Annotated in this window: 53 protein-coding genes and 1 riboswitch (2 of these 54 cut by a window edge); of the genes, 27 read left to right on the forward strand and 26 right to left on the reverse strand. The window is 70.2% G+C overall.

The window, feature by feature from the left end:
- Window positions 1–201: the 5' end (the start) of a type I methionyl aminopeptidase gene (gene map / locus ACT3T5_RS03560; RefSeq protein ID WP_444593636.1), read on the reverse strand. 567 nt of this gene lie to the left of the window's left edge; the window shows 201 of its 768 coding nt (coding positions 1–201); its start codon is at window positions 199–201; the stop codon falls past the left edge of the window.
- Between the two features lie 66 nt (window positions 202–267).
- Between map and ACT3T5_RS03565 the strand changes: the two genes are divergently transcribed.
- Entirely contained in the window at window positions 268–531 is a 264-nt protein-coding gene (locus tag ACT3T5_RS03565; RefSeq protein ID WP_444577610.1) for a helix-turn-helix domain-containing protein, read from the forward strand.
- Here ACT3T5_RS03565 and ACT3T5_RS03570 read toward each other — a convergent pair.
- Genes ACT3T5_RS03570 through ACT3T5_RS03600 form a run of 7 tightly spaced genes read right to left on the reverse strand, consistent with a single transcriptional unit; the run spans window position 500 to window position 6,329 of the window.
- The gene (locus ACT3T5_RS03570; protein WP_444577608.1) at window positions 500–1,129 is read right to left on the reverse strand and encodes an endonuclease III domain-containing protein; all 630 of its coding nucleotides are present in this window, start codon (window positions 1,127–1,129) and stop codon (window positions 500–502) included. The genes ACT3T5_RS03565 and ACT3T5_RS03570 overlap by 32 nt on opposite strands.
- Window positions 1,126–2,097 (reverse strand): cation diffusion facilitator family transporter, encoded by a 972-nt coding sequence (locus tag ACT3T5_RS03575; protein ID WP_444577607.1) that lies wholly within the window; start codon window positions 2,095–2,097, stop codon window positions 1,126–1,128. The genes ACT3T5_RS03570 and ACT3T5_RS03575 overlap by 4 nt, the downstream gene beginning before the upstream one ends.
- A 22-nt stretch (window positions 2,098–2,119) precedes the next feature.
- Window positions 2,120–3,151: a sulfate/molybdate ABC transporter ATP-binding protein gene (locus tag ACT3T5_RS03580; RefSeq protein ID WP_444577605.1), complete on the reverse strand. Its 1,032-nt coding sequence runs from the start codon at window positions 3,149–3,151 to the stop codon at window positions 2,120–2,122.
- Window positions 3,148–3,918, reverse strand: coding sequence for an ABC transporter permease (locus ACT3T5_RS03585; protein WP_444593637.1), 771 nt, complete (start codon window positions 3,916–3,918; stop codon window positions 3,148–3,150). Before ACT3T5_RS03585 ends, ACT3T5_RS03580 begins: the two co-directional genes overlap by 4 nt.
- A 1-nt stretch (window position 3,919) precedes the next feature.
- Window positions 3,920–4,777 carry a molybdate ABC transporter substrate-binding protein gene (modA, locus tag ACT3T5_RS03590; protein WP_444593638.1) on the reverse strand — a complete coding sequence of 286 codons (858 nt, stop codon included), beginning with the start codon at window positions 4,775–4,777 and terminating at the stop codon, window positions 3,920–3,922.
- A complete protein-coding gene (locus ACT3T5_RS03595; RefSeq protein ID WP_444577599.1) occupies window positions 4,774–5,196 on the reverse strand; it encodes a TOBE domain-containing protein in 423 nt (140 codons plus the stop codon). Before ACT3T5_RS03595 ends, modA begins: the two co-directional genes overlap by 4 nt.
- A 41-nt stretch (window positions 5,197–5,237) precedes the next feature.
- Window positions 5,238–6,329, reverse strand: coding sequence for a YeiH family protein (locus ACT3T5_RS03600; protein ID WP_444593639.1), 1,092 nt, complete (start codon window positions 6,327–6,329; stop codon window positions 5,238–5,240).
- A gap of 71 nt (window positions 6,330–6,400) precedes the next feature.
- On the opposite strand from ACT3T5_RS03600, the gene ACT3T5_RS03605 reads away from it, so the two are divergent.
- Window positions 6,401–7,357 (forward strand): LysR family transcriptional regulator, encoded by a 957-nt coding sequence (locus ACT3T5_RS03605; RefSeq protein WP_444577595.1) that lies wholly within the window; start codon window positions 6,401–6,403, stop codon window positions 7,355–7,357.
- Between the two features lie 48 nt (window positions 7,358–7,405).
- The gene (locus ACT3T5_RS03610; RefSeq protein ID WP_444577593.1) at window positions 7,406–7,762 is read left to right on the forward strand and encodes a cupin domain-containing protein; all 357 of its coding nucleotides are present in this window, start codon (window positions 7,406–7,408) and stop codon (window positions 7,760–7,762) included.
- A 12-nt stretch (window positions 7,763–7,774) separates the two neighbouring features.
- On the opposite strand, the gene ACT3T5_RS03615 is transcribed toward ACT3T5_RS03610, so the two are convergent.
- The gene (locus ACT3T5_RS03615) at window positions 7,775–9,400 is read right to left on the reverse strand and encodes an HNH endonuclease signature motif containing protein (protein ID WP_444577591.1); all 1,626 of its coding nucleotides are present in this window, start codon (window positions 9,398–9,400) and stop codon (window positions 7,775–7,777) included.
- Window positions 9,401–10,176: 776 nt separating this feature from the next.
- On the opposite strand from ACT3T5_RS03615, the gene ACT3T5_RS03620 reads away from it, so the two are divergent.
- The 4 genes from ACT3T5_RS03620 (at window position 10,177) to ACT3T5_RS03635 (ending at window position 13,638) form a co-directional block, all read left to right on the forward strand.
- Window positions 10,177–11,187: an NYN domain-containing protein gene (locus ACT3T5_RS03620; protein WP_444593640.1), complete on the forward strand. Its 1,011-nt coding sequence runs from the start codon at window positions 10,177–10,179 to the stop codon at window positions 11,185–11,187.
- A gap of 189 nt (window positions 11,188–11,376) precedes the next feature.
- Window positions 11,377–11,751, forward strand: coding sequence for a DoxX family protein (locus tag ACT3T5_RS03625; protein ID WP_444593641.1), 375 nt, complete (start codon window positions 11,377–11,379; stop codon window positions 11,749–11,751).
- Window positions 11,752–11,829: 78 nt separating this feature from the next.
- A complete protein-coding gene (locus tag ACT3T5_RS03630; RefSeq protein ID WP_444577587.1) occupies window positions 11,830–12,789 on the forward strand; it encodes a squalene cyclase in 960 nt (319 codons plus the stop codon).
- Window positions 12,790–12,873: 84 nt separating this feature from the next.
- A complete protein-coding gene (locus tag ACT3T5_RS03635; protein ID WP_444593642.1) occupies window positions 12,874–13,638 on the forward strand; it encodes a hypothetical protein in 765 nt (254 codons plus the stop codon).
- Between the two features lie 79 nt (window positions 13,639–13,717).
- On the opposite strand, the gene ACT3T5_RS03640 is transcribed toward ACT3T5_RS03635, so the two are convergent.
- Window positions 13,718–14,536: a hypothetical protein gene (locus ACT3T5_RS03640; RefSeq protein ID WP_444577584.1), complete on the reverse strand. Its 819-nt coding sequence runs from the start codon at window positions 14,534–14,536 to the stop codon at window positions 13,718–13,720.
- A gap of 28 nt (window positions 14,537–14,564) precedes the next feature.
- The gene (locus ACT3T5_RS03645) at window positions 14,565–15,530 is read right to left on the reverse strand and encodes an SMP-30/gluconolactonase/LRE family protein (protein ID WP_444593643.1); all 966 of its coding nucleotides are present in this window, start codon (window positions 15,528–15,530) and stop codon (window positions 14,565–14,567) included.
- 275 nt (window positions 15,531–15,805) lie between these two features.
- Between ACT3T5_RS03645 and ACT3T5_RS03650 the strand changes: the two genes are divergently transcribed.
- From ACT3T5_RS03650 to ACT3T5_RS03690, 9 genes are all read left to right on the forward strand, one after another.
- Window positions 15,806–17,449: an ABC transporter substrate-binding protein gene (locus ACT3T5_RS03650; protein WP_444577581.1), complete on the forward strand. Its 1,644-nt coding sequence runs from the start codon at window positions 15,806–15,808 to the stop codon at window positions 17,447–17,449.
- The gene (locus ACT3T5_RS03655) at window positions 17,446–18,540 is read left to right on the forward strand and encodes an ABC transporter permease (protein ID WP_444577580.1); all 1,095 of its coding nucleotides are present in this window, start codon (window positions 17,446–17,448) and stop codon (window positions 18,538–18,540) included. The genes ACT3T5_RS03650 and ACT3T5_RS03655 overlap by 4 nt, the downstream gene beginning before the upstream one ends.
- A 1-nt stretch (window position 18,541) precedes the next feature.
- Window positions 18,542–19,576, forward strand: a complete 1,035-nt coding sequence (locus ACT3T5_RS03660; RefSeq protein ID WP_444577579.1) for an ABC transporter permease — start codon at window positions 18,542–18,544, stop codon at window positions 19,574–19,576.
- Complete coding sequence (locus ACT3T5_RS03665) at window positions 19,573–21,276, forward strand: ABC transporter ATP-binding protein (protein ID WP_444577577.1); 1,704 nt, start codon at window positions 19,573–19,575, stop codon at window positions 21,274–21,276. Before ACT3T5_RS03660 ends, ACT3T5_RS03665 begins: the two co-directional genes overlap by 4 nt.
- A gap of 86 nt (window positions 21,277–21,362) precedes the next feature.
- On the forward strand, window positions 21,363–21,752 hold the full coding sequence (locus ACT3T5_RS03670) for a hypothetical protein (RefSeq protein ID WP_444577575.1): 390 nt from the start codon (window positions 21,363–21,365) through the stop codon (window positions 21,750–21,752).
- A gap of 132 nt (window positions 21,753–21,884) precedes the next feature.
- Window positions 21,885–23,138, forward strand: a complete 1,254-nt coding sequence (locus ACT3T5_RS03675) for a heparan-alpha-glucosaminide N-acetyltransferase domain-containing protein (RefSeq protein WP_444577574.1) — start codon at window positions 21,885–21,887, stop codon at window positions 23,136–23,138.
- A 99-nt stretch (window positions 23,139–23,237) separates the two neighbouring features.
- A complete protein-coding gene (locus ACT3T5_RS03680; RefSeq protein WP_444577572.1) occupies window positions 23,238–24,332 on the forward strand; it encodes a metallophosphoesterase family protein in 1,095 nt (364 codons plus the stop codon).
- A gap of 144 nt (window positions 24,333–24,476) precedes the next feature.
- Window positions 24,477–24,848 carry a YciI family protein gene (locus tag ACT3T5_RS03685; protein ID WP_444577571.1) on the forward strand — a complete coding sequence of 124 codons (372 nt, stop codon included), beginning with the start codon at window positions 24,477–24,479 and terminating at the stop codon, window positions 24,846–24,848.
- Window positions 24,845–26,152, forward strand: coding sequence for an RNA polymerase sigma factor (locus ACT3T5_RS03690; protein ID WP_444577569.1), 1,308 nt, complete (start codon window positions 24,845–24,847; stop codon window positions 26,150–26,152). The genes ACT3T5_RS03685 and ACT3T5_RS03690 overlap by 4 nt, the downstream gene beginning before the upstream one ends.
- Window positions 26,153–26,170: 18 nt before the next feature.
- On the opposite strand, the gene ACT3T5_RS03695 is transcribed toward ACT3T5_RS03690, so the two are convergent.
- From ACT3T5_RS03695 to ACT3T5_RS03715, 5 genes are all read right to left on the reverse strand, one after another.
- The gene (locus tag ACT3T5_RS03695) at window positions 26,171–26,851 is read right to left on the reverse strand and encodes an NUDIX domain-containing protein (RefSeq protein WP_444593644.1); all 681 of its coding nucleotides are present in this window, start codon (window positions 26,849–26,851) and stop codon (window positions 26,171–26,173) included.
- A gap of 103 nt (window positions 26,852–26,954) precedes the next feature.
- Entirely contained in the window at window positions 26,955–28,088 is a 1,134-nt protein-coding gene (locus ACT3T5_RS03700) for a hypothetical protein (protein WP_444577566.1), read from the reverse strand.
- A 103-nt stretch (window positions 28,089–28,191) separates the two neighbouring features.
- Window positions 28,192–30,075 (reverse strand): DNA helicase RecQ, encoded by a 1,884-nt coding sequence (gene recQ, locus ACT3T5_RS03705; RefSeq protein WP_444577564.1) that lies wholly within the window; start codon window positions 30,073–30,075, stop codon window positions 28,192–28,194.
- Window positions 30,076–30,171: 96 nt separating this feature from the next.
- Window positions 30,172–31,899: an MDR family MFS transporter gene (locus ACT3T5_RS03710; protein WP_444593645.1), complete on the reverse strand. Its 1,728-nt coding sequence runs from the start codon at window positions 31,897–31,899 to the stop codon at window positions 30,172–30,174.
- On the reverse strand, window positions 31,899–32,513 hold the full coding sequence (locus ACT3T5_RS03715) for a TetR/AcrR family transcriptional regulator (protein ID WP_444577561.1): 615 nt from the start codon (window positions 32,511–32,513) through the stop codon (window positions 31,899–31,901). The genes ACT3T5_RS03710 and ACT3T5_RS03715 overlap by 1 nt, the downstream gene beginning before the upstream one ends.
- Window positions 32,514–32,726: 213 nt before the next feature.
- On the opposite strand from ACT3T5_RS03715, the gene ACT3T5_RS03720 reads away from it, so the two are divergent.
- Entirely contained in the window at window positions 32,727–34,256 is a 1,530-nt protein-coding gene (locus ACT3T5_RS03720; protein WP_444593646.1) for a polysaccharide pyruvyl transferase family protein, read from the forward strand.
- A gap of 33 nt (window positions 34,257–34,289) precedes the next feature.
- Here ACT3T5_RS03720 and ACT3T5_RS03725 read toward each other — a convergent pair whose 3' ends face one another.
- The 3 genes from ACT3T5_RS03725 to ACT3T5_RS03735 all read right to left on the reverse strand — a co-directional run bounded on the left by ACT3T5_RS03725 (window position 34,290) and on the right by ACT3T5_RS03735 (window position 38,749).
- A complete protein-coding gene (locus ACT3T5_RS03725; protein ID WP_444593647.1) occupies window positions 34,290–35,864 on the reverse strand; it encodes a DHA2 family efflux MFS transporter permease subunit in 1,575 nt (524 codons plus the stop codon).
- A 163-nt stretch (window positions 35,865–36,027) separates the two neighbouring features.
- Entirely contained in the window at window positions 36,028–38,010 is a 1,983-nt protein-coding gene (locus ACT3T5_RS03730; RefSeq protein ID WP_444593648.1) for a GMC oxidoreductase, read from the reverse strand.
- A gap of 88 nt (window positions 38,011–38,098) precedes the next feature.
- Window positions 38,099–38,749: a response regulator gene (locus ACT3T5_RS03735; RefSeq protein WP_444593649.1), complete on the reverse strand. Its 651-nt coding sequence runs from the start codon at window positions 38,747–38,749 to the stop codon at window positions 38,099–38,101.
- A gap of 130 nt (window positions 38,750–38,879) precedes the next feature.
- Between ACT3T5_RS03735 and ACT3T5_RS03740 the strand changes: the two genes are divergently transcribed.
- The 4 genes from ACT3T5_RS03740 to ACT3T5_RS03755 all read left to right on the forward strand — a co-directional run bounded on the left by ACT3T5_RS03740 (window position 38,880) and on the right by ACT3T5_RS03755 (window position 42,857).
- Entirely contained in the window at window positions 38,880–40,094 is a 1,215-nt protein-coding gene (locus tag ACT3T5_RS03740; protein ID WP_444593650.1) for a sensor histidine kinase, read from the forward strand.
- 105 nt (window positions 40,095–40,199) lie between these two features.
- The gene (locus tag ACT3T5_RS03745) at window positions 40,200–40,475 is read left to right on the forward strand and encodes an SHOCT domain-containing protein (RefSeq protein WP_444593651.1); all 276 of its coding nucleotides are present in this window, start codon (window positions 40,200–40,202) and stop codon (window positions 40,473–40,475) included.
- Window positions 40,476–40,833: 358 nt separating this feature from the next.
- Window positions 40,834–41,991, forward strand: a complete 1,158-nt coding sequence (locus ACT3T5_RS03750) for a hypothetical protein (protein ID WP_444593652.1) — start codon at window positions 40,834–40,836, stop codon at window positions 41,989–41,991.
- 44 nt (window positions 41,992–42,035) lie between these two features.
- Window positions 42,036–42,857, forward strand: a complete 822-nt coding sequence (locus tag ACT3T5_RS03755; RefSeq protein WP_444593653.1) for an endo alpha-1,4 polygalactosaminidase — start codon at window positions 42,036–42,038, stop codon at window positions 42,855–42,857.
- Here the strand turns inward: ACT3T5_RS03755 and ACT3T5_RS03760 are convergent.
- On the reverse strand, window positions 42,842–44,215 hold the full coding sequence (locus ACT3T5_RS03760; RefSeq protein ID WP_444593654.1) for an MFS transporter: 1,374 nt from the start codon (window positions 44,213–44,215) through the stop codon (window positions 42,842–42,844). The genes ACT3T5_RS03755 and ACT3T5_RS03760 overlap by 16 nt on opposite strands.
- 509 nt (window positions 44,216–44,724) lie before the next feature.
- On the opposite strand from ACT3T5_RS03760, the gene ACT3T5_RS03765 reads away from it, so the two are divergent.
- The gene (locus ACT3T5_RS03765) at window positions 44,725–46,023 is read left to right on the forward strand and encodes an MFS transporter (RefSeq protein WP_444577545.1); all 1,299 of its coding nucleotides are present in this window, start codon (window positions 44,725–44,727) and stop codon (window positions 46,021–46,023) included.
- 117 nt (window positions 46,024–46,140) lie between these two features.
- Entirely contained in the window at window positions 46,141–47,454 is a 1,314-nt protein-coding gene (locus ACT3T5_RS03770; RefSeq protein ID WP_444593655.1) for a hypothetical protein, read from the forward strand.
- Window positions 47,455–47,610: 156 nt separating this feature from the next.
- On the opposite strand, the gene ACT3T5_RS03775 is transcribed toward ACT3T5_RS03770, so the two are convergent.
- The 3 genes from ACT3T5_RS03775 to ACT3T5_RS03785 all read right to left on the reverse strand — a co-directional run bounded on the left by ACT3T5_RS03775 (window position 47,611) and on the right by ACT3T5_RS03785 (window position 49,678).
- Window positions 47,611–47,997, reverse strand: a complete 387-nt coding sequence (locus ACT3T5_RS03775) for a hypothetical protein (protein WP_444577541.1) — start codon at window positions 47,995–47,997, stop codon at window positions 47,611–47,613.
- Window positions 47,998–48,093: 96 nt separating this feature from the next.
- Window positions 48,094–48,789 (reverse strand): lysostaphin resistance A-like protein, encoded by a 696-nt coding sequence (locus ACT3T5_RS03780; RefSeq protein WP_444593656.1) that lies wholly within the window; start codon window positions 48,787–48,789, stop codon window positions 48,094–48,096.
- Between the two features lie 79 nt (window positions 48,790–48,868).
- On the reverse strand, window positions 48,869–49,678 hold the full coding sequence (locus ACT3T5_RS03785; protein ID WP_444577537.1) for an ADP-ribosylglycohydrolase family protein: 810 nt from the start codon (window positions 49,676–49,678) through the stop codon (window positions 48,869–48,871).
- A 394-nt stretch (window positions 49,679–50,072) separates the two neighbouring features.
- On the opposite strand from ACT3T5_RS03785, the gene ACT3T5_RS03790 reads away from it, so the two are divergent.
- A complete protein-coding gene (locus ACT3T5_RS03790) occupies window positions 50,073–51,008 on the forward strand; it encodes an Ltp family lipoprotein (protein ID WP_444593657.1) in 936 nt (311 codons plus the stop codon).
- A 71-nt stretch (window positions 51,009–51,079) separates the two neighbouring features.
- Here the strand turns inward: ACT3T5_RS03790 and ACT3T5_RS03795 are convergent, their stop codons facing one another.
- The 3 genes from ACT3T5_RS03795 to thiC all read right to left on the reverse strand — a co-directional run bounded on the left by ACT3T5_RS03795 (window position 51,080) and on the right by thiC (window position 53,616).
- Window positions 51,080–51,526 (reverse strand): alpha/beta hydrolase, encoded by a 447-nt coding sequence (locus ACT3T5_RS03795; protein WP_444593658.1) that lies wholly within the window; start codon window positions 51,524–51,526, stop codon window positions 51,080–51,082.
- On the reverse strand, window positions 51,523–51,759 hold the full coding sequence (locus tag ACT3T5_RS03800) for a hypothetical protein (RefSeq protein WP_444578986.1): 237 nt from the start codon (window positions 51,757–51,759) through the stop codon (window positions 51,523–51,525). Before ACT3T5_RS03800 ends, ACT3T5_RS03795 begins: the two co-directional genes overlap by 4 nt.
- Before the next feature lie 75 nt (window positions 51,760–51,834).
- Window positions 51,835–53,616 (reverse strand): phosphomethylpyrimidine synthase ThiC, encoded by a 1,782-nt coding sequence (thiC, locus tag ACT3T5_RS03805; RefSeq protein ID WP_444578985.1) that lies wholly within the window; start codon window positions 53,614–53,616, stop codon window positions 51,835–51,837.
- Between the two features lies 1 nt (window position 53,617).
- Window positions 53,618–53,728: riboswitch (TPP riboswitch) on the reverse strand.
- A gap of 284 nt (window positions 53,729–54,012) precedes the next feature.
- On the opposite strand from thiC, the gene ACT3T5_RS03810 reads away from it, so the two are divergent.
- The 3 genes from ACT3T5_RS03810 to ACT3T5_RS03820 form a co-directional block, all read left to right on the forward strand.
- On the forward strand, window positions 54,013–54,582 hold the full coding sequence (locus ACT3T5_RS03810; protein WP_193115906.1) for a sugar O-acetyltransferase: 570 nt from the start codon (window positions 54,013–54,015) through the stop codon (window positions 54,580–54,582).
- Between the two features lie 81 nt (window positions 54,583–54,663).
- On the forward strand, window positions 54,664–55,278 hold the full coding sequence (locus tag ACT3T5_RS03815; RefSeq protein WP_444578983.1) for a hypothetical protein: 615 nt from the start codon (window positions 54,664–54,666) through the stop codon (window positions 55,276–55,278).
- Between the two features lie 88 nt (window positions 55,279–55,366).
- Window positions 55,367–55,774, forward strand: the 5' portion of a protein-coding gene (locus ACT3T5_RS03820; RefSeq protein ID WP_444593659.1) for a hypothetical protein. 681 nt of this gene lie beyond the right edge of the window; only the first 408 of its 1,089 coding nucleotides appear in the window; the start codon lies at window positions 55,367–55,369; its stop codon lies off the right edge, out of view.

Here is a 55,774-nt window from a genome sequence, read left to right on the forward strand (position 1 = left end):
GCCGCGGCCGAAGGACGGCTCGTAGTCGACGTAGCAGGACTGCGCGCCGGCGTCGAGGATCAGCTCGCGGGCCCAGGAGTCGATCTCCAGCAGGGAGGTGCCGACGGTGCTGCGGCTCGCGAGCTCCTGGAGGATCTCGGCGACGAGTCGTCCGGTGTTCCGGGCCCGGGTCAGCTCGGTGGGGGGGAGGATCTCGATCATGCGGTGCCTTCCAGGCTGCTGGGATAACTATCCCGGTAATCCTATACCGGTATTAGTATGGGTCGCATGGTCCGACTACCTCTCACGCCCCACGAGATCGCCCGCGGTGAGCGGCTCGGCGCTCTGCTGCGCCGAGCCCGCGGAGACCGTTCGATGCTCGAGATCGCCCTCACCGCCGGAGTCTCGCCGGAGACGCTCCGCAAGATCGAATCCGGCCGGGTCGCGACCCCCGCCTTTCCGACGATCGCGGCGATCGCCGGCGTGCTGGGTCTGTCGCTGGACGAGATCTGGGCCGCGATCAGCGAGTCCGCGAGCGAACTCGCCTCGTAGAGGCTCGTTTCTTCGAGTCCAGCTTCCCCTCCTCGACGAGGAGGCCGTGCAGCTCCGCGAGCTCGGCGACGGTGAAGTCGGCGCGCTCCAGGGTCGGGGCGATCTCCCGTCGGAACGCGGGGTAGGAGCCCGGCACCTCGGCTCCTCGCCCTCGCAGCACCCGTCGGGCGTACTCGTCGCAGACGAAAGCCGGGCGCCCGAAGCAGTACAGGCCGATCACGTCGGCCGTCTCCTCACCGATCCCCTCGACCTCCAGCAGCTCCGCGCGCAGAGCGGCATCCTCGAGTGACCGCGCGGCCTCGCCGCGATCCTCGACCCACCGGGCCAGCGCCTGCAACCGGCGGGGCTTCGAGGTCGGGAACCCGGATCCGCGCACGAGCTCGCGCACGATCTCCTCATCGGCGTCGGCCAGGGCGCCCGGGTCCAGCAGTCCGGCCGCCCGGAGCGCGATGATCGACAGATCGGCCTGCTCCCAGCGGCTGCGCTGGACGAGCACCGCGCCGACGGCGATCTCGAAGGGCTCCTCGCCGGGCCACCACCAGCCCTGCGGCCCGTGCTCCACGAGCAGCTCGCCCTGCAGGGCGCGCAGATCGATCACGCGACGTCCAGGGGCGTGCTGTCGGGATGGCTGAGGGTGAGCAGCGCGCGTCGCACGTGCGGGTTCTCCTCCAGCTGGTCCTCGATGGCCTGGACGGTGTCCTGCAGCGCCGATTCCGCGGAGTCCCCGGCGAGGTCCACCGACGCGATCACGAGGAGCTGATCCGCGCCGACCCACTCGGTGTGCAGGAAGCTGACGCTGTCCACGTCGGGGTGCTCCTGCAGGGTGCGCAGCAGCGCGGCGCTGGCCTGGGGGGAGGCGCCCTCGCCGGTGAGGAATGCCGTGTTGCGGGCGATGAGGAGGATCGCCACCACCCCGAGCAGCAGACCCACCAGGATCGAGCCGATCGCATCCCACACGGGCTGCCCGGTGAGCTGGTGCAGGCCCATGCCGAGCGCTGCGAGCACCAGGCCGATCAGCGCGCAGGCGTCCTCGGCGAACACCGCCCGCAGCATCGGATCCGAGGTGGTGCTCACGTGGCGCAGCGGGCTGACCCGGCGGGAGCGGGCCCCGCGGCGGGCCTGGCGCAGGGCCTGCAGGAAGGAGAAGCCCTCCAGGACGAAGGCGATCCCGAGCACCAGGTAGGCCCAGCCGTACTCGACGCCCTCCGTCTCGGGCGCGCTCAGGGACTGGATCCCGTGCCAGACGGAGACCCCGGCCCCCACGGCGAACAGGCCGATCGCGGCGAACATCGCCCACACGTAGCTGTCGCGGCCGTACCCCATCGGGTGGGAGCGGTCGGGTTCTCGGTGGCCCCGGCGCTCGCCGACGAGCAGGAACACCTGGTTGCCGGTGTCGGCCCAGGAGTGCACGGCCTCGGCGAGCATCGATGCGGATCCGGTCAGCAGCGCGACGACCGTCTTCGCGATCGCGACCAGCAGGTTCGCGCAGAACGCGATGATCACTGTCAGTCCGCTGCCAGAGCTCTCCTGGGAATCGCGGTCGTCCTGGGCTGAGGTGTCGTCCATGTGCCCATTGTGCGCCTCCCGATCAGCGCACCGGGTAGATGCTGACATCCTGCGCGTGGATGCCCAGGCGCACCTCGTCCCCGGGTCGCAGACGCTGCTGCGCCACGAGCTGCGGGGTGAGATCCGCCGCGATCTCCCCGGCGCGCACTCGCACCAGGTCCCCACGAGGCTCCAGATCCGTCAGCCGACGGGTCAGCACCGTCGTTCCCGGCGGCGGGAGGGCGTCGTCCTCGAGCAGATCCACGTGCGTCGGGCGGACGGCGGCGCGGACCCGCGACCCCGTCGCCACCGGCTCGTGCGTCACCCCGGCGAGGGCGCCGTCGACGGTGCGGCCGTCCCAGGTCCCGGTCAGCAGGTTCACCCCGGCCAGGCGCGCCGTGAACTGCTGCTGCGGGCGGGCGAGCACGTCCGCCGTCGGTCCGCTCTCGATCAGCCGCCCGCCCTCGAGCACGGCGACGCGATCGGCGAGGGTGACGACGTCGAGCACGTCATGGGTGACGAGGATCGTGGTGCGCTCGCCGAGGACGCGCCGCAGCAGCTCGCGCAGCGCCGGGGCCACGTCGATGTCCAGGGCGGCCATCGGCTCGTCCAGCAGCAGCAGACGCGGCGACGCCGCCAGGGCGCGAGCGATCGCCACCCGCTGCGCCTGTCCGCCCGAGAGCTGGGAGGGGCGCCGGTCCGCGAGCTCGCCCAGCCCGATCTCCGTGAGCCACCGGGACGCCTCCTCCCGGGCCCGGCGTCGGGGCGTGCCCTGGGCCCGCAGCCCGAAGGCGATGTTCCGGGAGGCGCTGAGATGGGGGAACAGGACCGGATCCTGCGCGAGCGTGGCGACGGCGCGATCGTGCGGGGGCACCAGCAGGCCGCTCGCGCTCAGGAGCCTGCCCTCGAGCGTGATCCGTCCGGTGGTCGGACGCAGGGTGCCGGCGATCAGGGAGAGGACGCTCGACTTCCCGGCGCCGTTGGGGCCGACGAGCGCGAGCGTCTCGCCGTCGGCGACGTCGAGGGCGAGGTCGAGCCCGCGCTCGCGGACGGTCGCCTCCAGGGTGAGGGTCATGTGCTCACCCGCCGCCGGACGAACGCGATGATGAGCACAGCGACGATCATGAGCACGAAGGACAGGGCGACCGCTGCCTGAGGGTCGCTCTCGCGCTGCAGGTAGATCTCCAGGGGCAGCGTGCGGGTGGTGCCCTGGAGGCTGCCGGCGAAGGTGATCGTCGCGCCGAACTCGCCCAGCGCCCGTGCGAAGGAGAGCACCGTGCCCGAGAGCAGGGCGGGTAGCACCAGGGGGAGGGTGATGGTCGCCAGCACCCGGGAGGGCCGCGCGCCGAGCGAGGCCGCGGCCACCTCGTAGCGGGTCCCTGCGGTGCGCAGCGCCCCCTCGAGGCTGATCACGAGGAAGGGCAGCGCCACGAAGGTCTGGGCGATCACCACTGCCGTGGTGGAGAACGCGATCTGGATCCCGAGGACCTCGAGCTGCCGACCGAGCAGGCCCTGCCGCCCGAAGGTGTAGAGCAGCGCGATGCCTCCCACCACCGGGGGCAGCACCAGGGGGATGAGCACGAGGGAGCGCAGCAGCGACAGGCCCGGGAAGCTCGTGCGGGCCAGGAGCAGCGCCATCGGCACGCCGAGGATCACGCAGACCAGGGCGCTCGTGGCCGACGTCTGCAGGCTGAGCCGCAATGCCTGCAGAGAGGACTCGCTCGTGATCAGCTCGAGGAAGCTGCCCCACTGGACGCGGGCTGCCATGGCTACCAGCGGCAGGAGCACGAACAGGGCACCGAGCAGCGCCGGGAGCAGCACCCAGCGGGGCAGCGATCTCATCTCAGTCCCTGCCCGTGTCGGTGCCGGTGCCGGTGCCGGAGTCGGCCCCGGGCTCGCCGAAGCCGTGCTCGCCGAGCACCTGCTGACCGGTCTCCCCGGTGACGAGGTCCACGAACTCCTGGCCGAGCTCGGGCTGCGCGGAGTCCTCCACCGTGGTGATCGGATAGGTGTTCACGGCGCTGTCCGACTCGGGGAAGGCGATGCCCTCGACCTCGTCCCCGGCCTTCGCCACGTCGGTGAAGTAGACCAGCCCGGCATCGGCCTCGCCGCTGGAGACCTTGTTCAGCACGTCGGTGACGGACTGCTCCTCGCTGACGGGGGAGAGGTCCACACCGGCGGCCCTCTCGACGGTCTCGGCGGCCGCGCCGCACGGCACCGCGGGTGCGCAGACGACCAGGTCGATCCCGTTCTCCGTGAGCGAGGCGAGGTCGGTGACCCCGGCCGGGTTGCCCGCCGGCACCGCGATCATCAGCGTGTTGCTGGTGAAGGCGACCGGATCGGCGGCCTCGAGCCCCGCGTCGACGAGCTCGTCCATGGTCGAGGTGTCGGCCGAGGCGAAGACGTCGGCCGGAGCGCCCTGCTGGATCTGTTCGACCAGGGTGGAGGAACCGGCGAAGCTGAACTCCACGTCCACGCCCTCGTGATCTGCCTCGAACTGCTCGCCGAGCTCTTCGAAGGGCTCCTGGAGCGACGCCGCGGCATAGACCGTGAGGGTGGTGGTGGTCCGCCCGCCGCCGGCGCCGCCGACGGCGCTGCAGCCCGTGGCGCCGAGCGCCAGGGCCAGTGCCGCGATGGCGGCGAGGCCCGAGACGGCGGCGCGGGGTCGGTCGGCGGTGCGGGGTCGGTCGGCGGCGCTCATGGAGCGCTGTCCGGGGAGGGCGCGGGCGTCTCCGCCTCGATGACGACGTGGGTGGCCTTGATGACCGCGCTCGCGACCGAGCCCGGCTCGAGGCCGAGGTCCCGTACAGCTTCGCTGCTCATCAGGGAGACCACGCGGAAGGGCCCGCACTGCATCTCTACCTGAGCCATCACGGTGTCCATGACGACCTTCGTCACGAGTCCCACGAAGCGGTTGCGGGCCGACGTGCGGGTGGCGCCGGCGAGCTCCGGAGTCACGGCGAGCTCGCGGGCCATGCGCGCCACCTCGACCCCGTCCAGGACGGTCCGCCCGCTGGCGTCGGCCGCGGCCTCCAGAGACCCCTTCTCGATCCAGCGCCGGACGGTGTCATCACTGACACCGAGGAAGGTGGCGGCCTCACGGACTCGTATCTGCGACATGTTCGCCATGATACGTCCGCATATGCGGATGGGTGCTGGGGTCAGCTGACAAGCAGGACGCCGCCCAGAGCGATCGCGGCGACGAGCAACGTGGCCAGTGCCGCGAGCACGAAGGGGCGGGCGCCGACGTGGATCAGCTTGCGCACCTTCACGCCGGTGCCGAGGGCGAACATCGCGGCGGCGAGCAGGGTGGTCTGCAGCAGTCCGCCGATGGTCAGCACGACCTCGGGCAGGGGGACGACGGAGCGCAGCAGCACCATCGCGAGGAATCCGAGCACGAACAGCGGCACCAGGGGCGGGCGCTTCCCGTCGGCCGTCCCGTGGGAGCGTTCCCGGGCGCCGAGCACGGCCATGACGGGAGCGAGCATGAGGATGCGAGCGAGCTTCACGATCACGGCGACAGTGAGGGCGCCGCCCCCGAGCACGCCGCCGGCCGCGACCACCTGGGCGATCTCGTGGATCGACGCCCCGGCCCACAGGCCCGAGGAGCGCGCCGACAGGCCCATGAGCGTGGCCGCCGCCGGCAGCAGGGCGATCATCAGGGTGCCGAAGATGACCACGAGCGCCACTGCGGTGACCGTCTTCTCCTCGTGCTCGTCCTCGGGGTCGGTGACGCCGGCCGCGGCGGCGACCGCCGCGGCGCCGCAGATCGAGAACCCGCAGCCGATGAGCAGCGTCAGGCGCGGGTCGACCTTCAGCAGCCTGCCCAGTGCGATCGTCCCGAAGATCCCGCCGACGACGACGCAGACCACGACGAGGAGCATCGGGACGCCGAGGGCGAGGATGTCGCCGAGCACCAGTTGGAGGCCCAGCAGCACGATGCCCGCACGGAGCAGCTTCTTCGCGGAGAAGTCCGTGCCGGGCACCACGGGCGCCGGCAGGCCCGCGGTGTTCGCGAGGGTGATGCCCACGATGATCGCGATGATCAGGGCGCTCACCCCGGGGACGAAGGGCGCCACGAGCTGTGCGAGCACAGCCACGCCGAGGCTCAGCGCGAGCCCCGGGAGGAGCGAGGGGCGGCGGGACGGGGGAGCGGTGTCAGTGCGGGCAGCAACGGAGCCGGCGGTGTTGGTGCGGGCGGTCTCGGAACGGGCGGTGTCGGCGCCTGTGGGGGTGGCGGCAGTTTCGGGCATGGGAAGAACCCTGTCACCGCTGGTCCGTGGCCGGTAGACGGCAATAGTCGATCAGGGCATATCCTTCTGATATGCCCGATGCTCTCCCGAACCTGCAGGCCCTCTCGCTCTTCGTCGCCGTCGTCGACGAAGGCGGTCTCGGCGCGGGGGCACGTCGCCTCGGCATGTACCAGCCCAATGCGAGCCGCATGATCGGTCAGCTCGAGGCGCAGGCCGGGATGCCGCTGCTGGAACGGGACCCGCGCGGCTCACGGCCCACGTCGGCCGGGCTGCTCTATGCCGCCCATGCCCGCGAGCTGCTCGAAGCGGCCGACGACTTCGCCGCCTGGCTGCGGCACAGCCGGGATGGCGACACCCTGGACCTGCAGGTCGGCGCCTCGATGACCATCGCCGAGCACCTCATGCCGGCGTGGCTCACCGACCTGCGCCGCACCAGCTCCCGCGTGCGGGTGGATCTGCGGGTGCTGAACTCCACCCAGGTGCTGGAGCAGATACGCGGCGGGCAGCTGCAGCTCGGCTTCATCGAGACCCCGCACGTGCCGCGCTGGGTCCACGCCCGCACCTTGCGCGAGGACGAGCTGGTGCTGGTCGTCTCCCCGGATCACCCCTGGGCGGGACGTGGGGCGCGCAGCGCGAGCTCAGAGCCGGGGTCGGAGCCGGGGCCGGTGCAGGGGCCGGTGCCGCTCGAGGAACTCGCGGCGACTCCACTCGTGGTCCGTGAGGGGGGATCCGGGACCCGCGATGCGTTCGAGGAGCTGGTCCCCGCGGCGGCGAGCACTCCGCCGGTGCAGGAGCTCAGCAGCAATGCCGCTGTGCGGGTCGCCGTGGCCTCCGGCGCCGGGCCCGCGGTGCTGAGCATGCTGGCTGTGCGGGCACAGCTCGAGACCGGTCAGCTGCGCCGGGTTCCCGTCGTCGGGGCGAGGCTCCGCCGTCCGTTGACCGCTGTCTGGAAGGGGCCGCGCACCCTCACCGGACCGGCGGCTGATCTCGTCGCCGTCGCGACAGGAGCCAGGCGGCCGATCCCCTGAGCGCACGTGTACGTTCGAGAGGGACACCGACCTCTTGGAGCTGAGCACATGCCGATCCTGACCAATACCGACGAGCTACCCGACCAGCCGCACCGCGGCGCCGTATGGTCCATCGCCGAACCGGATCGTGAGCTCGACTCGAACCTGATCCGGCTGCCCGCAGGGGATCAGATCGAGACGCATGTGGGCGCAGAGGTCGACACCCTCATCCATGTCGTGCGTGGTGACGGCACTCTCGTCACGGAGGGCGGCGAGGAGCCGCTGCGCAGCGGCGACATCGCGCTCCTGCCACGGCGCACCGTGCGGGGTTTCCGTGCCGGTGAACACGGTCTGGAGTATCTGACCGTGCACCGCAAGCGCCAGTCGTTGCAGATCGGGACACGGCGCGCGGCGACGGCCGAGTGACCTGACCGGATCTCAGAGGGGCGGAGGGCGAGTCCGAGACTCCGGCCATCGGCTCCACGGTGGCTCCGATGGTGGTTCCGCCGGTGGCATCGGCAGGGTCTTCTTCTCGGCCGATTTCTTCCCCGACTTCTCGGCAGTCTTCTCGGCGGTCTTCTCGGCCGAACTTCGCTTGAGCCTCGAGAGGTGCGTTCGCCAGGCATTCTCGAGCTCCTCGACCGCGATCCGCGTGGCGAGGTCGACGTCGTCGGCGACGAGGGCATGGTCGCCGCTGCGGCCGATGCGCCAGCTGGTCCGACCGGGTTCGCGGGCGACGGTGGGGATCCGGGTGGGGTCGAGCAGTCCTGCGGTCTTGTCCTGATGGTGCTGCCAGCACAGCAGGTGGAGATTCTCCAGCTCGGTGCGGCCACCGTCCACGGGCCGTTCGTGATCGAACTCCTCGAGGTGATCGCACTCGGAGGCCCAGGAGACCGGACGGGTGCAGCCGGGCACGGCGCACGTCGCGTTGCGCAGCCGCAGATGTTCGCGCATCGCCTGGGTGGGCTGGTATCGCTCCGCCGGGAGCGGGAGGAATGCGCCGGAGCACGGATCGGTCAGCACCCGGAACCAGGTCTCCTGCCCGCCGGCCAGCAGGCGAGCCATCTCGGGAGGGATCGGCGTGGTGCCGTCCACCATGCCCGGGGCATCCGAGACGCCGAGCAGGGTCAGAGCAGGCACCGTGACGTTGAGCCGGAAGCGAGGGCCGGGGATCTGGACGTCCCCGGTGTCGAAGGTGGCGTTCAGTTGGAGCTCGTAGCGCAGGCGTGACAGCGGGAGCGGACGGCCCGTCGTGGTGACCAGGTCATCCACGTCGTACGGGATCTCCGTGTCGTCCCGAAGTGCCTTCCGTTGTGCCGCCTGGATCGCGCGGGCCGATTCATCCAACCGCTTCCAGTACTCCAGGATCTCCGGGATGGGGCCGCGCGCGCTGACGGAGCCGACCCCGCGGGGGGAATCCGGGGCGATGGTGACCTCTCGTGGGGGCGGGGGTGCCGTCTCGGGCTCCTCCTCCCGGCGGGCGAGCAGGCCCACCAGCGCGCCGAGCAGTGTGACGAAGCGGTCGACCGGGATGTCCGGGGACCAGGTGGCGACGGCGATGTCGAGCTGGCGCCGAGATTCCTCGCCGAGATCCTCCGATTCGCGCACCATGCGCTGGAACCACCAGGAGGGGAAGGCTCCGCCCTCGAGCAGGGTGAACGTGCGGGGCAGGTGATGGGCCGCGCGATGCGCCGAGCGCAGCTCCCACCGGGCTACCCCGTGGGTGACGCGCAGCGCGATCGCGGCGCGGGCCGTCGTGACGTCGTCCTCGTCCTCGTCGTCCTCCCTCTCGTGGTCGAAGAGCTCCGCGAGCGCGCGATACCGGCCGGCGAGAGCGCGGGCGCTGGCCTTCTCGGCATCCCAGACCTGCTGCGCGGCTGCGCCGAGTTCCGGGTCCTTTCCGCAGTCCGTGCGGTCAGGAAGGCCGTCACGGGTCAGAGGAGAGCGAGCGTCGACGATCTGCAAGCGGCGTGGGAGCGACTCGAGGAACGCCCGGTCGGCCGCCTGGCGGTCTTCGTCGTCCGACTCCCCGCCCACGGGTGGGCTGTGCCTCTGTGTGCTCATGCTCTCCACCCCCTTGTCGCGCTCCGCCGACCAGCCGCGTTCCAGTCCTGTGCCGCGTCCTGTGGCGAGTTCTGTGCTCTGATCCCGAGTACCTTGAGCCTAGTCGTCAGAATGCCGCAGAAGAAGGGGTGTGGATAACTTCGACATTGTTTCTCAGCGGTATCCACAAAATGGTGACGCTGCTTTGTGGATAAAGTGCCTCTGGGGAGGAAGGGTCGCCTCGGGGCCTTCGCGAAGCCACCGCGAAGCCTCCGCGAAGCCTCCGCGGATCGACCTGACATCTCCTGCGGACCGGACTCCGGGGCGGCGCCAGAAGAGGCAGTCGCCGCCTCGTAGCCCACGACGAGCTGCAGTTCACTCCCGCACGGCGACGACTCCCGGAGTCGACGACACGGTGTGCAGGGGGCGGCGCCCTCGTGAACCTCGACATGCTGTCGCGTCGCCTCGGGTGCGGGGCGGCAGGCGGTTTCGACCGAATTCTCGTGACGTGCACGAAGAATGTCTGTGTGGTGCTGTATGGCGTGTCGTCGAAGTGATAACGCAGAACGGAGGAAGGGTTGGGACGAAAGGGTGGAATGGAGGGGATGGGAATGGTGTGCAGGGTGGGGCGTCGGGCAGGCATCAGGGCGCTCAGGAGCTCAGGAGTGGGATCCCACTGTTCGACTCCCGCCCGTCGGCCGCCTCCGCCCCCACGACGTGCGCCAGCCCTCACTGCGCGCACCGATCTCCACGGCGAGTCGGTATCGACCCGTCCTCACACCGGGCAGACTGGACCCATGGCCGAACTCTCTGATCCCCGCGTCGCCGTCTACCTGGACTTCGACAACATCGTGATGTCCTGGTACGACCGGGTGCACGGACGAAATGCCTATGGCCGCGACCGTCAGCGCATCGCCGAGGACCCCACGGAGCCCGAGATCGCCGAGCGGCTCGCGAAGGCGACGGTCGATGTGGGCGCGATCATCGACTACGCCGCCTCCTTCGGCTCCCTCATGCTCACCCGCGCCTATGCCGACTGGTCCTCGCCGGTCAACGCCGAGTACCGCTCGCAGCTGGTCGCCCGCGCCGTGGATCTCGTGCAGCTGTTCCCCGCCGCCGCCTACGCGAAGAACGGGGCCGACATCCGGCTCGCCGTGGATGCCGTCGAAGACATGTTCCGCATCCCCGACCTCACCCACGTGGTGATCGTCGCCGGCGATTCGGACTTCGTCCCGCTCGCACAGCGCTGCCGCCGCCTCGGCCGCTACGTCATCGCGATGGGAGTGGCAGGCTCCACCGCGAAGTCCCTCGCCGCGGCGTGCGACGAGTTCGAGGCCTACGACAACCTCCCGGGCGTCGAGCGTCCCGAGGCGCCCACGAGGACGCGCACCCGCCGCGGCCAGGGGAACGGGAACGGTCGAGGCCGGGGAAGCAGTGACACCGGCGGCTCCGCTGGGTCCGCCGGATCCGACGCAACGGCACAGGCCGCCCAGGACGCTGCTGATGCCGCGGCGGAGGCGGCCGACGCCGCAGCCGATGCCGCGGCCGATGACGACGACATCGAGAGCTCCGAGGACCCGCGCGAGGCGGCGACACGACTGCTCCAGCGCGCCCTGCAGCTGGGCGGGCGCGGCGACAGCGAGTGGTTGCACAGCTCGGCGGTGAAGTCGCACATGCGCCGCATGGACCCGTCCTTCAGCGAGAAGACCCTCGGGTTCCGTTCCTTCTCGGACTTCCTCAAGGCGAACTCCGACATCGCCGTGCTCGAGGAGACAGGGCACGAGCGTCTGGTGCGCGCCTCGTACTGATCGCGCCTCGAACTGAGCGCACTTCGTACTGACCGCAGCACCTCCTGAATCGGCACCGCACCCCGCCGGCTGCCGTCCCGCTGCGACCTCGGTGACCGCTGCACGCGATCGGGAGGCAGCACCGGTAATCGCAGGACAGGACCGTCGGTGCGGGAGGATACTGGAGACCCCGACGAAGGAGACGACGTCATGCACCTGGTCCTGTGGATCCTCGCCTTCCTGCTCGCTGCCGTGTTCATCGGGTCGGGACTTGCGAAGCTGCTGACCCCGCGCGCTCAACAGATCGAACGCACCCCCTATGCCGAGGACTTCCCGCACAGCGTGATCGTCGGCATCGGCGTGCTCGAGGTCCTGGGAGCCGTCGGACTGATCCTGCCCGCGCTCACCGGGGTCGCCACGATCCTGGTGGCCTTCGCGGCGGCCGGCCTGGCGATCACGATGGTCTTCGCGGCGCTCGTGCACATCCGCCGCGGTGACGGCTTCGTGGCGGCGCTGCCCTCGATCGTGCTCGCGATCCTCTCCGTGTTCGTCGCCTGGTCTCGGTTCGGCCCCTACCAGCTCTGACCGGCGACTACCAGCTCTGACTACGCCTGGCGGTGGTGCATCCTGGTCAGAGCCGCTGCGGTGAGGCAGGATCAAGGCATGTCACCCACCGATGTGATCGCTTGGCTCCTCGATTCCGACCCCGCGCTGCGCTGGCAGGTCGAACGCGACCTGCTCGATGCGCCGACGGACCAGTGGGAGGCGACCCGGGCACGGATCCCGCACGAGGGCTTCGGGGCCGCTCTGCTCGCGAAACAGGATCCGGACGGCCAATGGGCCGGTGGCGCCTTCTTCCCGAAGGGATTCTTCGAGGACCACGAGAACCAGCTCCTGCCCGGTCAGCCGTGGACGGCGACCACCTGGAGCCTGACCACTCTGCGCGAATGGGGCATGGATCCGGCCCCGCTCATCGAGCGGAACACGGCGCAGCTGCTGGCGGAGAACTCGCATTGGGAGTACGACGACTCGCTGCCCTACTGGGGCGGTGAGGTGGACTGCTGCATCAACGCGATGACGCTCGCGAACGGACTGTGGTTGGGGGCGGACGTCGAGTCCCTGCCGCGCTGGTTCCTCGAGCACCAGATGGAGGACCGGGGCTGGAACTGCGAGTGGGAGAGCGGCTCCGAACGCTCCAGCTTCCACTCCACCCTCAACGTGCTGCGCGCCCTGCTGATCCATGAGCAGGCCACCGGAGGCAGCAGAGCCACGCGAGCCGCGCGCGACGCCGGTGAGGAGTACCTCCTGGAGCGTCACCTCGCCTGGACCCTCCGCACCCGGGAGATGCCCGGGCCCTGGGTGGATCACTTCCTCTACCCGCCGCGCCACATCTACTCGGTGCTGCGCGCTCTCGAGCACTTCCGGCTCGCCGGCCGGAAGGAGTCGCGGATGGAGGAGGCCGTGGCGATGGTGCGCGAGGCGCAGCAGGCCGACGGGACCTGGCTCCAGCAGAAGGTCTTGCCCGGTGAGGTGTGGTTCGAGGTCGACGTCCCCGAGGGGGAGCCCTCGAAGTGGATCACGCTGGAGGCACTGCGGGTGCTGCGCTGGTGGAACGAGGGGTGACGTGAGTCAGCCTCGGCAAGCACCCCAGGGGGAACCGCGAGAGCGGCTGGGGAGACGACAGAGGCACGGTCGAGGGGGAGCTCCATGGGGGAGAAGATGTCGCGGGGCACACGCCGGGCACTGATCGTCGCGGCGGCGGCCGCACTGGTGGCCGTGCTGGTGATCGCCGGCGCGGTGACGGTCTTCGTGCGCGGAGGGATCGCGCATCCGGCGGACCGTGCCCGCACCGAGGCGGAGCAGGGGTACGAGGAATGGGCCGGACCGTTCGGCGAGGAGGCCGCTGCGCGGCAGGCCGCCCTGGAACCGGTGCTCGGGGAGCCGATCGAGGAGACCTGGTACATCGTCTGCTCGGGCATCGCGCCGGGCGGTCCGGTGCCGAATGCCCAGTACTGCGATCTCTCGGTGGCGACCACCTATGCGGTCGACTGGGCCGACCCCCAGCCCGAGGTGGACGAGATCATCACGACCCTCGAGAGCACCGAGGCCACCACGGGCGATGAGGTCACCGCCGGGGAGGGCGGGCCATGGACCGCGCTCCCGACGGACCCCGGTGAGGAGCCGGGAGGGAAGGTCGCCGAGGCCGGCCACAACGGGACGGTCTACGTCCACGGCCCGGGATCGGAGACGCTCGAGACGGGCGAGATCCTGGAGTTCGATCTCTTCCCCGACGAAGTGATCACGCAGGAGACGGTCCCCGCCTCCGAACCGCCGACGGGCCACGGCCAGGTGGAGATCCGTCGGCAGATCGGGCTCTCCCGCACCGACATCGGCTGCCGGCCGAGTCCGAGCCGAGGCTGCGACACCCTCCTGGACGAGGCGTCCATGCCGCATATCGACGGGTTCAGCTGATCACTGTCAGCTGACGGGCGACGGGCGACGGGCGACGGGAGAGGGGCGACGTGCGGCGTGCGCGAGAGGACGCAGCGCGTCAGCGCTCCACGAGCCATTTGATGAGGAAGGCGAGAGGTACCAGCGGGATCGCGGAGAGTCCGAGGATCCCGAGCACCAGCGCCCCCTTGGACTCGGCGTCCAGGGTCTGCTTCCAGCCGGCCATCGTCAGCGCATGGTCCAGCGGCACGTTCACGTCACGGGTGGAGAAGCGGTAGTCGACGACCTTGTGGAAGCCATGCCGGTTCAGGGCCCATTCCTGTCGTCGGGAGAAGTGCCAGCTGCGGCCCGAGGAGAGCGCGGCGACCGCACCGAGCCCGGCCGGTCCCGCGGACGCGTCGACCTCGTAGAGCACGTCCAGGCGGCGGGCGGTCCCCGGCTTCGTGCGGACGAGCGTGCTGGCGAACGTCGTCGACAGGCTCCGCTCGGTGAGCAGGTGCCGCCACCGGGCGTCGGCCAGGTTCGCCGAGATGCGGATCTGGTCCTGATCGGCCATCACCAGGTACGGAGTGTCGTCGAACGCCATGGCGACGGCACGCACCACGTCCTCCCACGCCCACGGGTCGCGCCGGGTGGTCGGCGCCGGCAGGGGCCGGCCCACCGGCACCATCTGGAGGGGCCGACGGGAGGAGGCCCCGGCGGTGCGCCGCTCGCGGATCATCCCGAGAGCGCCGCTGAGGCAGATCAGACCGCCCAGGGCGAAGACTCCGCCGGTGAGGAGGAGGCCCCAGGACCATCCGTCGCGTGCTGCGAGGACGGCGAGCAGGACCCCGAGGCCGAGGAAGATGAGCGTCAGGGCGCTCAGTCCGATGAGCTTCTGGGTGAAGAGACTGCTCGGGCTCGCGCCGACGGCGATCATCGGGGCTCTCCTCCGGTTCGCGCCGCGATCATGCGGCGGAGCGGACGGGAGCCGTGGCGCTGGCGTCCCGGGCGGTGGTGCGGATCCGGTACAGGCTCGACGACGCGGCGATGTAGAGCGTGCTCCCGTCCTCCCCGCCGAAGCACAGGTTCGCGGTCTTCTCCGGGACGGGGAGGTCCAGCAGGCGCTCGCCGTCGGGGGAGAACACCTGTACCCCGGACAGGCTCGAGCTCCAGATCCTGCCCTCGACGTCCACCCGGATCCCGTCGGGCAGGCCGGGGGAGACCTCGACCAGGCTCCGACCGTTCTTCGCATGGCGTCCCTCGATCACGTCGTACACGTGGATCGCGTGACCGCGCGGGCGGTCCGTGCCGGTCGCGTCGGGGTCCGCCGGGGACAGCGAGGAGTCCGCGACGTAGAGCAGCGTCTCGTCGGGGGAGAAGGCGAGCCCGTTGGGTGCCTCGACGTCGATCACCACGGGAGTGAGGGCGCCGGTGGACTCGTCGAAGCGGAACACATAGCGATCCCCGTACTCCTCCTCGCCGGCGTGCCCCTCGACGGGCCGCTTGATGCCGTAGGCCGGGTCGGTGAACCAGATCGCCCCGTCGGAGGCGACGACCACATCGTTCGGAGAGTTCAGGCGGACGGCGCCGAACCGGTCGACGAGCGTGGTCGGAGAATGTTCATCACCGGGGCCGACGGCAGCATCGCGCTGCACGGCGCGGCGCCCGTGGGAGCACTCCACGACCCGGCCGCGCAGATCCAGGGTGCGGCCGTTGGTGTGCTCCGCGGCATCGCTGAACACGGTCAGCTCACCGGTCTCCTCCGAGTACTCCAGGATCCGGTTCGTGTGGATGTCGCTGAAGCGCACGGCCCGGCGCTGGGGCAGCCAGACCGGGCCCTCGGCCCAGGTGGCGCCGGTGGCGACCTTCTCGAGCGTCGCCCCGGGGGTGAGGAGGGCGGACGAGGGCTGAACCGGTGCGGGGGTCATCATGGTCGGATCGTAGGCCAGCAGGTCGTGTGCCGTCAGCCCCGTGCCGTCAGTCCGGTGCTGTCGGTCCCGCGCCGCGAGGCACAGGATCGCGGCGCGGGGTGCCCGGCTCCGTCACGATTGCGCAACAGGCCCCCGGAAACCGTCCAGGAATGCGGGGTGGGCGCGAGACGCTGTTAGCTTGCAGGCCACACCATGCGTGTGCTCCGCCACATGGAGCCGCGTCGATCCGTCACAGTGCCGTGACCCGTGCACCGGCCTGCCCTCTGGAGGAACCCATGTTCGATGCCGCTCTCACCCCCAAGCGACGCACAGTGCTGCTGTCCCTGGCGGGGATCCCCGTGCTGCTGTCGGCCTGCGCCAAGACCACGGACGACGGCGGCGGGAGCGGCGGCGGTGGTGACGCCGAGGGCGCCCTGACCGTCGGCACCACCGACAAGGTCACCGCGCTCGACCCGGCCGCTGCCTATGACAACGGTTCCTCGACCGTGTGGACGCAGGTCTACGGCTACCTCATGAACACGAAGATCGGCTCCGAGGACGGCAAGCCCGAGCCCGACCTCGCCGAGTCCGCCGAGTTCACGAGCGACAACATCTACACCGTGACCCTGCAGGAGGGTCTCACCTTCGCCAACGGCAACGAACTCACCAGCGAGGACGTCAAGCACACCTTCGACCGTCAGCTCAAGATCGCCGACCCCAACGGCCCGTCGAGCCTGCTGGGGAACCTCGAGAAGGTCGAGGCGGTCGACGACCTGACCGTCGAGTTCCACCTCAAGGAGCCGGGCGACCAGACGTTCCCGTACGTGCTGTGCAGCCCGGCCGGCCCGATCGTCGACGCCGACGTGTTCCCGGCCGACGCGGTGCTGCCCGACGACGAGATCGTCTCCGGCAAGGCCTTCTGCGGGCCGTACCAGATCGCCACCTGGAAGCTCAACGAGCTGGTCTCCTTCGAGGCTTTCGAGGGGTACAAGGGGCTGTTCGGCGCTCCCGCCACGGCGAAGGTGTCGATGTCGTACTACGCCGATCAGAACAACATGAAGCTCGACATCCAGCAGGGCAACATCGACTGCGTGTGGCGCTCGCTCTCCGCCACCGACATCGAGGACCTCTCGACGGACGACGCCGTCGCCGTGCACGACGGCCCCGGCGGCGAGATCCGCTACATCGTGTTCAACTTCGACACCATGCCCTACGGCGCGAAGACCGAGGACGCCGACCCGAAGAAGTCGCAGGCCGTACGCCAGGCCGCCGCGGACCTCATCGACCGCCAGGCCATCGCGACCTCCGTCTACAAGGACACCTACACCCCGCTGTACTCGTACATCCCCGAGGGTCTGCCCGGCAACGGGACCCAGTTCCAGGACCTCTACGGCGACGGCAAGGGCGGCCCCGACGCCGCCAAGGCCAAGCAGCGCCTCGAGGATGCGGGCGTCGAGATCCCGGTCAAGCTCAGCCTGCAGTACAACCCCGACCACTACGGAAACTCCTCGGGCGACGAGTACGCCGCGATCAAGTCGCAGCTGGAGGAGGGCGAGCTGTTCGTCGTGGACCTGCAGTCCACCGAGTGGGTGCAGTACTCCACCGACCGCACCACCGACGTCTACCCGGCGTACCAGCTGGGCTGGTTCCCCGACTACTCGGACGCAGACAACTACCTCACGCCGTTCTTCCTCACCGACAACTTCCTGGTGAACCACTACAGCAACGACGAGGTCAACGAGCTGATCGCCCAGCAGCGCGGCACCGCAGACCCCGCCGAGCGCGAGGCCCTGTTCGTGAAGATCCAGGACATCGTCGCCGACGAGATCTCCACCCTGCCACTCCTGCAGGGCGCGCAGATCGCCGTGTCGACGTCCGAGGTCCAGGGCGTCACCCTGGACTCCTCGTTCAAGTTCCGCCTCGCCCCGCTCAGCAAGTGACCACGGGCCTCGACACCGAGGTCGAGAACACCCCCGCCAGCACGCCTGCGCCTCGGCGCAAGCGGTCCGGCGGGGGTCTCGGCCGCTACATCCTGGTCCGCTTCCTCCTCATCATCCCGACCGTGTTCATCCTGATGACGGTCGTGTTCTTCCTGATGAGGATCACCGGCGACCCGATCACGGCGGCCCTCGGCGGCCGCCTCACCCCTGACCAGCTCGCGCAGCGGCGGGCCGAGGCAGGGTACGACCGGCCCCTGATCGTGCAGTACTTCGATTACCTCGGCGGCGTGCTGCAGGGCGACTTCGGCATGTCCTACACGGATCGCACCCCGGTCACCGAGATCCTCACGACCTATGGCGGCGCCACCTTCGAGCTGGTCGTCTACGCCGTGGTCGTGGCGCTCGTCGCCGGCGTGCCGCTGGGCATGATCGCGGCGCGCACCCGCGATCGCTGGCCCGATGCCGTGCTGCGGGTCGTCGCGATCCTCGGCTACGCCACGCCCGTGTTCTTCGTGGGCCTGCTGCTGAAGCTCGTGTTCTCCGTGGGCCTGGGATGGCTGCCGGTGGCCGGGCGGATCTCGACCCGCGGCGAGCTGACCATGGGCTCGATCCTGAACCCGAGCCCGTTCTACCTGCTCGACGCGCTCCGGCTGGGCCGGGTGGACGCGCTGATCGATGTGGCGTCACATGCGGTGCTGCCGGCGATCGCGCTCGGCGTGCTCACCGGCGGGATCTTCCTGCGCCTGGTGCGCACGAACATGATCGGAACCCTGGAGATGCAGTACATCGACTCCGCCCGCTCCCGCGGGGTCTCCGAGTCCCGGCTCACCACGCGCCACGCCCTGCGTCCCGCTCTGATCCCGATCGTCACCGTGATGGGCATGCAGATCGCGATGATGCTGGGCGGCGCGGTGCTCACCGAGACCACCTTCGAGTGGAACGGACTGGGCTACATGCTCGCCGAGTACATGAAGGCCCGCGACTACGTGGCGGTGCAGGGCATCGTCATGATGCTCGCGGTCATCGTCGCGCTGTCCAACTTCGTGGTCGACGTGGTCGCCGCCCTCATCGACCCCCGAGTGAGGTACTGACATGACGCTCTCGAACCCTGTTCCGCCCGGAGAGGGCGGCGGCACCGACGCGGACCTCGCGGTGGAATCGGCGACCGTCGCGGCCACGGCCCGCTCGCCCTGGTACCTCCGACTTCCCGTGGTCAGCCATCTGCGTCGCAGCGTCGGCCTCCAGCGGGGAATGCTCATCACCGGTATCGTGCTCGTCGTCGGCCTGCTGCTGACGGCCCTGTTCGCCCCGTTGCTCGCCCCCTACGGCTTCGCCGCCACCGGGGCCGACGGTGTGAAGTTCGGCGGTCAGCAGCCCCCGTCGGCCCAGCACCTGCTGGGCACCACGGTGACCGGCTTCGACGTGCTCTCCCGCGTGATCTGGGGGACCCGCACCGCGGTCGCCGTGATGGTGTGCGCCGTCATCGCGTCCCTGTTCCTGGGGGTCGCGCTGGGGCTGCTGTCCGGCTACGTGGGCGGCTGGCTGGATCGTGTGCTGGTGATGCTGGCCGACGCGATCTACGCCTTCCCCTCGCTGCTGCTCGCGATCGTCATGTCGATCGTGATCTCCGGCGGCCAGTCCGGCGCCTGGGGCGGCATCATGGCCGCGGCGATCTCCATCACCGTCGTGTTCGTGCCGCAGTACTTCCGGGTGATCCGTGCGGAGGTGGTACGGCTGAAGGCCGAACCGTTCGTCGAGGCCGCCAAGGTCATCGGCACCGGGCACCGCCGCATCATGGGCACCCACCTGCTGCGCAACTCCACCCGCACCCTGCCGCTGATCTTCACCCTCAACTCCTCCGAGGCGATCCTCACCCTGGCCGCCCTCGGCTTCCTGGGCTTCGGCATCGAGCCGACCAGCGCCTCCGAATGGGGCTACGACCTCAACCGGGCCATGAGCGATGCGACCAGCGGGATCTGGTGGACCGGCCTCTTCCCGGGCCTCGCGATCGTGGCCGCCGTGCTCGGCGTGACCCTGGTGGGCGAATCCATCAACGATCTCAACGACCCGCGACTGCGCACCCGCAGGAAGCGCTCGCGCGCGCAGCGGAAGAAGGTGACGGCATGACCGGCATGAACGGCACGCAGAGCACTCCCCGGCTCGAGATCACCGACCTCGACATCCATTTCGCGACCGACGGCGGCGACGTCCACGCGGTCGACGGCGTGAGCGTGAGCGTCGCGCCGGGGGAGATCCTCGCGATCGTCGGCGAGTCAGGCTCCGGCAAGTCCGTGACCGCCCGTTCCATCCTCGGGCTGCTGCCCGAGACCGCGGAGGACTCCGGGGCGATCCTCGTCTCCGGGACCGACGTGGTGGGGCTGAGCGGGAAGCGCCTGCGGGCGCTGCGGGGCGAGGACGTCTCGATGATCTTCCAGGAGCCCTCGAGCGCCATGAACCCGGTGTTCCCCATCTGGTGGCAGCTCGGGGAGGGCCTGAAGGCGCACCGGCCGAAGATCACCCGCAAGGAGATCCGCGCCGAGGCGATCGCGGCGCTCGAGTCGGTGGGGATCCCCGATCCGGCCGAGCGCATCGACCGTTACCCGCACGAGTTCTCCGGCGGCCAGAAGCAGCGCATCATGATCGCCATGGCGCTCGCGCTCGGCGCCGAGCTGATCGTCGCCGACGAGCCCACCACCGCGCTCGACGTGACCGTGCAGGCGGAGATCCTGGAGCTCCTGCGCGATGTGCGCGACCGCTTCGGCACCTCGGTCATCATCATCACGCACAACATGGGCGTGGTCGCCGACCTCGCCGATTCCGTGGCGGTCATGTATCGCGGCTCCATCATCGAACGGGCCGGGGTGAAGGAGCTGTTCGCCAGCCCGCGCGAGGAGTACACCCGCAAGCTGCTGGCCGCGGTCCCGCACCTGGGACGGAACTCCGCCTGGACGGCGCTGAGCCGCGAGCAGCAGCAGGTGATCGAGGACGCCGCCCCCGTGGTGGTCGCGAAGGACCTCGTCATCGAATACCCCGGCAGGCTGGGCCGGGCCCCGTTCCGCGCCGTCAAGGGCGTGGACTTCCAGATCCGCGCCGGTGAGGTGTACGGGCTGGTGGGGGAGTCGGGCTCCGGCAAGACCACCATCGGCCGCACCATCGCGGGTCTCGAACGCGCCACCGGAGGCAGCCTCCAGGTGCTCGGGCACGAGATGAACGGGGTGCGGGAGAAGGACTTCAAGCCCGTGCGCCGGCGCATCGGCTTCGTGTTCCAGGATCCGGCGACCTCGTTCAACCCGCACCTGACGATCGAGGAATGCATCGCCGAGCCGCTGATCGTCCACGAGCCCCGGCAGTCCGCGGAGGACCGTTCCCGGCAGGTGCGGACCCTGCTGGAATCCGTCGAGCTGCCGGCGGCGTACGCGACCCGGTACCCGCACGAGCTCTCCGGAGGCCAGCGCCAGCGCATCTCCCTGGCCCGAGCGCTCGTGCTCGAGCCGGAGCTGCTGATCGCCGACGAGCCGACCAGCGCCCTGGACGTCTCCGTGCAGGCCACCGTGCTCGAGCTGTTCCGGGAGCTGCAGGCCCGCCTGGGCTTCGCAGCGCTGTTCATCAGCCACGACCTGGCTGTGGTCGATTCCCTCGCCCATCGGATCGGCGTGCTTCTGCGCGGCGAGCTGGTCGAGGACGGCCACGGGCCCGATGTGCTGCAGCGCCCGCAGCACGAGTACACCCGCAAACTGATCGCCTCGCTCCCGGTGCCCGACCCCGTGGAGCAGGCGACACGACGCGAGGCGTTCCAGCGCGAGTGGGGCGCCGGCGCGACGGGCTGAGCGTCGCAGCGCGCCGATTCCCGCTACGGTGTCTGGACACATGGCCGGTCACCACACAGGACGCGCAGGAGAGAGCAGGAGAGAGCATGAGCACCGGACCCCGAACCAGTCGTCGTCGCAGGCCCAGGCACGTGCTGCTCGGCCTCGCCATCGTCGGGCTGACCATCCCGCTCGCGGCCTGTGACAGCTGGAGCTCGACCTGCGAGACGGACTCGAGCTGCCATATCGAGATCTCCGGTACGAAGTTCTACGAGCTGCCGCGCCCGCTGGACGCCGGCGAGGGGACCGAGAACAACGGGACGACGGAACGGATACGGCTGGTCGAGGCCACGGAGGGTGGCACGGCGACCCTCCAGGTGGGCGGTGAGGAACCTGTCTGCGCCGCCGGAGAGAGCTTCACGGTCGTAGACACCACCTTCACCTGCACCGAGGTCGGTGACGAGTCGATCGTGCTGGACACGGTGCGGACCGGCTGAGCCGGTCGGGACGGCGGGGACGGTGGGTCCGACGGAGGGACTACGTCCTCCCCCTGCACTCCTCCCCGAGGAGGATCCGGGGTCGACCCGTGCTCCGACGTGCTCGGTGGCCGTGCACGGAAACCTGGAGGCATGACATCGACCTCCTGCCTCCCGGAACCGGACCCCGTCGCCGGGGACCGAACGACGACGGTGCTCGGGACCGTGCCCGCGACCACAGCCGACCCCTCGTTCGGAGCCAGCCCTGACTCGACGCACGAGCCCGGCCCCGCGTCGGATCGGATCGAGGCGCTCGACCTGGTGCGTCTGCTCGCGATCATCGGGATGATGACCGCTCACCTGCTGGCGCCGCTGGCGCTGATGCCCGATGTCGGAGGGATCCAGGGGCCGCTCGCCCGGGTTGCCCACGTGCTCACCGAAGGACCGTCCTCGACGCTCTTCGCCGTGATCGGCGGCTGCAGCCTCGTGCTCGCCACGCGACGCCGGCTGGAGCGCGGTGATCGCCGCGGCGCCGTCGCCTCCGTCATGGTGCGCGGCGCCTGCGTGACCCTGATCGGTCTGCTGCTGGAGCTGCTGCCCTCCTCGGTGATGGTGGTGCTGGTGCCGTTCGGCCTGGCGATGATGATCACGGCGCCCCTGCTGCTGGTGCCCACCCGTCTCCTCGTGCCGCTCATCGCGGTGCTCGCGGTGGGCGGGCGCCCCCTCGCCCAGAGCGTCCCGGGCCCCGTCGAGTTCGGGACCGTGACCCTGCTCAGCCTCGGGGAACCGCTGACGGTGCTGCGTGGGATCGCGCTCACCGGCCAGTACCCGCTGATCACCTGGGTGCCGTACCTGCTGCTCGGGGTGGTGCTCATGCGGTGCCTGCTGCGTGCCCGGCAGAGCGGGCGGGCCCGGCGAGCCGCCGTCCTCGCCGCCGCGAGCGGCGCCGTCGCCGCCGTGATCGGGTACGTCCTGCCGGTGGTGGCAGGTCCTCTCGGCGCCGCGACCCCGGGTGCCTGGTACCAGGCCGCGCCCCACACCGGCACGCTGGGCGACATGCTCGCCACGGGCGGGGTCGCGGTGGTGCTGATCGCCGTCGCGATCGGACTGCTCCCACCGGGTCGGCATCTTGTGGGCCGGCCCGCCCGGATCCTGCGCAGCGCCGGAGCGGCCCCGCTGACGCTGTACGTGATCCACGTGGCGCTCACCAGCGTCGCGCTCATCACCGCGGTGCTGGTGTCGAGCGGGGATCTGACCTCGATGCCCTGGTACGTCGCCGGGCTCGGGATCCTCACGGTGCATCTCGCGCTCGCCGTCGGGCTCGGTGCGGTGCTCGCCGCGCGGGGCGCGCGCGGACCGCTCGAGGCGCTGCTGGCCCGCATCGGCCGACGCCTCGTGCGCTCCTGAGCGAAGTGCGCGACAGGGCTCGTCGCAGCAGGCATGATGGGTTCCGCCTCTGCAGCGCCCACGAAGGGCGCGCACGTCAGGAACCCGAAGGAGGGGATCGTGCGCGGAGACCTGAGCTTCCGCGACGACGGCACGTTCACCGTCGTCCAGTTCAACGACACCCAGGACGGCCACCGCACCGACGTGCGCACGATCGCCCTGCAGGAGGCCGTGCTCGATGACGTGACGCCGGACTTCGTGGTCATCAACGGCGACGTCATCGACGGCTCACCCACCACCGAGCTCGAGGCGAAGCAGGCGATCAACAACGTCGTGCGGCCGATGGAGGACCGCGGCATCGCGTGGGCGATCACCTTCGGCAACCACGACGAGGACTCCACGGCGACGACCGGCCTGGACGAGCAGGGCTACCTGGACTTCGTCGCGCAGTACCCCCACAACGTGAACACCCCCGGCGCGAAGGGGATCACCGGCAGCGGGAACCAGGTGCTCACCGTCGGCTCCTCGAGGGGCAGAGGGCAGGGAGGCAAGGACAAGGCCACAGGGAAGGGCCGCTCCGATGCCTTCGCCCTGTGGCTCCTGGACTCCGGCCGCTATGCGCCCGAGAAGATCGCCGGCCAGGACTTCGAGGGCTACCCGGACTGGGACTGGCTGCGCCCCGACCAGATCCAGTGGTATCTGCGGACCTCGGAGGAGCTCGAGCGGAAGAACTCCGCCGTGGTCCCCGGTCTGGTGTTCCAGCACATCGCCCTGTGGGAGCACCGCTTCATGTGGTTCGCGAGCGTCGACTCGCGCACCGAGGCGGATCACGCCCGCGCCGTGGCGAAGCACTCCCTCGAGGGGGAGCGGAACGAGGACGAGTGCCCCGGCCCGTTCAACTCCGGCATGTTCGCCGCGATGCAGCAGCGCGGCGACGTGAAGGGCCTGTTCGTGGGCCACGACCACATCAACACCTATGTCGGGAACTACTACGGGATCCAGCTCGGCTACGGTCCCGGCACGGGGTTCGGCGCCTACGGCGCGGGTGGAGCCGAGAACCATCGCGTGCGCGGAGCCCGCGTGTTCCATCTCGACGAGAGTGCCGAGGAGGTCTACGCCGGGACCGAGCTGCGCTTCGCCGCGGACTACGGCATCGACCTCGACGCGGCGGCGCAGCCCGGCGAGCCGGCCGAGTTCCCCGATGGGGTGCGCTGAGCCGGCGCCCGGGGCGCAGCCGATGTCGCAGGACTGTCGATGTCTCAGCACTATCGAATCTGCAGCACTGTCGATTCTGCCGATCCCGTTCGACAACAGGGTGAGGACGGCGAGAGACGCCGCCTCGCAAGGAGGATGATCCTGATGGCCCGTTACACCGTGTTCCTGTACCACCCCACCGATCAGGCCACGACCGATCCCGAGGTGCTGGCCTCGCAGATGGCCGAGCACGACGCGCACGGCAAGGAGCTGGTGGACGAGGGCGTGATGATCTTCGGCAGCCCGCTCGAGGACCACGACGCGACCACCTCGATCCGTGCCGACAGCCTCGTGGACGGCCCGTTCGTGGAGGTCAACGAGGTGATCGTCGGCTTCTACGTGATCGAGGTGCCCGATCTGGACGCCGCGATCGCGGTGGCACGGCGCAATCCGATCATCCATCAGGGAGGCGGGGTCGAGGTGCGCCCCATGAGCGCCGAGGAGCAGCCCGGCGTGCACGGGAGCATCCCCGCGTGACGGACCCCGGGGCCGCAGCGGCGGCCGTCGCCACGGCGCACCGTGCCCACTGGAGCACGGTGCTCGCGGCGACGGTCGCGCTGACCCGCGATCTCGACCTCGCCGAGGACAGCGTGCAGGAGGCCTATGCGCAGGCGCTCGAGACCTGGGAGCGCAGCGGTGTCTTCGAGAACCCAGCAGGCTGGCTGACCACAGCGGCCCGTCGTCGTGCGCTCGACGTGATGCGGCGCGCGCAGACCCTGCAGCGCAAGCTGCCCCTGCTGGTGTGGGACGGTGCCGGCGACGGAGTTGAGGACGAGGACGAGGACGGGGACGAGGACGAGCACCCGGGCCACCGACGGATCGAGGACGAGTCCGTTCCCGTCGTGCTCGACGAACGGCTGCGGCTGATCTTCCTCGCCGCCCACCCCGCGCTGGCCCCCACCTCGCGGATCGCCCTGACCCTGCGCCTCGTGGGTGGGCTCAGCACCGAGCAGATCGCCGCCGCGTTCCTCGTGCAGACCTCGACGATGGCGGCCCGGCTGACCCGGGCGAAGAAGCGCATCCGCCTCAGTCGCATCCCGTGCCGCGTGCCGCCCGCCGAGGAGCTCGACTCCCGGCTGGTCGACGTGCTGGACGTGCTCTCGGTGCTGCTGGCCACGGGAGCCGGCTCGGGCGGAGCGGCCCCGGGCCCGGCCCCGGAGGGCTCCGGGTCGCGGGCCGCTGTGCTCGACACCGTGGTGCACACGCTCGAGGTGCTGGTGGACCTGCTGCCGGGACGCACGGAACCGCGCGGCCTGCTCGCCCAGGCCCTGCTGCTGCGGGCACGCGCCTCCACCCGCACCGGCGCACGCGGCCGTCCGATCGCCCTGGCGGAGCAGGATCGTGCGCAGTGGGATCGCGAGCTGATCGATCGTGCGGACCGTCTCGTGGTCGGCGCGCTCGCCCAGGGCGGGCGCGGCCCCTATCTGCTCCAGGGTGCGATCGCGGCGTGCGTCGCCGTGCCCGAGCGGCACGAGGACATCGACTGGCGCGAGGTGGTCGAGCTCTACGACGCCCTGCTGGTCCACTGGCCCACAGCGATCGTGCAGCTCGCGCGGGTGGTCGCGATCTCGGAGGCCGACGGTGCGGCCGCGGCCCTCGCAGACCTCGAGCCGCTCGCGGAGGAGCTCGATGCGCACCGTCCGTTCCATGTCATCCGCGGTGAGCTGCTCAGCCGCCTGGGCGAGCACGACAGGGCCGTCCCGGCCTTCCGCGCGGCGCTGGAGCGCCCGGGCGGCGAGGGGGAGTCGGACCTGCTGCGCGAGCTGCTCCGGACGAGCTGAGCAGGAGCGGCCTCACGGTCAGCGGCGATCGAACCGCGGCTCGGCACCCTCGAGGATCCGGGCGACGACGGGGACATCGGCGTCGGCCCAGTCCCTGGTCGCCAGCTGATCACGGGTGACCCACTCGAGCCGATCGTGGTCGGTGCTGGCGAGCGGGCCGTCGTGGTCCAGGCGGGTCCAATAGCAGTCGAGATGGAGGTCGCGGTCACCGGCGTCGGCCTCCCCGCGGCCGAGCAGCCATCCCACCGTGACCTCGACGCCGAGCTCTTCGCGGAGCTCGCGGATCAGGGCCTGCTGCGGGGACTCGCCCGGTTCGATCTTGCCGCCGGGGAACTCCCAGCGACCGCCGGCGCTCTTCCCGGGGCGGCGCCGGGCGGCGAGGAACCGGTCGTCGCGCACGATCACCGCGCCGACCACCCGCAGGGGTGCCGGGTCCTCGGGCTCCTCCTCGTCGTCGGCGAAGCCCACGTCGTGAGCCCACCAGGAGTGCCCGCAGCCACCGCACTCACGATCCGGGCCGAGGCCCGTGCAGCCCGCCCAGACCACCCAGGACGGGGACGACTCCATGGCCCCGGGCACGGGCATGCCGATGACGCGGTGGAGCACCTGGCCGCCGCCGCAGCGTGGGCAGGTGCCGCGCTGCCAGCGATGCTCGCGGAATTCCGCGGGAACGGCGTCGTCGGAGGGTTCGAGGGTCATGCGCTCAGTGTGCCGCAGGGGTACGACGGACGGAGCGGGGAACAGCGGAGCGGACCAGCACGAGGTGCTGGTCCGCTCCGAGGTCGTTCCGTCCCGCTCCGGATCAGCTCCAGGTGACGGGATGCTCGGGATCTGCCATGTCCACGGAGGGGGTGCCGAGACCGCCGCCCATCCACATCTCGCAGGTGCCCTTCTTGCCGTCCTTCTCGCAGTCCATCGTCGTGTCGATGCTGCCGATGTACTCGCCCTCGACGAAGGTGGGTTCGTCGTAGCTGGGCGTCGCCGTCATCTTGTCGATGGTGCGCTGGCTGTCCTCGGGGAGGGACCGCTTCACCGTGCCGTCGGTGAGCGTGTAGCCGTCATCGGTCGTGGCCGGCAGCTCGCCGATGCCGCAGCCGGCCTTCAGGGTGTCCTGCGCGATGCAGGCATCGACCGACTTCTGCACCGCGGCGCGGAAGGTGGCCAGGCCGTCGTCGGTCAGCGTCGCCTCGGGCCACTCGACGTCGGTGTCGTAGTCGGTGTACACCATCGGATCCGTGACCGAGGGGGCGAAGCCCTCCACCCCGAAGGCGATCTCATAGGACCCCGGCAGCATCGCGAGGCTGACATCCGTGGGCAGCTCCTCGCCGTTGATCGTGGCACCGAGCCCGGCCAGGGAATCCGGTGTGTAGGTGGACCACATGGGGGAATCCAGCTCGAAGACCTCGTCGGAGTCGTAGTCGCTCACGGTGAAGTCGTAGGTGGTCGCCTCGCCGCCCACCGTGAACGACACCGGCACGGTGCCGTCGATGCCCTCGGGCTCCATCGCGGGGGCCTCCACGACGACGTCGGCGATCGGTGCGGCCGCGAGTGCCGCGTCATAGGCCGCCGCGGGCAGCACCTCGTCGCTCCCGCTCGGATCGGCCGCGAGCTCGAAAGCTGCGGCGGAGTCCCCGGCGACCAGGGCATCCATGTAGTCGGTGACCAGGGTCGTGGCCTGTTCCTCCGGCGTCGCGGCCTTGTCCCCGCCGCCGCCGCCCGTGGTGTCGCCGCCGCCACCGTTGCGCACGGCGAAGAAGATGATCAGGGCGATCACCACGATCACCGCGACGATCAGGAAGAGCGCGCCCGCGATGATGCCGATGATCAGGCCGGTGCGCTTCTTCTTCGGCGGCGGAGGGGGCGGCATCGGGGACGACGGCGGGGTGGACATCGGGCCGCCGTACTGGGGCATGGGGGAGGCGGGGGGCTGGGACACGGGGGAGCTCCTGGAACTTCGCTGACGGAAGTGCTCAGGATATCCGCATCGGGTTCTGGTACCGGTAACGATGCCGGATCGAGACCGCCGTGTGTCGGACGATCTACACGCCGAGGGCCTCCAGCACGGCATCGCCGTACTCCGCGAGCTTCTTCGCCCCCACCCCGCTGATGCCGGCGAGGGCACCGGTCGACTCCGGCCGGGACTGGACGATCGCGACCAGCGTGGCATCGGAGAACACCATGTACGGAGGGATCTGCTTCTCCTTCGCCACCGAGGTGCGCCAGGTGCGCAGGGCCTCGAAGCGCTCGCGCTCGGCGATCTCCAGCCCCTCGGCGGCGCGGGATCCGCCCCCGCCACCGCTGCGCGACGATCGCGAGCGCGTGGCCTTCGCCGGGCTGCGGTCCACGGCGAGCTCGACGGTGACCTCGCTGCGCAGCACCGGACCGGCATGGGACCCGGGGACGAGCACTCCGTAGTCGCCCTCGGCATCGACGATGCCGCGTGCCATCAGCTGACGCATCACCGAGCGCCATTCCTTCTCGCTCAGCTCCGCCCCGATGCCCCAGACGCTCAGCTCCTCGTGCCGGGACTGGCGGGAACGGTCGTTCTCCCGCCCCAGCAGCACCTCGATGATCTGACCGGAACCGAACTTCTGGCCGCGTTCGCGATCCAGCCGGATCAGGGCCGAGAGCAGCTTCTGCGCGGGCACGGTCGCGTCCCAGGTCTGCGGCGGGCTCAGGCAGATGTCGCAGTTGCCGCACGCCTCGGAGTCCTGCCCGAAGTAGCGCAGCAGCTGCACGCGCCGGCAGGAGACCGTCTCGCACAGGGCGAGCATCGCGTCCAGATGCGATCGGGCGTTGCGCTTGAAGGTCTCGTCGCCCTCGCCGGAGTCGATGAACTTGCGCTGGCTGACCATGTCCCCCAGGCCGTAGGCCATCCACGCGGTGGATGGCTGACCGTCGCGCCCCGCACGGCCGGTCTCCTGGTAGTAGCCCTCGATCGACTTGGGCAGGTCCAGGTGCGCCACGAAGCGCACATCGGGCTTGTCGATGCCCATGCCGAAGGCGATGGTCGCCACGATGATCAGGCCCTCGGCGCGCAGGAACCGCTCCTGGTGGTCCTGGCGCACACGGGCGTCGAGCCCCGCGTGGTACGGGAGGGCCGGGATCCCGCGCTCGGAGAGCCAGGCCGCCGTCGTCTCGACGCTCTTGCGCGAGAGGCAGTACACGATGCCGGACTCGCCCTCGTGCTCCGCGGTGATCAGCTTCAGCAGCTGCTCGCGCGGGGAGGCCTTGGGCTCGATCCGGTACTGGATGTTGGGGCGGTCGAAGCTGGAGACGAAGTGCTTCGCGTCCTCCATCCGCAGACGCTCGGTGAGCTCACGGTGGGTGGCCTCGGTGGCGGTCGCGGTCAGCGCGATCCGCGGGACGCCCGGGAAGGCGTCGGCCAGCACCGACAGCCCCATGTAGTCGGGGCGGAAGTCGTGGCCCCACTGGGAGACGCAGTGCGCCTCGTCGATCGCGACGAGGGAGAGCCGGGCTCGCTGCAGCAGGTCGATGGTGCGCGGGAGTACAAGACGCTCCGGCGCCATGTAGAGCAGATCGAGCTCGCCGGCCAGCAGCTGCTGCTCGACGGCCTGGGCCTCGTGCCGCTCGAGCGTGGAGTTGAGGTAGGCCGCACGAATTCCGACGGCCTCGAGCGCGGCGACCTGATCGGACATGAGCGCGATCAGCGGGGAGACGACCACGCCCGTGCCGCTGCGCAGCAGCGCGGGGATCTGATAGCACAGCGACTTGCCGCCGCCGGTGGGCATCAGCACCACGGCGTCCCCGCCGCCGGCGACCTGCTCGATGATCTCGGCCTGCTCGCCGCGGAACGAGTCGTACCCGAAGACGGTCGAGAGGACCTGGAGTGCGGCATCCGTCTGCTCGGCATCGCCCTCGCGGAGGGCGGAGATCGGGTCGGCGGTGCGCGGAGAATCCATGGTGGCCACTGTATTCGTCGGCAGGGACGGGTGGGGACCGGGCGGGATCGGTGTGGACGGCGGGCGTGTGAGCGGCCGGCGGCCGGCGACCGGTGGTCAGCTGTCGGAGGACACCGGGACCCGGTCGCCGGAGACGTTCCCGGTCTCGTGCTCGTCGTCCCCGTGCGGGTGCTCGGCATCTTCGACGGTGGCTTCGGTGAGCGCCGAGGCCGCGATGGCGGCCCCGTCGCCGGTGCCCACCACCGAGGACTCGTCCACGGAGCGGTCGATGCTGGTCGACAGGGCCTTCTCCCTCACGAACAGCATGACCACGACGACAGCCAGGGCGACCGGGATCAGCCACTGCACGATCGGCAGCAGCGCCTCGTTGTACGAGGTGATGATCGGGATGCGGAACGCATCGGGCATATCGGCGACGGCGGACGGGGTCAGCCCGTTCACGTCGAGCGCCCCGCCGGGGGCACCGGACGGCTGGTCGACCGCGGAGAGGTTCTCGGTGAGCAGGGTCGCCAGGCGGGAGGCGAACACCGCGCCCACGATCGCCGAGCCGATCGTGGCGCCGACCTGCTTGAAGTAGTTGAAGGAGGCGGTGGCGGTGCCGAGGATCCGCACCGGGAACGCATCCTGCACGATCAGCATCAGGATCTGCTGGCCGAGCCCCAGGCCGATGCCGAAGATGCCGATGTACGTGCACATCACGACATTGCTGGTCTCGAGGGTCATGGTGGAGATCAGATAGAGCGCGACGGCCATGATCGCCGAGCCGATGAGGGGGAAGATCTTGTAGCGGCCGGTGCGGGTGACCAGCTGGCCGGAGACGATCGACGAGATCAGCAGGCCGCCCATCATCGGGATCATGAGCAGGCCCGCCACGGTGGCGTCCACCCCGGCGACCATCTGGATGTAGGTGGGCATGTAGCTGAGCACACCGAACATCGCGACGCCGGTGAGCAGGCCCGCCAGGGTGGCTAGCACGAAGCTGCGGTTCTTGAAGAGGTCCAGCGGGATGACGGGCTGCGAGGCCGTGGCCTCGACCCGGACGAAGAGGGTTCCGAGCACGAGTGCGGCGGCGAGGAGCCCGATGATCTGCGGGGAGAGCCACGCGTACTGGCTTCCGCCCCAGGTGCACACGAGCACGACGGCGACGGTCGCGGCGGCGATGAGCATCATGCCGAGGTAGTCGATCTTCGGTCGCTGAGTACGGATCGGCGCGGGCAGGTGCAGGAACAGGACGATCGCGACGATCGCGAGCACGCCGAGGGGGAGGTTCAGCCAGAACGCCCAGCGCCAGCCCGGGCCCTCGGTGAGCCAGCCGCCCACCAGGGGACCGGCGACGGAGGAGACGGCGAACACCGCGCCCATGACGCCCATGTACTTGCCGCGCTCCCGCGCCGGGACCACTTCCGCGATCGCGGACTGCGAGAGGATCATCAGCCCGCCGCCGCCGAGGCCCTGGATGATGCGGGCGATGATCAGCAGCGCCATGCTGTTGCCCAGCCCGCCGACGACGGAGCCGATCATGAACAGCAGCACCGCAGCGATCAGCACGGGCTTGCGGCCGAACAGGTCGCTGACGCGCCCGTAGACGGGCATCATCACGGTCGACGCGAGGATGTATCCGGTGATGACCCAGGTCATCTGCTCGACGCCGCCGAGCTGGCCCACGATCGTGGGCAGGGCGGTGGAGAGGATCGTCTGCGAGAGGGAGGCCATCAGCATGGTCACCATGAGGCCGACGAAGAGCAGGACGATCGTCTTGGTCGAGGGGGTCGACTCCTCGGTGGGGGAGTGCGGCCGCGCGTGGGTGTCAGCGCGAGTGGACATCAGGCTTCTTTCAGGAGTGAGCGGAAGACGGAGATCGAGTGGTCGAAGGCGGAGAGGTTCTCCTCCTCGAGGATTCGCGGATCGCTCTCGTAGGCGAAACGCATGATGGATGCGGCCATCAGGACCAGTGCGCGGGCTCTGTCGAGGGGGCCCTCGACGTGCCCGCTCAGCAGGGAGTCCTGCTCGGTGAGCTGATCGAGGACGAGTTCCTGGATCTCCTGCGCCTGACGCTTGAGACGGTGGTTGAACTCGGGGAAGCGGTCCACGAGCTCCCGGCGCCGGGCGTAGCCGCCCTCGGTCATGCGCGAGGCGCGGGCCGTGGCGACGAGCAGGTGCACGGCACGGCGCAGGTCATCGGTGTCCGTGCTGTCCTCGAAGGAGGACTCGAGGACCTCGTCGGGGACGCGCGGCGGGACCAGCCCGAGGATCGCGTCCTCCTTGCTGGCGAAGTAGTTGAAGAACGTCCGGCGGGAGACTCCGGCACGATCGGCGATCGCATCGACCGTCGCCGCGGCGAGGCCGGCCGCCTCAGCCAGTTCGGAAGCGGCCAGGTGGAGACCGCGGAGCGTCTCGAGACGCTGCCGCTGGCGAAGACCGGACTCAACTGTTTGCACCAGTGCAGTTTTGCACTCATGCAACTTCACTTCAAGAGGGTTCCCGCGCCTCGTGCCTCACAGGTGGGGCGGGCCGGAGCGTCGGGGCAGGCGTCGGAGTCGTTCTTCCCGAACTCCGCTCGTCGCCCCGCCCGGCCCAGTAGCCTCGGCGGGGAGGAGCGATGTCGGTCCCGCAGCGGCCGTGCGCCTGCCGTGTCCAGAGAGAGCGATTCCATGACCACCCGATACCTGATGCGTCTCGGCAAGACGCCGTTCGACGTCGTCGACGCCTTCCACACCTTGGACCGGAACCTGCTCGGGACCAACAGCGGGAACCTCGTCTACGGAGCCGCCGCGCACAAGCTCTTCTCCACCCGGGACACGGAGGTCGACGCCAACTACTACCGCATCACCGCGAAGATGGCCGATGCGGTCAACGATGAGTACGACGGATTCATCCTGCCGCTGGCCAACGCCTTCCGCCCGGAGTTCGAGGGTCAGCTGCTGCGGACCGCAGAGTTCCTCGAGCGCCTGACGATCCCCTTCCTGATGCTCTCGGGTGGCGCGCAGCTCCCGATGGACGGCGACCCCGCGGCGCTCAAGGCCATGGAGCCGACGGTGAAGCGCTTCGCGCGAGCGGTGCTGAACGGGTCCAGCGCCCTGTCCGTGCGGGGAGAGAGGACGGCGGACTACCTGCGCTCGCTGGGATTCCACGACGTGGTCGTCGTCGGTTGCCCATCGCTCGCGCTGCACGGGCCCGGGCATCAGGTCGACGTGCCCGAGGACCTCGAGCGCGGGGCGCAGATCGCGTACAACCTCGAGACCAAGGACCCCTTCGGAGGGGACCTCATCGAGGATGCGGAGCGTCACTATCGGGCCACGTACATGGCGCAGGAGCACGGCTCCCTCGGGCTCATGCTCTGGGCCACCGATCCCTTCGCCGGCTCCGATCCGCGCCTGCCGCTGGCTCGGAGCCACCCGCAGTTCACCTCGGCGCGGGCGGAGATGTTCGTCGATGCCTATCCGTGGATCGAGCGCATGTCGCAGATGGCGTTCTCCTTCGGGGCGCGGGCCCACGGCAACATCGCCGCGGTGCTCGGTGGCACCCCCAGCGTGATGCTGGCCCATGACTCGCGCACTCTCGAGCTCGCGCAGCACCACGGCATCCCGTACGTGATCCGCGACGCAGAGCACGAGCCCCGCTCGGTGGAGGAGCTGTACTCCCACGCGGATTTCACCGAGTTCAACCGGGGCCACGCCGAACGGTTCGGCGTCCTCAGCGACTTCATCCACGACAACGGCTTCGAGCACATCTACGACCCGGGTCAGGAGACCGCCCTCGCGGGCTACGAGCGGAAGATCGAGAGCACGTCGTTCCAGCCCGTGGTGCGGCCGACATGGGTCGGGGAGTCACCGGAGGCGACGCAGCGGCACGCGGTGCTGCAGGACAGGGACGTGCGACGGAAGCAGGCGCAGGCGGCGATCCGTCGGGAGGCCACCAAGCGTCAGACGGCGACTCAGGGCCAGATCGCCGAGCTGAGCCGACGCCTGGACGAGGCGGAGAAGACCCTCGAGGCAGCCCAGCGGCGCGCTGACGCCGCGGAGCAGCGGGCGATCAAGGCCGAGGGGCAGGTGGCGAGGCTGGACAAGCGCCTCGTGACGCTCTCGCGGCTGACAGACGAGGCGACGGATCGTTCACAGCGCGCGATGCGCATTCCGACGCGGCTGAAGGACGCCGTCTCCCGCCCCCGGAAGGACCGCTGAGCGGCGAGGTCGACAGCGCGGGCAGGGACGGCCTCAGGCGTCCTTCTCCCACGCCCCGGTGTCCACGGGCTTGCCGATGAAGAAGGCGGCGAGGACGCCGACCAGGGACAGCAGCACGGGCAGCAGCATCGCGTCGGCCATGGCGGAGGCGAAGGGGGCGTGGAGGAGCTCGGGCAGGTCTGCCGTCATCGATCCTTCGCCGCCGGAGGGCATCTTCCCGCCGGCATCGTCCATGGTCTCGGCGATCCGTTCGGCTATGCGGTTGTTCATGACCGTTGCGATCGCGGCCGAGCCCAGCACCGAGCCGATCTGACGGGTCTCGTTGTAGACGCCGGAGCCGGCACCCGCGAGCGAGGGCGGCAGGTTCCGCGTCGCGGTGAGCGACAGCGGCCCCCAGATGAAGGCGTTGCCGAGGCCCACGAGCACGAACGGCAGCAGGAGCAGCACGATCGAGGCGTCGGGGGTCATGATCCGGGACAGCCAGAACAGACCGGCGGCGAGGGAGACGAAACCGCCCAGCGCCATCCAGCGCGGGTTGCGGGTGACCATCCACTTCCCGACGAACGGGGCGAAGGCGAGGGAGACCAGCGCCATCGGCACGGTCATCAGCGCGGCCTGCGTCGGGGTCATGCCCATGACCCGCTGGAAGTAGAGCGTGATGGGGAAGGACAGCGTGAGCACGGTCGCCCCCATCATGGCGATCGCGATGTTCGCGACGGAGAAGTTGCGGTCCCTGAACAGTGACAGGGGCACCAGTGGCTCGCGCCGGTTCTTCGCCTGCCACACGATGAACGCCACCATGAAGACCGCGCCCGCGATGATCAGGCCGGGCACGCTGATCGGCACGTGCGTGTCGAGGGGGCCGATCTGCAGGGAGTCGGTGACCGTGCCCCAGTCGTAGGTGGTGCCCTCCTGGATGCCGAACACGAGCAGGAACAGGCCCACTGCGGAGAGCACCACACCGAGCCAGTCGAAGGAGTGGGCGCGCCGGGAGAAGCGGGGCACGTTCTTCCAGGCCAGCAGCAGGCCGATGACACCGACGGGGATGTTCACGAAGAAGATCCACTCCCAGCCGGGACCGTCCACCAGCAGGCCGCCGGCGATCGGGCCCACCAGGGTGGCGACGCCTGCGGTCGCGCCCCACAGCGCCATCGCCTGGCCGCGGTCCTTGGGGGCGAACATGCGGGTGATCATCGACATCGTCTGCGGAGTCATCATGCCGGCGCCGAGACCCTGGACCACGCGGGCCACGATGAGCATCTCGACGCTGCCGGCGAGGCCGCACCACAGGCTCGAGGCGGTGAACACGGCCAGGCCCGCCATGTACATCGTCTTCATCCCGAAGCGGTCGCCGAGGCGGCCGGTGATCAGCAGCGGCACCGCATAGGCGAGCAGATAGGCGCTGGTCACCCACAGCAGGGACGCCAGATCCGTGCCGAGGTCCGCCTGCATGCGCGGGATCGCGACGGTGACGATCGTGGTGTCGACCAAGATCATGAAGAAGCCCAGCACGATCGACCACAGTGCGGGCCAGGGGCGGTCCAGACGCGGGTCGCGGTCGGTGCTGGACGCGGCAGGGGCAGGGGCGGTGTGCTCAGTCGGTGACATGCGAGGCCTTCGGCGCGAGGGGAGTCGGCGCCCCGACGGGAGCGCAGGAGGAAGGCTACGCCGGGGCGTGCACACCAGCGCGCTGCACGTGACGCGCAGGACACACGGTCTGGACGGTTGCCGGAGCCCGGTGGTCAGCGGATGCCCGCAGACAACCGGCCCGTCAGCCTGCCCGCACGATCTCCTCGCTGATCCGCAGCGCGTTCGCGTAGATCGTCAGCACGGGGTTCGCACCGCCGTTGGTGACGTGCGTGGACCCGTCGGCCACCACGATGTTGTCGTGCCCCCACACCCTCCCGTCGGGCCCGACCACGGAGGTGGCCGGATCGGTGCCCATGCGGCAGGTCCCGGCCTGGTGCTGCCCGCCGCTGGGCGGGGTGGGCAGGCGCATCGACGGCGTCGGCCGCACGTCGAGCGCTCCGGCCTCGCGCAGCCAGTCGGCGGCGCGCTCCGAGAGCCGGTCCCGTCCGCGCAGGTCCTCGGCGTGCAGGCTCCCGGACAGGCGCACGATCGAGCGGCCCAGACGGTCTCGCCGGGCACGGTTCACCTGCACCCGGGAGTCAGCGCTGGTGACCTCCTGGATGGGACCGACGACCTTGCCCAGGCGCAGCATCGCCCGTTCCATCGCGGGAGAGCCGACGGGGGTGTCCGCGGGGACGAGCCCGCTCTGGCGCAGCTCGCGCTGGGTGCTGGCGGGGGTGGGCACGAACTCGTCGGCCAGGATCCCGCCGCCGATGATGCCGTCGTTGCCGTGACGGTGATCGGTCGTGGAGATGTCCACGCCGGGGCCGCGCAGATCCACCACCTGCTCCGCGAACAGGGAGGACGCACCGCCATAGGCGTGACCCTGCAGATGCCTGCCCACCTGGTCGGTGCCGTTGCCGAGACCGGCGGGATGCTGGTCGCTCGTGCTGTCCAGCAGCAGGCGGGCGCTCTCGATCGCCCCGGCGGCGAGGATCACCAGATCGGCGCGGACCGTGCGCCGCCAGAGCCGACCGTCGATCTCGCCCACGAGATCCACCGCTGTGGCGCGGCCGCCCGGCCCGATATGGATCCGGGAGGCCTGGGTCGAGGGGAGGAGCGTGGCGTTCCCGGTCGCGAGCGCCGCGGGGAGCGTGGTGTTGTGACTGCCGGCGCGGGCCCCGACGGGGCAGTCGACGCCGACGCACTGCGCGCAGCGGATGCAGGCCGAGCGCCCGGCGCGCTCGCGGGTGTTGATCAGCAGCGGCACCGGCTGGGTGCCCCAGCCCAGGCGCTGGGCCGCGTCGCCCAGCAGGTCGCCGAGCGGAGAGCGCGCGAGCGGCCCCATGGGCAGCGGCGCACTGCGCGACCCCTCCCATGGGTCGGTCGACGGGCCGCCGCTGACGCCGAGCATCTGCTCCACGCGTGTGTAGTACGGCTCGAGCTCGTCGTAGGTGATCGGCCAGTCCGCCAGGGAGCTGCCCTCGGGGACCCCGTAGGTGCTGGCCATCGCCAGGTCCTTGGGCCCGAACCGCCAGGCCTGCGCTCCGTACATACGGGTGCCGCCGCCGATGGTCATCGCGTTGTTGCTCCAGAGCCCGTCGCCTGCGACGACGTCCTGCCAGGGGCCGTCACCGAGCATCACCTCGCGCACCTCGGCGTCCGGTCCGGGACCCGAATGCGGGAACAGGCCGCTGCCGGAGCGGGGAGTGCGCAGATGGTCGGTGAGCAGGTCGCTGCGGCGGGGAAGGTCGCCGCGCTCGACGACGAGCACACGGCGGCCCGATCGCGCGAGGGTCTGCGCCGCCATGCCGCCCCCGGCGCCCGAGCCGATCACGATCGCGTCGTACTGCTCGGCGATCGTCTCCGGGGTGGCGAAGGCGGAATGCTCGAGCAGCAGCGGTTCCTGGAGGCCCGGGTCGGGCGCGGACCAGGCGTCGACGTACGGCGCGAGGTCGGGGCCGACGTTCTCCGGCGTGAGGCCACGGGCATAGAGCAGATCGTCCGCGAGAGCGCGGGCGTCGGACGCTCCGGACAGGATCCGCTCGGCCCAGGCGACGCCCTCTGCCTCAGCGTCCCGCAGGGACGTGAGCATGTCGTCGAGGACGGCGGGACGGGCCAGCGCAGGATCCAGGGTGTCGGTGAGGAGTGAGCGCAGCTGCTCGTCGCGGCCATCGGTCGTCATGGGAACTCCGGTGTTCTCGGGAGGCGGATCCAGCTGATCCGTCAGCTCACCGTAGTCTCCGAGGCCTGCCCGGTTCCGCCGACACGGGTCACGCCAGCCCCGACTGGTACGCGAACACGACCAGCTGGGCGCGGTCCCGGGCACCGAGCTTGATCATCGCGCGGCTCACGTGGGTGCGGGCGGTGGCGGGGCTCAGCACGAGACGTTCGGCGATCTCCTGGTTCGACAGGCCCTGGGCCACGAGACCCACCACCTGGGCTTCCCGCGCGGTGAGGTCCCCTATCTGTGGGTGCGGGGAGACCGGCCGACGCTGCTCGGCGACGAACTCGGCGATCAGCGTGCGGGTGACGCTCGGGGCGAGGAGGGCGCCTCCGTCGACCACGGTGCGTATCGATTCCAGGAGCCGTGCCGGAGCCGTGTCCTTGAGCAGGAAGCCCGCGGCGCCGGCATGAAGCGCCTCGAACACGTACTCGTCGCGCTCGAAGGTGGTCAGCACGATCACGCGCACGTCTGCGAGCTCGGGGCGGGCAACGATCCGCCGCGTCGCCTCGATCCCGTCGATGCCGGGCATGCGGATGTCCATGAGCACCACGTCCGGCACGGTGCGCACGGCCTCGGACACGGAGGCCAGACCGTCGGCCGCCTCGCCGGCGACCTCGAAGCCGTCCTCGGTATCCAGCAGAGTGCGCAGGCCGAGCCGCACCAGGTCCTGATCATCGACCAGCAGCACGCGGATCATCGGGGTCCTTCCCTCGGGGGCTTCGACCAGTATCCGTGCACGGCAGCCGTCGCGCGTACGCCCGGGGACGTAGGCCGCCGTACGTACGAGAGTTGGTGACCGTCCCGGAGGCGTGGAAGACACTTGCCCCATGAGCGCGCGCCCGGGACTTCCGCATCTGCGCGATGTGCTGCTCGCGGTCCCCGTGGGCCTGTTGGTGCTCGTCTCGCTGCGTGCCGCAGGGCACTGGGGATCGGGCAGCGGCCCAGGCGGTGGTTGGGGACCCGGGAACGACGGCGGCCCGGGCAGCGGATGGAACGGGGCCGATGGGGGCGGCGGGCCCTGGAACTGGGTGTCCTCCACGGCCCCCGATGGCTGGGCCTATCTGCTCGCGGGACTCGCCGTGCTCGCCGTGGCGCTGAGGCGCTGGCCGATCTCGGCGTTCGCGCTCGCCACCGGTGCGACCTCGCTGTTCCTGGCGCTGGGCAACTCCTTCGGGCCGATCCTCGTGACCGTACTGGTGAGCGCCTTCGCCCTTGCCCGGCGAGCACCGCTGCCCCGCTCCGCGATCGCCGCCGGGATCGGGATCCTCCTGCTGCCGGCCCACGCCCTGGTCGCCGCCTCGCCGATGGCTGCGCTCACCGCGCTCGTGAGCGCCCTGCCGGTCACGGCCTGGGTGGTGGTGCCCTACTGCATCGGCCTCGCGAGACGCCTCACGCTCGAGAACCGTGCACGCCGGCGCGAACAGCGTGAACGCACCGCGCTGGATGCGGAACGGCTGCGGCTCGCCTCCGAGGTGCATGACGTGGTCGGGCACGGCCTCGCCGCGATCCAGATGCAGGCGGACATCGCCCTGCATGTCGCCGAACGCCGCCCCGAGCAGGCCCGCGAGGCGCTGCAGGTGATCAGCCGGGCAAGCGCCGAAGCGCTCGCCGAGCTGCGGGCCACCCTCGCCGCCGTCGCCCCGGACGCGGCCTCGGCGGACTCCCACGCCCCCACTCCGGGGATCGACCGTCTGGAGGCGCTGTGCGCCCGGATGCGCGAGGCCGGGATCGACGTGGAGCTGACGGTCACCGGGGAACGTCGGCCGGTGGAGGCGGCGGTCGACGTCGCCGCCTACCGGATCGTGCAGGAGTCGCTGACCAACGTGGTCAAGCACGCCGCCGAGCGCAGGGCGCGCGTGCACCTGACCTACCGCGAACGGGAGGTGGAGCTGAGCGTCATCAACGCCGCGCCACCGCTCGCCGATTTCCGCGAGGGCTTCGGGATCGCCGGGATCCGGCGCCGCACTGCCGATGTCGGCGGACGCGTGGAGATCGCGGCCGACGACGGCACCTTCGCGGTACGTGCCGTGCTCCCCGGCTGAGTGCCGTTACGCCCGCTGACGGAGTCGAGATGCCGCTCCCGGGCCGATGGATCCCGCGTCGACCTCGAGGAGGGTGGAACCACCATCGACCGAGAGGAACCACCCATGTTCACCCAGACCTTCACCCAGCTCACCGCCGGCGGCCCGTACGGCGACGGCGCCTGGAACGGACCGCACTTCTTCTTCCCGTTCTTCCCTCTGCTCTTCCTGCTCATCGTCGCCGCGTTCGTCATCACGGGGGCGGTGCGCCGTCGCCGCTGGCACGCGGAGGCTCCTCGCCGCGACGCCGAGTCGACGCTCGGGGAGCGCTACGCCACCGGCGAGATCGACGAGGAGGAGTTCCGCGCTCGCCGGGCGGTGCTGCGCGAGAAGACGAAGTAGCCGGCCACGGCCACGGCCACGCGCCGCGGCACGTCGAGGACCGGACGCATAGCGTCATGTGCTCCCCGTCGTGCCGCGGCGCTCGTCTGTTCCGTCGGCAGACTCCGGCCGTCCCGAGCACCCGCTGGAGCACGTCGTCGCCGCCGGTGTCCCGGATCTCACCCTGATCGTCGATCGCCACCACTAGCGACCTGGTGCGGGCGAGCCCCGCGTACAGCCGCTGCGGGGCGCGCTCGGCGGAGTCGAGCATGGTGATCGGCGTGGGAGCAGGCGGCAGCAGGCAGGGGCGCGATGACGTGGGCCAATTACGATGGCGCGGTGACGAACCTTCTCTCCCACGGCTGCGAGCGCTGACCCGGTGTCCGCGATCGAACGGTTCTACGACTGGCCGCCGGTCAAGGGCACGCTCTCGGTGGCGCTCCTGGTCGGAATGGGTGCCCTCTCGTGCGAGATCGACGACCTGGCATTGATCCTGGCCGTCGAGGCCGTGATCCTTCTCGCCGCGGTCTACATCTGGTCGACGACGCTGTCGGGATTCCTCCGGGACCTGCGCCCGCCCGACGGGCCCGACGGGATGATCGCCGTGGCCTCTCGCCCGCGCCGCGCCGCAGTGGCAATCGCGTGGGGCGGCCTGGTGCTCGCGGCGGTCGCGACGCCGATTGCCGGCGCGGTCGTCATCGGCCCCGCCCTCGCCCCCGCCCCCGTGACCGCCGCGGTGCTCACCGCATCGCTGGCAGGTCTGGTCATCGCCACAGCGCTGCCGAGCCGCAGTCGGACGAAGTCGGCGCGGGCAGGCGGGATCGGTGTCTCGGCGCAGGGCGTGCGGGTGGTCTCCCCGGCGCACCAGGATGAGGCGCCGGAGCCCTTCCCGGAGCACTCTGCTCAGCGGCCCGACGCTGACGAGGTCCGTGCGTCGATGGGCCGCCTCGAATCCCTGGCCGCGCCCGACGTGCGCTGGCACCCCGGGGCGCGAGAGGCCGTGGCGCGGTGGATGGCCGACGGGTTCCTGCCGACACTCGCCGAGACCCGAGCCCTGCACCTGGACCCCGCGTGGTCCCCGGATCCGCGCAGCCACGAACCCACTCGTGCCCAGCGGTGGGGGCGCTTCCTGCGCTCCCTCTGGATGGTGCTGATCATGGCGTTCTTCGGTGCGCTCCTCTTCGGTGCATTGATCGAGGAGGGGACGCTGAGGGACGGGAACTGGTTCGTGCTGCTCGCTTTCGGGTGGATCCCCGTGGTGGGGGCCCCGATCTTCGTGGTCCAGGCGATCCGGGTGGTGCGCCGGGTGCCGCGCGACGCCGGCGTGAGCGCGCGAGGGTGGTTCGATGTGCGGCACGACCGCGGGCTCATCCCCTTCGACCAGATCACGGGCATGCAGAACACCGCGGATGGGCTCGAGGTTCAGCTGACCGACGGCACGCTGACCTATCCGCCGCTCGAGGACACCCTCGCCTGTGCCCGTCGAGCCGCCCGGGACTTCGAGGTGCCCTACGAGGTGAAGGGCCGGACCTCATGACGGGCTTCGCTGCGCGTTCGGGCCGAGCTGTTCGGGAGGCGGCCGTGCTCATCTCGTGCTTCGCACTCGCTGCCTGTACCGGCGCGGCGGCCCCACCGCCATCTGCCTCGCCGACTGAGGCCGCAGACACTGCGGACGTCGCGCTCCCACCGACCACCGGCGGCTTCGACTACCAGCTCGGCGGGGCCTACGCGGCGGACGTCGCCGTCGTGGTGCGTGACGCGAGCGCGGAGCCATTGCCCGGCGCCTACAGCATCTGCTACGTCAACGGCTTCCAGACCCAGCCCGACCAGGCCGGCTTCTGGCTCGAGCGTCCCGAGCTGCTGCTCACCGACTCGGGCGGCGCACCCGTGGCCGACCCGGACTGGCCGGACGAGTACGTGCTGGACCCCTCGACCGCCGCGCAGCGAGAGGGGATCCTCGACATCCTCGAACCCGTCATCGCCGGATGCGCCGAGGCGGGCTTCGACGCCGTGGAGATCGACAACCTCGACACCTGGACCCGCTTCGACGCGATCGACGAGGGCGGCGCCCGGAGCCTCGCCGCCCGGTACGTCGAGATCGCCCACGCCTCCGGCCTGGCCATCGCCCAGAAGAATGCCGCGGAGATCGCCGGGACGGCGCACACCGAGCTCGGCTTCGACCTCGCGGTGACCGAGGAATGCGGCAGATACGACGAGTGCTCCGCCTACACGGGCGTCTACGGCGAGCACGTGCTCCAGATCGAGTACCCGGAGAGCCTCGCCGAGGGTGGGCTGAGCTTCGCCGACGTCTGCGCGGATCCGGAGCGGGCGCCGCTGACGATCCTGCGCGACGTGGAGCTGGTCGCGAGCGGCGAGGACGGGTACCTCTACGAGAGCTGCTGAGCCGGACCGTCGGGCGCGCGCCTGCGAGCGATGGCGACGGTCTCGGTGATCCTGGACAGCGGGATGAAGGCGAGCAGGCAGATGATCGCCAGCACGATGTAGTGCCAGGTGAAGCCCAGCTGCGTGATCACAATGCCGGAGACGGCGGAGGCGAAGATGCCCGAGACGCCCAGGGCCACCCCGATCATGATGCCGAGCGCGGTGCCTGCGGCCCGCGGCACGGAGTCCACCAGGAGGGCATAGACGACCGGGAAGGGCGCATTGCGGAACAGGCCCCACACCAGCAGGATGATCCAGGCCGACGTCAGATCGTGGATGAAGATCATCGCCAGCAGGCTCCCGGCCCACCCGACGATGAGGAAGCCGATCGCGAACTTGCGGCCGAGACGGTCGGAGAGGGAACCCCACACCACCTGGCCGATCCAGCCGGTCAGACCCGAGGCGCCGGAGACCAGGATCGCGTCGGAGACCCCCATCCCGAAGCCGCGGAACTGCGTGGTCAAGAACGTGACGACGCCGGCCTCGCCCCAGAGGAAGAGGAAGCACAGCACCACCGCCCAGCGGACGTTCTTATGCTTCAGAGCCTCCTTGACCGGGGCCCAGAAGCTGCCGTCGCTGCGCGTGGAGAGCTCCGGCAGCGGAGGCGTCTGCTCCATCTCCGCCATCTTCCGGTACACCGTCGCCTGATGCTTCTTCCGGCCCAGGAACGCCTGACCGATGATGATCGGGATGCCCAGCATCGGGATCACCAGGAAGGCGGCGCTCCAATGGGCGGAGCCGAGCACGATGGCGATGAGGGCGCCTGCGAGGAACTGCCCGATCGGGAAGCCGGTGTGGTGCACGCCCACGGCGAAACCCCGGTGCTCCTTGGGCCACCACTCGGCCACGATCGCGACGTTCACCGGCTCGGATCCGCCGCGGCTGATGCCCATCGGGATCCGCAGCAGGAGGAAGGCGATGAAGCTGCCGGCCAGACCGAAGGTGAGCGCGCCGCCGATCACGGCGAGAAGCATCGCCACGTTCCAGGTCCACGAGCGTCGGTAGCCGGTGCCGATGCGGTCGGAGAGGTAGCCGAAGATGACGCCGCCGGCGACCAGGCCGGCGAAGTACACGGAGTTGATGAGCCCGGCCTGCTGCGCGTCGAGCCCGTACTGCTCGGAGATCTGGGGCAGCACGGCGGGCAGGATCTGGTGGTCCACCGAGGTCATGAGGATCGCGACGGTGGTCAGCAGCAGCATCCACCACGAGATCGCCGGGGCGCGGGGGACCAGACGGTGCGTCCCGGGGTTCACCCCGGCCTCAGCGGGCGGCTCCTGCCCTGAGGAGGCCGGCGTGGCAGAGGGATCCGGGCGTGACATGGGAGCTCCTTCGCTTCCTGCGGCGATCGCGACGCACTGATCGTTGAACTCTGACGCGAGTCCTCCAGGGCGTCAACGAGTGATCGCAGGATGATCCGTGCAGTCCCGCCGCACGGCACCTCGTCGCGTCCGGGTTCCTCACGCACTCAGCGTCTGCGGAGAGCGGAGAGCGGAGACAGGAGAGTGATCCTATAGGCCTGCGCACACTCCAACGACTGCTCTTTGACGTTCACGGCGGTGCGCATTGGCCGAGAATGAGGTGTGGTCTGCTCAGTCAGGCCGACGCGCGAATCTCGGGGTGCCGTGGCAGTGTTTGACAGGACCATGTTTACCTATAGGATCTATGGGTCGTGTCGTGGACCACAGCGTGACGATGAGCCCGATGAGCCCACAGAAGTCCTCCGCCCGGCCACGGCACCCCACCCTCGACCCCTGCAGTCCGAGAACGGACCGCGCCCGCAGCGCAGCATCGCGCCGCGGCACCCTGTCTACGAAGGAGTATTCAGCCGATGACGTCGACGCCCACGACGCGAGCGCAGCGACCCGCTCGGAAGTACCGTGCAGTGCGCAACCTGCGCTATCTGATCCTGGGATGGCTGCTCCTCGCGGGCCTCCTGAACTACCTCGATCGGAGCTCGATCTCCATCGCGGCGCCGTTCATGATGGAAGAGCTCGGCCTCACCAACACCGACATCGGTCTCATGGGGGCCGTCTTCTCCTGGACCTACGCGTTCTGCCAGCTGCCCGCCGGCTATCTCATCGACAAGGTGGGACCGCGGCGCATGTACTTCGTCGCGATGGGCATGTGGTCGGTCGCCACCGCGCTGATGGCCTTCGGCCACACCATGGCGCACTTCCTGACCTTCCGCGTGCTGCTGGGCATCGGTGAGTCACCGAACTCCCCGAACTCGAGCAAGATCGCCACCCAGTGGTTCCCTCGCGAGGAGCGCGGTCAGGCCGCCGGCATCTGGGACTCCGGATCGAAGTGGGGATCGGCCATCGCACCTCCAGTGCTCACGCTGCTGACCCTCACCTTCGGCTGGCGCTCGATGTTCCTCATCATCGGCGCCGCTGGTGTTCTCCTCGCCGTGGCGTTCTGGGCGTTCTACCGAGCTCCTGAGGACTCCAAGCACCTCTCCGACGACGAATACCGGCACATCCTCGCCGGCCGTGACGACGCCGCCGAGGAGCCCGTGAAGATCCCCTGGCTCACGTTCTTCACGTACCCGCAGACCTGGGGTCTGATGCTCGGTTTCTTCAGCACCATCTGGATCTGGAACATCTTCCTGACCTTCCTGCCTCTGTTCCTGCAGAACACCCTCGGCGTCTCGATCGCCAGCACGGGCTGGGTCGCGGCGGTGCCCTACCTCGCGGCAGCCCTCGGTGCGATCTTCGCCGGCCGCGTCACGGTCGTGCTGGCGCGGAGGTACAAGCTCAGCTCGATGCTCTCCAAGAAGGTGATCCTGGTGGGCGGGTGCGTCGCGCTCGGTGTGCTCCTGTGCATCGTGCCGTTCGTGCACAACCTCGCCCTCGCCCTCCTGGTGCTCAGCCTCGCCCTGGCGATCGTCGCGGCCGCGCAGGCGCAGTCCTGGGCGATCTCCTCGGACATCGTCCCGGACTCCCACGCGGCGCGCTTCGGCGGGATCATGAACTTCGGCGGCTACTTCGGCGGCGCTCTGGCACCGATCGTCACCGGCGTGGTCGTCGATGCGACCGGTTCCTACACCCCGTCGTTCCTGGTGGCCGGCGTGATCGCCGTGCTGGGCGGTGTCTGCTACGGCCTGCTCGTGCGCAAGCCGATCGCGTGAGGAGACGTCCCGTGGGGCGTACCGTATCGGGGTGCTGCTCCCCGCCCTCCCCGCCCTCCCCGCGCCCGTCGGCCTTCCCGAGCTCGTGACGTCCGACCGGGCAGGAGCGTGCCCGCGATGAGCCCGAGGACTGCGATGGGGTGCCTGTCTATCCCGCCGGTGCGAGGGGGCCTCTCCGTCCTGTTCCTCCTGATCCTGGGCTCCGTCCCGTTCGGGGACGGTGACCAGGGTGTCGGATTCCGCATCGCCGTCACCCTCGTGATGCTGATACTGGGCTCGATCATCTGGGCGAGCACCGTCATCGGGTTCCACCGGGATCTGCGGGAACCCCGCCGGCTCGGCGAGGCGGTCATCGTGGCGAACCGCTCGCGTCGCCTCGCGATCATCGTGTCGTGGATCGCGCTCGGGTCGACGGTGATCGGTCTGATCGCCTTCGGCATCTGCGTGTCCCTGGACGCGCCGGGCGGGGTGCTCGCTGCCGTGATGCTCACCGTGCTGATCGCCCTCCCGACCGCGACGGCGCTGCCGTGGCTGAGCCGTCGCTATGCGGACGGCGCGGGCGTGGTCGCCGTCTCCCCGTCGGGACTGACCATCACCAGAGGCCACGGCGAGATACGGGACCCCCTCCCCTGGGAGGGGATCGCCCCGGTGCGGGAGGCACAGTGTGCCGCCGAGTCCCTCGGGCGCCCGGTCGACGGGCTGGGTGCCCGGGTGCGCTGGCGCCCGGGGGCCCAGCAGGCCGTGGCCCGCTGGGCCGAGGAAGGGTTCGCCCCCACGGCCGCAGAGGTCCACGCCCTGCGATTGGAGGCGAACTGGTCCCCGGATCCGGAGGCGCTCGCCCCCTCCCGGAGCGGCCGTTGGATCGGCATCGCGAGCCGTGTCTGGGCCCTGTCGGCCTGCATCCTGCTGCTGATCGGCATCCTGGCAGTGATCGCGCAGGGCAGCGATTCGTGGTGGATCGGGCTGCTGCTGGTGTGGGCCCCCGTGCTCGGCATCGCGATCCTCGCGCCCCGCCTGATGCGTCTGCTGCGCGCCGACGAGAGCCGCAGTGCGACGATCACCTCGCAGGGCTGGTTCGACATCCTGCACGGCCAGGGCCTGGTGCCCTGGGAGAGCATCGAGCGGATCGAGGTGCTCGAGCGCCACACCGTCGTGATCACCTGGCCGGATGTCGCTCCGTTCCGCGACCAGGACCTCGGCAACCGCCTGAACCGGCGTCTCGAGGCCACGAGGATCGGGAGCGCCGGGGCGGTCCCGAGCGCGGGGCCCCTGGTCCGCGAGGTCGGCCCGCACACTCTTCCCTACGGTCCCGAGACACGGGCGTTCGAGCTGGCAGCGGAGGCCGAGGAGGTCGGCGGGATCGACGTGCGCCGCCCGCCGACGTTCTTCGAGCAGCAGGCTCGGTGGCCCGGAGCCGATCCACGCCCCTGAGAGGCAGCGCCGGCGCAGGCGGCCAGGAGGCTCAGACGGCCGAGGACGCAGAGGGCCGGGGACGCAGAAGGCCGACGGACACCACGAGGGTGAACCGTAGGCCTGTGCTGGAGATCGGGGGTCCTCCTGGTGCGGAGGGGTCCCTCGTCCCGCGGATCAGCCGCAGGTGTCGCACACTCCTGTGTAGGGCATCGCGTAGAAGCAGTCGGGGCAGATCGTGAGCTGCTCCTCGCCCTTGGCGGGCACCTTCGCGCCGGTCTGCACGGTGGAGAGGTCGAAGCCCTGGACCTCGGCGTTCGCGCGGTCCTCGGGGGCCAGGCCCGCCGGGAACGACACATAGCCAGGATGGATGTACATCAGCGACTTGCCGGCCTTGTCCTGCACGGTGAGGCTGCCGTTGGACTGGGTGCGGTAGAAGGTGTGCGCTCCGACCCGGTCGAAGTTCTCCTCCAACAGCGAGACGTCAGCGGGGGACCAGTCGGCGTTCCAGGCGAGCGCCTCGTCACGGGTCATCCGGCGGCGAGTGGAGGAAAGAGTATTCATACCTCCAGTAGAGCATGCATGTCCAGGGGTGGCGACCAGGCGGGTGATGTCCGAGTTGACGGATCGCAGAGCACGTGCGGTGCGGATGCGGCCTGGTCACGTCCCGGAGGCGAGCTGTGCGACCGCCAGGGGCACGAGCATCGCGGTGAGGTTGTTGACCCCGTGCAGGATCACGCTGGGCCACAGCGAACCCGAGCGATGGAACAGGAACCCGGAGGCCAGGCCGACGACGAACGCTGTGGGCAGCACGGGATTGAGGCCGTGGGCAAGGGCGAAGATCGAGGCGCTGAGGAGGATCGCGAGCCAGGGCTTCGTCACCCCGAGCAGCGCATTGGCGAGAACGCCTCGGAAGAAGGCTTCCTCGCCGAGCGGTGTGATCATCGCCCCGGCGACGATCGACAGGATCAGGCCCACAGCGCCGGCTGCGGCACCGGCCTGGTAGCTCGACTGCACGTTCTCGCTGAATCCTGTGAGCAGGATGAAGCCGACCGAGAGGACCGTGCCGACCAGGTAGGAGGCGACTCCGAGGCCTGCCCCGACGAGGAGATGCGACGGCGTCGCTCGGCGGATGCCGAAGGCGGCCAGTCCGCGGATACGTATCAGGGCAGCGATCGCGAAGGCGGCCAGTCCCATCGCCCCGGAGACGAGGAGTCCGACGATGCCGGTGAGCGCCGGATCACCGATGCGGGGGAGCGTGACGACGACGCCGAACGCCGCCAGATAGGCGAGGCCGCCGAGGACGACCTCGGGCCAGCCGGGGCGAGTGGGTCGCATCCGTGCGGTGGCATCCATCCGTCCAGTAGACGTCGCTGGCACACCCCGGGGTCAAGAGACGAACGTCGGCAGCTTCTCGCCGCGACGTCCGACCGCTTCATCCCGCGTACTGCTCCAGCACCTCCCCGGCGACCAGCGTCTCCGTGAGCTCCCGCGGCGCCTCGCGGCCGGAGACCGCGCACAGCGCTCCGTAGACCGCACCGATCGAATCGGTGTCGCCCCCAGCGGCGTTGATCGAGTCCATCCCCTCGAGGAACGACGTCGTGGTCTGCAGGGCGTACTGCGCCAGGTACAGCGTGGATTCGCTGAAGCCGGTCGGCGTCATCGCGGGGAGCAGGACGACATCGACGGGCGGCACCGGCTCGATACCGTCGCGGGCGTCGTCGAGGATCGTCAGCATCGAAGCCGCGTCGCGGACCGCCTTGTCGCTGTGATGGGTGGACCGCACCAGGGCTTCGAGATGCTCGGCCCCGTTGCCGCGCGCGAACACGCCGATCGCGACCATGAGGCACGCGTTGCCCGAGGAGGTCGTCGGTGTCGGATCCACGCCCCGCTTCAGCTCGGCGATGGCGCTGCTGGTCTGGATCCCCACGTCGAGCCGGACGCCCGCCGGCGTGAACGCCCCGCGCTCCCAGGCGATGAGGTTCTCCCTGTACGCGGTGACCGGATCCGAGGGGGCGCGGCGCAGGGCATCGAGCACCATCAGCACGATCTGGGTGTCGTCCGTCCAGGTTCCATACGGTGCGTCGCCGCCGAGGATCCGTACCGTGGGCCGCGCGGGTCCCTCCGGACCATCGACCGTGAACGTCCTCGAGGACAGCCCTGGCCCCGGATGCAGGCCCAGCTCGTACGGGGCCCCGAGGGCATCGGCGACGGCGACGGACCTGACGATGTCCAGACGGTTCATGGTGCCCACCTCTGCTCGGGAGTTGACCGGATCGTACGTGGCGCCGTGCTCCCCGTCAGCCCGTCGGCTCCCGCGCGCAGTCCCTCCCGTCGTCCCGGTCTCAGCGTCCCGCGGACGTCATCGCCACCTCACGGGTCTCCTCGGGTTCTCCCTGCGCTGCACAGGTGCTGTTGACGGCGGCAGTGCTTCGTCTGTCGGACGCCGCTCGTACTCTCTCCGGTGAAGGCCCAAGCGGTAGATGTTCCCCCTCCGATCTCGGATCGGACGCCGATGCTCGTCGCAGATCTGCTGCGGCTCCAGAGCCCACGCACACCGTCGAGGCCTCTTCTCTCAGCAGTGGCCCTGGCACGCCCGTGCCCAGGGGTTGATGTCTTACCCAGAACGGAGTGCAGCTATGACCAGCAATGCGCCCTCGCCCCAGGGTCCGGGTTCTCCGGATCTCCCGCCCGCCCCGAACTTCGGCGGTGTCCCCGACGGCTTCGCCCAGAACGGCACCCCGCACGGCTTCCCGGTGAACGGCGCGTCCGGCATGCCGCCTGTCCCGCCGGCCCCGAAGAGGAAGAAGAAGGGGCTGATCGCTGCCGGCTGCGGCTGCATCGTGCTCTTCCTGCTCGTCGTGGGCGGCTGCTCCGCGATCGCCTTCTCCAGCGGAGACGATCCGACGTCCGCCGAGACCTCAGCAGCGGAGCCGATCGAGGACGAGGAAGCCGACGCTCCTGCCGAGGACGCGGCGGCCGACGAGGTGGTCGACGAGGAGCCGGCCGTCGAGGACGAGCCCGCTGAGGAAGTGCCTGCTGAGGGAGAGCCGGCTGAGGAAGCGCCTGCTGCGGAGGAGGAGCCCTCCGAGGAGGAAGTCCCGGCCGGCGACGACGTCCCCGCCGAGCACACCTCCGCGCTGAACCGCGCGCAGAGCTACTCCGTTCTGCTGCACATGTCGAAGCAGGGGCTGTTCGACCAGCTCACCTCCGAGTATGCGGATCAGTTCTCCGACGAGGCCGCGCAGTACGCCGTGGACAACGTCGACGCGGACTGGAATGCGAACGCGCTGGCCTCCGCCGAGAGCTACTCCGAGACCCTGCACATGTCCAAGGCAGGCATCTATGACCAGCTCACCTCGGAGTACGGCGAGCAGTTCCTGGCCGAGGAGGCGCAGTACGCCATCGACACGATCGAGGCGGACTGGAACGACAACGCTCTGCAGAGCGCCCGCTCGTACCGGGACTCGATGGACATGTCCCCGGAGGCGATCCGCGATCAGCTGACCTCCGAGTACGGGGAGCAGTTCACGCAGGAACAGGCCGACTACGCCGTCGAGCACCTCGACGAGTGATCCGCGGCGGCCCCGGGCCGCACCGAGAACGCGGAGTCCCTGCCACGGCAGAGGCTCCGCGTTCTCGTGTGTCAGCCGAAGGAGTCGACGAACGCCTCGACCTCGGCGCTGACCTCCGTGTCCATCTCCTCGTCGGAGATGCTCGCCGTGCCGTCGCCGTCCTGCGGCCCGTAGTCACCGAAGCTCGCATGGCCCGCGCCCTCAATCTCGACCATGGTCGCCGTCTCGGGCAGCAGGTAGCGTGCGTCGGCGATCTTCTCCGGGGTCGATAAGCGGTCCTCGCTGCCGGCGAGGCTCAGCACGGGCAGTTCCCTCTCGGAGAGATCGTTCGCGCAGTAGGAGCCCAGCAGCAGGAGGGCATCGGCGTCCGGCGCGACCTGGCAGGCGCGCACCCCGCCCAGGGAGTGCCCGCCCACGATCCAGGTGCCCACCTCGGGCAGGTCGGCGGTGAACGTGTCCAGACCGCGCCGATCGAACAGCGACAGGTGCAGCCACGGCTTCACGACCACCACGGTCATGTTCTGTTCGGTCCGGAGGACCCGGTCCCCGCGGGCTGCAGGATCAGTGAGGCACTCGACTCGGTGACTCTGATCCCGGAGTCCTCGAGGACCTGCCCGACCGGCTCCGGCTCCGCCTCCATGATCTCGAACCGGCTCCACACCAGGAGCGCTGCGACGGCGAGCACCACGAGTGCGAGCAGCACGACGAGCAGGCGGAGCGCCCAGCGGCGGGCCGGACGGGCGGTGGTCATGGACCCACGGTAGGGCACCCGCGTCTCGACCACGTTCTCGATCTCGTCCTCGCCGGGCCGGCCCGCCGGATGCCGTCAGCCATCGCTCCCGGAACCCGCGGGCAACGACGGGTCCGGCAGGTACACGGTGCCGCCCGCCTCGCGGAACTCGCGAGCCTTCGCCTCCATACCGGCCCGGGCGATCTCCGCCTGCTCCGCGGCGTCGCCGTAGGTGTCGCGGATGTCCTGGGACAGCCGCATCGAACAGAACTTCGGGCCGCACATCGAGCAGAAGTGCGCGGTCTTCGCGGGTTCCGCCGGCAGGGTCTCGTCGTGGTACTCCTGCGCGAGCTGCGGATCCAGGGACAGCCCGAACTGGTCGCGCCACCGGAACTCGAAACGCGCCTTCGACAGGGCGTCGTCCCGGGCGATCGCCCCGGGATGCCCCTTGGCGACGTCGGCCGCATGGGCCGCGATCTTGTAGGTGATCACCCCGGTCTTCACGTCATCGCGATCCGGCAGCCCCAGATGCTCCTTGGGAGTGACGTAGCAGAGCATGGCGGTGCCATAGCGGGCGATCTCCGTGGCGCCGATCGCCGAGGTGATGTGGTCGTACGCCGGGGCGATGTCGGTGACCAGCGGACCCAGCGTGTAGAACGGCGCGCCGTGGCACAGCTCCTGCTGCCGCTCCACGTTCTCGCGCACCAGGTGCAGCGGGATGTGTCCGGGCCCCTCGACCATCACCTGCACATCGTGCTCCCAGGCCCGCTCGGTGAGCTCGGCGAGGGTGTCGAGCTCTGCGAACTGGGCGGCATCGTTCGCGTCGGCGAGGGAGCCCGGCCGCAGCCCGTCGCCCAGCGAGAAGGACACGTCGTAGCGGGCGAAGATCTCGCACAGCTCGTCGAAGTGCTCGTACAGGAAGTTCTCGCGGTGATGGGCCAGGCACCAGCCGGCCAGGATGGACCCGCCACGCGAGACGATCCCGGTGACCCTGTTCGCGGTCAGCGGCACGTACCGCAGCAGCACCCCGGCGTGGATGGTCATGTAGTCCACGCCCTGCTCGCACTGCTCGATCACGGTGTCGCGGAAGATCTCCCAGGTCAGCGCATTCGCCTCCCCGTCGACCTTCTCGAGCGCCTGGTAGATCGGCACCGTCCCGATGGGCACCGGAGAATTGCGCAGCAGCCACTCGCGGGTGGTGTGGATGTCGTCCCCGGTGGACAGGTCCATGACCGTGTCCGCGCCCCAGCGGGTGGCCCATTCGAGCTTGGAGACCTCCTCGGCGATCGACGAGGTCACCGCCGAGTTGCCGATGTTCGCGTTGATCTTCACCAGGAAGGCCTTCCCGATGATCATCGGCTCCGCCTCCGGATGGTTCACGTTCGCCGGGAGGATCGCGCGGCCTGCGGCGAGCTCGCTGCGCACCAGCTCGACGTCGCAGTTCTCCCGCAGGGCGACGTAGCGCATCTCCGGGGTGATCTCGCCGCGCCGGGCATAGTGCATCTGCGTGACCCGGGTGCCGACGGGGGAGCGCAGCGGGGCGCGACGGGCACCGCGCCATTCGGCGCTAGCCTCGCCCCGACGCACGGCGCCGCGGCCGTCATCGGCGAGGGCGCGGTCTCGGCCCGCGTATGCCTGGACGTCACCGCGCTCGGCGATCCAGGTCTCCCGCATCGGCGGCAGCCCCACCTCCGGTACGCAGCCGGGACCGGCAGTGCGGTACACCGCCAGAGGAGGGTTCGCCGTGCCGTCGGGGGCATCGTCCTGGAGGACCCGGGTGATGGGCACACGGATGCCATGGGCAGGATCCTCGAGCACGTCGAGGCGGTGGGTGGGGTAGTTCTCGGGTCGTGCGAACTTCTCAGGGCGTGCGGACATAGCGCTGCGCTCTCCTTCTTCCTTCGCCGGCATTATCCGGGGCAGGTTCATTCGGTACTCGGACAGCGACAGTCCGATCTCAGCCCGTTGCATCGGGCACCCGAGGGATCGGCGACGATAGTAGCACCCGTCTCGACCGTGAGGATGCTCGAGCGGCTCGCCGCTGCCTCCCCTCGCGGTCGCCGGCCGCGAGGGGAGGCAGTGGATCTGGTGTGGCGCGTGCGAACGGTCCGGACTGCGATCCCGGAGTGGGGGAGGTGGGCCTGGTCGGCGACGAGGTGCCCTGCCCGTCGGCCTGGAGCGTCAGGACGGTCGAGCGTCCGCGCAGGCAGTGTTGGCTACGCTGGGAGTCGCGGCGCTGCCACCCCGGCGCGACCCTCCGTGGAAGGCGGCCCCATGACCCTCACCGACCTGCTGGACGCCCTCGATTCCGGCCAGGCCATCCCGGCGAACTCCCCGTTGCACGCGGTCATGCACGCCACCAGCCAGGAGGCGCTGAAGGTCACCGGAGAGCTCAACGGCGGCTATCACGAACCCTCCCGGGTGCGAGAGCTGCTCGCCGAGCTCACCGGCCGTGAGATCGACGAGAGCGTCACCCTGTTCCCGCCCTTCACCTCCGACTTCGGCAAGAACATCCACCTGGGCAAGCGCGTGTTCCTCAACGCCGGCTGCCGCTTCCAGGACCAGGGCGGGCTGCACATCGGCGACGACTGCCTCATCGGGCACAACACCGTGATCGCCACCCTGAACCACGATCTCGCCCCGAGCCGCCGCGGCGACCTCCACCCGGCCCCCGTGACGATCGGGAACAACGTGTGGATCGGCGCGAACGTGACGATCCTGCCCGGCGTCACCATCGGGGACGACGCCGTCATCGCCGCCGCCTCCGTCGTCACCAAGGACGTGCCGGCGAAAGCGCTCGTCGTCGGTTCGCCGGCCCGGGTGATCAGGACCGTCGAGGACTGAGAGCTACGCGCCGAAGGCCGTCGCCTCGCAGCGACGGGATGGCACCCATCAATTGGCGGGTGCCCCGCTACCTTGGGGCTTATGGCTCTTGAATTCCAGCGTTCGACGATCGCGGCTGTGCGCGCCGCGCTGCCCGAGCACCAGGTGATCGAGAAGCCACCCACACCGGCGTGGCTGAACCGGCCCGGATCGACCGACTGCGGAGACGCGTGGCCCCTGGTGAGAACGATCTACCGCCAATTGGCTGCGGCGGACCTCCCGGAAGTCATGCCCCCACGGGAACGGCGCAGCCTCGATGCAGTCATTCTCGGCCCCGACGGGCACAGCCGCATTCTCGAGGTCGACGAGACACAGCATTTCAATGAATTCCGTGCGCTCACCCTTCAGCCCTACCCGGCCTCTGCACGGACCGCGTTCGATCGACAGGACTGGATCGATCGCTCGCGGGCCAAGACGCGGCTCGAGGGCGGCGGTTTCGGGGCGCGGAAGCCTCCGCTCTTTCCTGGCCAGCACGGCCGTCATCGGCAGCGGGCGTTCCGTGATGCGCTTGCTGATCTGCTTCCGCCCCTCCATGGCTGGGAGCCGACGCTGCGCATCCACCACGGCGAAGCACAGAGCTGGATAGACGACGTGGACGCCCCGGGGCGGATGCGAGAGCTGCTCGCCGAGAAGCTGCCTCGGGAACAGAACTCCTAGGAAGCACCCCGGGCGTTGACTGCGGCGTCGCCATCGGTGGACGACACTGAGGGAACCCACCGCCTGCCACCGAGAGAAGGACCGCACCATGCCCGTCGAAATGGGACTCTGGCGAATCGATGGAGATCGACCCCGTCGACTTCCGGCTGCGACCCTGCCCAGCGAGGCGACCCTCGAGGACTTCCTGGAACATGACCCATCCCTGCTCGGAACACCGCTGCTGGTCATCGGCCGACAGGTGCGCACCCCGTACGGAAAGTTCATCGATCTGCTCGCGATCGACGTCGACGGCAACCTGCACGTCCTGGAGCTGAAAAGGGACAGGAGCCCGCGGGACGTCGTCGCCCAGGTTCTCGACTACGGATCCTGGGTGACCACCTTGACCCGAGAGGAGGTCATCGATCTTGCGAACGATCACCTCGAGGCTCCGTTCGAAGCGGCATTCGCCGACACTTTCGGCGACTCGCTCCCGGACGAGGTCAACGTCGAGCTGCAA

The organism is Brachybacterium sp. AOP3-A1-3 (assembly GCF_052378285.1).
GTDB lineage: Bacteria > Actinomycetota > Actinomycetes > Actinomycetales > Dermabacteraceae > Brachybacterium.

Coding starts and splice junctions, on each gene's coding strand:
- ACT3T5_RS03565 (WP_444577610.1), top strand. CDS start 268: ATGGTCCGACTACCTCTCACGCCCCACGAGATCGCCCGCGGTGAGCGG.
- ACT3T5_RS03575 (WP_444577607.1), bottom strand. CDS start 2,097: ATGGACGACACCTCAGCCCAGGACGACCGCGATTCCCAGGAGAGCTCT.
- ACT3T5_RS03580 (WP_444577605.1), bottom strand. CDS start 3,151: ATGACCCTCACCCTGGAGGCGACCGTCCGCGAGCGCGGGCTCGACCTC.
- ACT3T5_RS03585 (WP_444593637.1), bottom strand. CDS start 3,918: ATGAGATCGCTGCCCCGCTGGGTGCTGCTCCCGGCGCTGCTCGGTGCC.
- modA (WP_444593638.1), bottom strand. CDS start 4,777: ATGAGCGCCGCCGACCGACCCCGCACCGCCGACCGACCCCGCGCCGCC.
- ACT3T5_RS03595 (WP_444577599.1), bottom strand. CDS start 5,196: ATGTCGCAGATACGAGTCCGTGAGGCCGCCACCTTCCTCGGTGTCAGT.
- ACT3T5_RS03600 (WP_444593639.1), bottom strand. CDS start 6,329: ATGCCCGAAACTGCCGCCACCCCCACAGGCGCCGACACCGCCCGTTCC.
- ACT3T5_RS03605 (WP_444577595.1), top strand. CDS start 6,401: ATGCCCGATGCTCTCCCGAACCTGCAGGCCCTCTCGCTCTTCGTCGCC.
- ACT3T5_RS03610 (WP_444577593.1), top strand. CDS start 7,406: ATGCCGATCCTGACCAATACCGACGAGCTACCCGACCAGCCGCACCGC.
- ACT3T5_RS03615 (WP_444577591.1), bottom strand. CDS start 9,400: ATGAGCACACAGAGGCACAGCCCACCCGTGGGCGGGGAGTCGGACGAC.
- ACT3T5_RS03620 (WP_444593640.1), top strand. CDS start 10,177: ATGGCCGAACTCTCTGATCCCCGCGTCGCCGTCTACCTGGACTTCGAC.
- ACT3T5_RS03625 (WP_444593641.1), top strand. CDS start 11,377: ATGCACCTGGTCCTGTGGATCCTCGCCTTCCTGCTCGCTGCCGTGTTC.
- ACT3T5_RS03630 (WP_444577587.1), top strand. CDS start 11,830: ATGTCACCCACCGATGTGATCGCTTGGCTCCTCGATTCCGACCCCGCG.
- ACT3T5_RS03635 (WP_444593642.1), top strand. CDS start 12,874: ATGGGGGAGAAGATGTCGCGGGGCACACGCCGGGCACTGATCGTCGCG.
- ACT3T5_RS03640 (WP_444577584.1), bottom strand. CDS start 14,536: ATGATCGCCGTCGGCGCGAGCCCGAGCAGTCTCTTCACCCAGAAGCTC.
- ACT3T5_RS03645 (WP_444593643.1), bottom strand. CDS start 15,530: ATGATGACCCCCGCACCGGTTCAGCCCTCGTCCGCCCTCCTCACCCCC.
- ACT3T5_RS03650 (WP_444577581.1), top strand. CDS start 15,806: ATGTTCGATGCCGCTCTCACCCCCAAGCGACGCACAGTGCTGCTGTCC.
- ACT3T5_RS03660 (WP_444577579.1), top strand. CDS start 18,542: ATGACGCTCTCGAACCCTGTTCCGCCCGGAGAGGGCGGCGGCACCGAC.
- ACT3T5_RS03665 (WP_444577577.1), top strand. CDS start 19,573: ATGACCGGCATGAACGGCACGCAGAGCACTCCCCGGCTCGAGATCACC.
- ACT3T5_RS03670 (WP_444577575.1), top strand. CDS start 21,363: ATGAGCACCGGACCCCGAACCAGTCGTCGTCGCAGGCCCAGGCACGTG.
- ACT3T5_RS03675 (WP_444577574.1), top strand. CDS start 21,885: ATGACATCGACCTCCTGCCTCCCGGAACCGGACCCCGTCGCCGGGGAC.
- ACT3T5_RS03685 (WP_444577571.1), top strand. CDS start 24,477: ATGGCCCGTTACACCGTGTTCCTGTACCACCCCACCGATCAGGCCACG.
- ACT3T5_RS03695 (WP_444593644.1), bottom strand. CDS start 26,851: ATGACCCTCGAACCCTCCGACGACGCCGTTCCCGCGGAATTCCGCGAG.
- recQ (WP_444577564.1), bottom strand. CDS start 30,075: ATGGATTCTCCGCGCACCGCCGACCCGATCTCCGCCCTCCGCGAGGGC.
- ACT3T5_RS03710 (WP_444593645.1), bottom strand. CDS start 31,899: ATGTCCACTCGCGCTGACACCCACGCGCGGCCGCACTCCCCCACCGAG.
- ACT3T5_RS03720 (WP_444593646.1), top strand. CDS start 32,727: ATGACCACCCGATACCTGATGCGTCTCGGCAAGACGCCGTTCGACGTC.
- ACT3T5_RS03725 (WP_444593647.1), bottom strand. CDS start 35,864: ATGTCACCGACTGAGCACACCGCCCCTGCCCCTGCCGCGTCCAGCACC.
- ACT3T5_RS03730 (WP_444593648.1), bottom strand. CDS start 38,010: ATGACGACCGATGGCCGCGACGAGCAGCTGCGCTCACTCCTCACCGAC.
- ACT3T5_RS03735 (WP_444593649.1), bottom strand. CDS start 38,749: ATGATCCGCGTGCTGCTGGTCGATGATCAGGACCTGGTGCGGCTCGGC.
- ACT3T5_RS03740 (WP_444593650.1), top strand. CDS start 38,880: ATGAGCGCGCGCCCGGGACTTCCGCATCTGCGCGATGTGCTGCTCGCG.
- ACT3T5_RS03745 (WP_444593651.1), top strand. CDS start 40,200: ATGTTCACCCAGACCTTCACCCAGCTCACCGCCGGCGGCCCGTACGGC.
- ACT3T5_RS03760 (WP_444593654.1), bottom strand. CDS start 44,215: ATGTCACGCCCGGATCCCTCTGCCACGCCGGCCTCCTCAGGGCAGGAG.
- ACT3T5_RS03765 (WP_444577545.1), top strand. CDS start 44,725: ATGACGTCGACGCCCACGACGCGAGCGCAGCGACCCGCTCGGAAGTAC.
- ACT3T5_RS03770 (WP_444593655.1), top strand. CDS start 46,141: ATGAGCCCGAGGACTGCGATGGGGTGCCTGTCTATCCCGCCGGTGCGA.
- ACT3T5_RS03775 (WP_444577541.1), bottom strand. CDS start 47,997: ATGAATACTCTTTCCTCCACTCGCCGCCGGATGACCCGTGACGAGGCG.
- ACT3T5_RS03780 (WP_444593656.1), bottom strand. CDS start 48,789: ATGGATGCCACCGCACGGATGCGACCCACTCGCCCCGGCTGGCCCGAG.
- ACT3T5_RS03785 (WP_444577537.1), bottom strand. CDS start 49,678: ATGAACCGTCTGGACATCGTCAGGTCCGTCGCCGTCGCCGATGCCCTC.
- ACT3T5_RS03790 (WP_444593657.1), top strand. CDS start 50,073: ATGACCAGCAATGCGCCCTCGCCCCAGGGTCCGGGTTCTCCGGATCTC.
- ACT3T5_RS03795 (WP_444593658.1), bottom strand. CDS start 51,526: ATGACCGTGGTGGTCGTGAAGCCGTGGCTGCACCTGTCGCTGTTCGAT.
- ACT3T5_RS03800 (WP_444578986.1), bottom strand. CDS start 51,759: ATGACCACCGCCCGTCCGGCCCGCCGCTGGGCGCTCCGCCTGCTCGTC.
- thiC (WP_444578985.1), bottom strand. CDS start 53,616: ATGTCCGCACGCCCTGAGAAGTTCGCACGACCCGAGAACTACCCCACC.
- ACT3T5_RS03810 (WP_193115906.1), top strand. CDS start 54,013: ATGACCCTCACCGACCTGCTGGACGCCCTCGATTCCGGCCAGGCCATC.
- ACT3T5_RS03815 (WP_444578983.1), top strand. CDS start 54,664: ATGGCTCTTGAATTCCAGCGTTCGACGATCGCGGCTGTGCGCGCCGCG.